This is a genomic window from Limosilactobacillus sp. (genome assembly GCF_051873035.1).
Classification (GTDB): domain Bacteria; phylum Bacillota; class Bacilli; order Lactobacillales; family Lactobacillaceae; genus Limosilactobacillus.
The window spans coordinates 56534-108667 of sequence record NZ_JBJEEL010000057.1; the positions used below are offsets into that span (position 1 = coordinate 56534).

General features: G+C 47.9%; 57 protein-coding genes and 2 other annotated features (1 of these 59 running past the window's edge). Of the genes, 10 read left to right on the forward strand and 47 right to left on the reverse strand.

The window, feature by feature from the left end; all coding sequences use genetic code 11:
• The 4 genes from ACI31H_RS05810 to ACI31H_RS05825 form a co-directional block, all read right to left on the reverse strand.
• A protein-coding gene (locus tag ACI31H_RS05810) for a 5-formyltetrahydrofolate cyclo-ligase (RefSeq protein ID WP_439771048.1) crosses the window boundary here: on the reverse strand, window positions 1-203 show its 5' portion. 352 nt of this gene lie to the left of the window's left edge; 203 of the gene's 555 nt are visible here — the first part of the coding sequence; its start codon is at window positions 201-203; its stop codon lies beyond the left edge, outside the window.
• A 118-nt stretch (window positions 204-321) separates the two neighbouring features.
• Window positions 322-645, reverse strand: a complete 324-nt coding sequence (locus ACI31H_RS05815; protein ID WP_439771049.1) for a PTS lactose/cellobiose transporter subunit IIA — start codon at window positions 643-645, stop codon at window positions 322-324.
• Window positions 646-729: 84 nt separating this feature from the next.
• Complete coding sequence (gene rpmG / locus ACI31H_RS05820) at window positions 730-879, reverse strand: 50S ribosomal protein L33 (RefSeq protein WP_003664049.1); 150 nt, start codon at window positions 877-879, stop codon at window positions 730-732.
• Window positions 880-1016: 137 nt separating this feature from the next.
• Window positions 1017-3131 (reverse strand): peptidoglycan D,D-transpeptidase FtsI family protein, encoded by a 2115-nt coding sequence (locus ACI31H_RS05825; protein ID WP_439771050.1) that lies wholly within the window; start codon window positions 3129-3131, stop codon window positions 1017-1019.
• A 203-nt stretch (window positions 3132-3334) separates the two neighbouring features.
• On the opposite strand from ACI31H_RS05825, the gene ACI31H_RS05830 reads away from it, so the two are divergent.
• The gene (locus tag ACI31H_RS05830) at window positions 3335-5956 is read left to right on the forward strand and encodes a YfhO family protein (RefSeq protein ID WP_439771051.1); all 2622 of its coding nucleotides are present in this window, start codon (window positions 3335-3337) and stop codon (window positions 5954-5956) included.
• 77 nt (window positions 5957-6033) lie between these two features.
• Here the strand turns inward: ACI31H_RS05830 and ACI31H_RS05835 are convergent, their stop codons facing one another.
• The 9 genes from ACI31H_RS05835 to ACI31H_RS05875 form a co-directional block, all read right to left on the reverse strand.
• Window positions 6034-6411: a HesB/YadR/YfhF family protein gene (locus ACI31H_RS05835; protein WP_439771052.1), complete on the reverse strand. Its 378-nt coding sequence runs from the start codon at window positions 6409-6411 to the stop codon at window positions 6034-6036.
• Window positions 6412-6628: 217 nt separating this feature from the next.
• A complete protein-coding gene (gene greA / locus ACI31H_RS05840; RefSeq protein WP_439771053.1) occupies window positions 6629-7105 on the reverse strand; it encodes a transcription elongation factor GreA in 477 nt (158 codons plus the stop codon).
• 70 nt (window positions 7106-7175) lie between these two features.
• Window positions 7176-7826, reverse strand: coding sequence for a uridine kinase (udk, locus tag ACI31H_RS05845; protein ID WP_439771054.1), 651 nt, complete (start codon window positions 7824-7826; stop codon window positions 7176-7178).
• 70 nt (window positions 7827-7896) lie between these two features.
• Window positions 7897-8250, reverse strand: a complete 354-nt coding sequence (locus ACI31H_RS05850) for an endolytic transglycosylase MltG (RefSeq protein WP_439771055.1) — start codon at window positions 8248-8250, stop codon at window positions 7897-7899.
• 112 nt (window positions 8251-8362) lie between these two features.
• Window positions 8363-10780 (reverse strand): phenylalanine--tRNA ligase subunit beta, encoded by a 2418-nt coding sequence (pheT, locus tag ACI31H_RS05855; protein ID WP_439771056.1) that lies wholly within the window; start codon window positions 10778-10780, stop codon window positions 8363-8365.
• 5 nt (window positions 10781-10785) lie between these two features.
• The gene (gene pheS, locus ACI31H_RS05860) at window positions 10786-11832 is read right to left on the reverse strand and encodes a phenylalanine--tRNA ligase subunit alpha (RefSeq protein WP_439771057.1); all 1047 of its coding nucleotides are present in this window, start codon (window positions 11830-11832) and stop codon (window positions 10786-10788) included.
• 38 nt (window positions 11833-11870) lie between these two features.
• Window positions 11871-12080, reverse strand: a binding site (T-box leader).
• 46 nt (window positions 12081-12126) lie between these two features.
• The gene (locus ACI31H_RS05865) at window positions 12127-12465 is read right to left on the reverse strand and encodes a winged helix-turn-helix transcriptional regulator (RefSeq protein ID WP_439771058.1); all 339 of its coding nucleotides are present in this window, start codon (window positions 12463-12465) and stop codon (window positions 12127-12129) included.
• 14 nt (window positions 12466-12479) lie between these two features.
• Window positions 12480-12986, reverse strand: a complete 507-nt coding sequence (locus tag ACI31H_RS05870; protein WP_439771059.1) for an HD domain-containing protein — start codon at window positions 12984-12986, stop codon at window positions 12480-12482.
• Between the two features lie 74 nt (window positions 12987-13060).
• Window positions 13061-13831 carry a TrmH family RNA methyltransferase gene (locus tag ACI31H_RS05875; RefSeq protein ID WP_439771060.1) on the reverse strand — a complete coding sequence of 257 codons (771 nt, stop codon included), beginning with the start codon at window positions 13829-13831 and terminating at the stop codon, window positions 13061-13063.
• 101 nt (window positions 13832-13932) lie between these two features.
• Here ACI31H_RS05875 and ACI31H_RS05880 point away from each other — a divergent pair, with 101 nt between their 5' ends.
• The 4 genes from ACI31H_RS05880 (at window position 13933) to ACI31H_RS05895 (ending at window position 17187) form a co-directional block, all read left to right on the forward strand.
• A complete protein-coding gene (locus tag ACI31H_RS05880; protein WP_439771061.1) occupies window positions 13933-14208 on the forward strand; it encodes an acylphosphatase in 276 nt (91 codons plus the stop codon).
• 88 nt (window positions 14209-14296) lie between these two features.
• Complete coding sequence (gene yidC / locus ACI31H_RS05885) at window positions 14297-15247, forward strand: membrane protein insertase YidC (protein ID WP_439771062.1); 951 nt, start codon at window positions 14297-14299, stop codon at window positions 15245-15247.
• A gap of 65 nt (window positions 15248-15312) precedes the next feature.
• Complete coding sequence (locus tag ACI31H_RS05890) at window positions 15313-15723, forward strand: peptide deformylase (protein ID WP_439771063.1); 411 nt, start codon at window positions 15313-15315, stop codon at window positions 15721-15723.
• Window positions 15724-15876: 153 nt separating this feature from the next.
• Window positions 15877-17187, forward strand: coding sequence for an MATE family efflux transporter (locus tag ACI31H_RS05895; protein ID WP_439771064.1), 1311 nt, complete (start codon window positions 15877-15879; stop codon window positions 17185-17187).
• Window positions 17188-17304: 117 nt separating this feature from the next.
• Here ACI31H_RS05895 and ACI31H_RS05900 read toward each other — a convergent pair whose 3' ends face one another.
• The 22 genes from ACI31H_RS05900 to polA all read right to left on the reverse strand — a co-directional run bounded on the left by ACI31H_RS05900 (window position 17305) and on the right by polA (window position 35202).
• On the reverse strand, window positions 17305-18777 hold the full coding sequence (locus ACI31H_RS05900; protein WP_439771065.1) for a HAMP domain-containing sensor histidine kinase: 1473 nt from the start codon (window positions 18775-18777) through the stop codon (window positions 17305-17307).
• Between the two features lie 14 nt (window positions 18778-18791).
• A complete protein-coding gene (locus ACI31H_RS05905) occupies window positions 18792-19478 on the reverse strand; it encodes a response regulator transcription factor (RefSeq protein ID WP_439771066.1) in 687 nt (228 codons plus the stop codon).
• A gap of 275 nt (window positions 19479-19753) precedes the next feature.
• On the reverse strand, window positions 19754-20266 hold the full coding sequence (locus ACI31H_RS05910; protein WP_439771067.1) for a hypothetical protein: 513 nt from the start codon (window positions 20264-20266) through the stop codon (window positions 19754-19756).
• Between the two features lie 126 nt (window positions 20267-20392).
• Window positions 20393-20572 carry a 50S ribosomal protein L32 gene (rpmF, locus tag ACI31H_RS05915; protein ID WP_003715340.1) on the reverse strand — a complete coding sequence of 60 codons (180 nt, stop codon included), beginning with the start codon at window positions 20570-20572 and terminating at the stop codon, window positions 20393-20395.
• Between the two features lie 51 nt (window positions 20573-20623).
• Window positions 20624-21178 (reverse strand): YceD family protein, encoded by a 555-nt coding sequence (locus ACI31H_RS05920; protein ID WP_439771068.1) that lies wholly within the window; start codon window positions 21176-21178, stop codon window positions 20624-20626.
• 111 nt (window positions 21179-21289) lie between these two features.
• Complete coding sequence (locus tag ACI31H_RS05925) at window positions 21290-22423, reverse strand: nucleotidyltransferase (protein WP_439771101.1); 1134 nt, start codon at window positions 22421-22423, stop codon at window positions 21290-21292.
• A gap of 8 nt (window positions 22424-22431) precedes the next feature.
• On the reverse strand, window positions 22432-23172 hold the full coding sequence (locus tag ACI31H_RS05930) for a class I SAM-dependent methyltransferase (protein ID WP_439771069.1): 741 nt from the start codon (window positions 23170-23172) through the stop codon (window positions 22432-22434).
• Complete coding sequence (rsfS, locus tag ACI31H_RS05935) at window positions 23172-23528, reverse strand: ribosome silencing factor (protein WP_439771070.1); 357 nt, start codon at window positions 23526-23528, stop codon at window positions 23172-23174. Before rsfS ends, ACI31H_RS05930 begins: the two co-directional genes overlap by 1 nt.
• A 3-nt stretch (window positions 23529-23531) precedes the next feature.
• Window positions 23532-24143: a bis(5'-nucleosyl)-tetraphosphatase (symmetrical) YqeK gene (yqeK, locus tag ACI31H_RS05940; protein ID WP_439771071.1), complete on the reverse strand. Its 612-nt coding sequence runs from the start codon at window positions 24141-24143 to the stop codon at window positions 23532-23534.
• A complete protein-coding gene (locus ACI31H_RS05945; protein ID WP_439771072.1) occupies window positions 24140-24778 on the reverse strand; it encodes a nicotinate-nucleotide adenylyltransferase in 639 nt (212 codons plus the stop codon). Before ACI31H_RS05945 ends, yqeK begins: the two co-directional genes overlap by 4 nt.
• Window positions 24779-24792: 14 nt before the next feature.
• A complete protein-coding gene (gene yhbY / locus ACI31H_RS05950) occupies window positions 24793-25104 on the reverse strand; it encodes a ribosome assembly RNA-binding protein YhbY (RefSeq protein WP_439771073.1) in 312 nt (103 codons plus the stop codon).
• A gap of 12 nt (window positions 25105-25116) precedes the next feature.
• Window positions 25117-26235: a ribosome biogenesis GTPase YqeH gene (yqeH, locus tag ACI31H_RS05955; RefSeq protein WP_439771074.1), complete on the reverse strand. Its 1119-nt coding sequence runs from the start codon at window positions 26233-26235 to the stop codon at window positions 25117-25119.
• Window positions 26228-26758: a YqeG family HAD IIIA-type phosphatase gene (locus ACI31H_RS05960; protein ID WP_439771075.1), complete on the reverse strand. Its 531-nt coding sequence runs from the start codon at window positions 26756-26758 to the stop codon at window positions 26228-26230. The genes yqeH and ACI31H_RS05960 overlap by 8 nt, the downstream gene beginning before the upstream one ends.
• Window positions 26759-26899: 141 nt before the next feature.
• Entirely contained in the window at window positions 26900-27253 is a 354-nt protein-coding gene (rplT, locus tag ACI31H_RS05965) for a 50S ribosomal protein L20 (RefSeq protein ID WP_289560143.1), read from the reverse strand.
• 43 nt (window positions 27254-27296) lie between these two features.
• Window positions 27297-27494 carry a 50S ribosomal protein L35 gene (gene rpmI / locus ACI31H_RS05970; protein WP_047770538.1) on the reverse strand — a complete coding sequence of 66 codons (198 nt, stop codon included), beginning with the start codon at window positions 27492-27494 and terminating at the stop codon, window positions 27297-27299.
• A 26-nt stretch (window positions 27495-27520) separates the two neighbouring features.
• Window positions 27521-28033 (reverse strand): translation initiation factor IF-3, encoded by a 513-nt coding sequence (infC, locus tag ACI31H_RS05975; RefSeq protein WP_439771076.1) that lies wholly within the window; start codon window positions 28031-28033, stop codon window positions 27521-27523.
• Between the two features lie 43 nt (window positions 28034-28076).
• Window positions 28077-28210 (reverse strand) — a sequence feature (ribosomal protein L20 leader region).
• A 46-nt stretch (window positions 28211-28256) separates the two neighbouring features.
• Window positions 28257-29198: a primosomal protein DnaI gene (gene dnaI, locus ACI31H_RS05980; protein ID WP_439771077.1), complete on the reverse strand. Its 942-nt coding sequence runs from the start codon at window positions 29196-29198 to the stop codon at window positions 28257-28259.
• 14 nt (window positions 29199-29212) lie between these two features.
• The gene (locus ACI31H_RS05985; RefSeq protein ID WP_439771078.1) at window positions 29213-30571 is read right to left on the reverse strand and encodes a DnaD domain protein; all 1359 of its coding nucleotides are present in this window, start codon (window positions 30569-30571) and stop codon (window positions 29213-29215) included.
• Between the two features lie 11 nt (window positions 30572-30582).
• Entirely contained in the window at window positions 30583-31050 is a 468-nt protein-coding gene (gene nrdR / locus ACI31H_RS05990) for a transcriptional regulator NrdR (RefSeq protein ID WP_439771079.1), read from the reverse strand.
• Window positions 31051-31094: 44 nt separating this feature from the next.
• The gene (coaE, locus tag ACI31H_RS05995) at window positions 31095-31694 is read right to left on the reverse strand and encodes a dephospho-CoA kinase (RefSeq protein WP_439771080.1); all 600 of its coding nucleotides are present in this window, start codon (window positions 31692-31694) and stop codon (window positions 31095-31097) included.
• A complete protein-coding gene (gene mutM / locus ACI31H_RS06000; protein WP_439771081.1) occupies window positions 31687-32529 on the reverse strand; it encodes a DNA-formamidopyrimidine glycosylase in 843 nt (280 codons plus the stop codon). Before mutM ends, coaE begins: the two co-directional genes overlap by 8 nt.
• Window positions 32530-32547: 18 nt before the next feature.
• The gene (gene polA / locus ACI31H_RS06005) at window positions 32548-35202 is read right to left on the reverse strand and encodes a DNA polymerase I (protein WP_439771082.1); all 2655 of its coding nucleotides are present in this window, start codon (window positions 35200-35202) and stop codon (window positions 32548-32550) included.
• A gap of 111 nt (window positions 35203-35313) precedes the next feature.
• On the opposite strand from polA, the gene ACI31H_RS06010 reads away from it, so the two are divergent.
• Entirely contained in the window at window positions 35314-35991 is a 678-nt protein-coding gene (locus ACI31H_RS06010) for a YoaK family protein (RefSeq protein WP_439771083.1), read from the forward strand.
• 125 nt (window positions 35992-36116) lie between these two features.
• On the opposite strand, the gene ACI31H_RS06015 is transcribed toward ACI31H_RS06010, so the two are convergent.
• From ACI31H_RS06015 to ACI31H_RS06030, 4 genes are all read right to left on the reverse strand, one after another.
• Window positions 36117-36827 carry a Bax inhibitor-1/YccA family protein gene (locus tag ACI31H_RS06015; RefSeq protein WP_439771084.1) on the reverse strand — a complete coding sequence of 237 codons (711 nt, stop codon included), beginning with the start codon at window positions 36825-36827 and terminating at the stop codon, window positions 36117-36119.
• Window positions 36828-36900: 73 nt separating this feature from the next.
• Complete coding sequence (gene murC, locus ACI31H_RS06020) at window positions 36901-38208, reverse strand: UDP-N-acetylmuramate--L-alanine ligase (protein WP_439771085.1); 1308 nt, start codon at window positions 38206-38208, stop codon at window positions 36901-36903.
• A 30-nt stretch (window positions 38209-38238) separates the two neighbouring features.
• A complete protein-coding gene (gene ytpR, locus ACI31H_RS06025) occupies window positions 38239-38886 on the reverse strand; it encodes a YtpR family tRNA-binding protein (protein WP_439771086.1) in 648 nt (215 codons plus the stop codon).
• A 135-nt stretch (window positions 38887-39021) separates the two neighbouring features.
• Window positions 39022-39342, reverse strand: coding sequence for a thioredoxin family protein (locus ACI31H_RS06030; protein ID WP_439771087.1), 321 nt, complete (start codon window positions 39340-39342; stop codon window positions 39022-39024).
• A gap of 140 nt (window positions 39343-39482) precedes the next feature.
• On the opposite strand from ACI31H_RS06030, the gene ACI31H_RS06035 reads away from it, so the two are divergent.
• On the forward strand, window positions 39483-39821 hold the full coding sequence (locus tag ACI31H_RS06035; RefSeq protein WP_439771088.1) for a hypothetical protein: 339 nt from the start codon (window positions 39483-39485) through the stop codon (window positions 39819-39821).
• 93 nt (window positions 39822-39914) lie between these two features.
• Here the strand turns inward: ACI31H_RS06035 and trmB are convergent, their stop codons facing one another.
• The 3 genes from trmB to ACI31H_RS06050 are packed head-to-tail and all read right to left on the reverse strand — an operon-like array spanning window position 39915 to window position 42496.
• Window positions 39915-40556, reverse strand: a complete 642-nt coding sequence (gene trmB / locus ACI31H_RS06040) for a tRNA (guanosine(46)-N7)-methyltransferase TrmB (protein WP_439771089.1) — start codon at window positions 40554-40556, stop codon at window positions 39915-39917.
• A 1-nt stretch (window position 40557) separates the two neighbouring features.
• A complete protein-coding gene (locus ACI31H_RS06045) occupies window positions 40558-41766 on the reverse strand; it encodes an ABC transporter permease (protein WP_439771090.1) in 1209 nt (402 codons plus the stop codon).
• Window positions 41759-42496, reverse strand: coding sequence for an ABC transporter ATP-binding protein (locus ACI31H_RS06050; RefSeq protein ID WP_439771091.1), 738 nt, complete (start codon window positions 42494-42496; stop codon window positions 41759-41761). The genes ACI31H_RS06045 and ACI31H_RS06050 overlap by 8 nt, the downstream gene beginning before the upstream one ends.
• Before the next feature lie 123 nt (window positions 42497-42619).
• Between ACI31H_RS06050 and ACI31H_RS06055 the strand changes: the two genes are divergently transcribed.
• The 3 genes from ACI31H_RS06055 (at window position 42620) to ACI31H_RS06065 (ending at window position 44233) form a co-directional block, all read left to right on the forward strand.
• Window positions 42620-43054, forward strand: a complete 435-nt coding sequence (locus tag ACI31H_RS06055) for an HIT family protein (protein WP_439771092.1) — start codon at window positions 42620-42622, stop codon at window positions 43052-43054.
• Window positions 43054-43275, forward strand: a complete 222-nt coding sequence (locus ACI31H_RS06060) for a hypothetical protein (protein WP_439771093.1) — start codon at window positions 43054-43056, stop codon at window positions 43273-43275. Before ACI31H_RS06055 ends, ACI31H_RS06060 begins: the two co-directional genes overlap by 1 nt.
• 169 nt (window positions 43276-43444) lie before the next feature.
• Window positions 43445-44233 carry an SDR family NAD(P)-dependent oxidoreductase gene (locus tag ACI31H_RS06065; protein ID WP_439771094.1) on the forward strand — a complete coding sequence of 263 codons (789 nt, stop codon included), beginning with the start codon at window positions 43445-43447 and terminating at the stop codon, window positions 44231-44233.
• Between the two features lie 119 nt (window positions 44234-44352).
• Here ACI31H_RS06065 and ACI31H_RS06070 read toward each other — a convergent pair whose 3' ends face one another.
• From ACI31H_RS06070 to ACI31H_RS06090, 5 genes are all read right to left on the reverse strand, one after another.
• Complete coding sequence (locus ACI31H_RS06070) at window positions 44353-45303, reverse strand: peptidylprolyl isomerase PrsA (protein ID WP_439771095.1); 951 nt, start codon at window positions 45301-45303, stop codon at window positions 44353-44355.
• A gap of 107 nt (window positions 45304-45410) precedes the next feature.
• Window positions 45411-47885, reverse strand: a complete 2475-nt coding sequence (locus tag ACI31H_RS06075) for an AAA family ATPase (protein ID WP_439771096.1) — start codon at window positions 47883-47885, stop codon at window positions 45411-45413.
• Entirely contained in the window at window positions 47875-49074 is a 1200-nt protein-coding gene (locus ACI31H_RS06080; RefSeq protein ID WP_439771097.1) for a metallophosphoesterase family protein, read from the reverse strand. The genes ACI31H_RS06075 and ACI31H_RS06080 overlap by 11 nt, the downstream gene beginning before the upstream one ends.
• A 136-nt stretch (window positions 49075-49210) precedes the next feature.
• Window positions 49211-49576, reverse strand: coding sequence for a YlbF family regulator (locus tag ACI31H_RS06085; RefSeq protein WP_439771098.1), 366 nt, complete (start codon window positions 49574-49576; stop codon window positions 49211-49213).
• A gap of 70 nt (window positions 49577-49646) precedes the next feature.
• Window positions 49647-51809: a PBP1A family penicillin-binding protein gene (locus ACI31H_RS06090; protein ID WP_439771099.1), complete on the reverse strand. Its 2163-nt coding sequence runs from the start codon at window positions 51807-51809 to the stop codon at window positions 49647-49649.
• Window positions 51810-52134: the final 325 nt, after the last annotated feature.

Sequence of the window (52134 nt, forward strand, 5' to 3'; positions counted from 1 at the left end):
TGCCGGGCATGGAGGATCAGCGGAGCGGTGTCAATTTCAAAAGATTGGCTAAGGGTCAAGGCAATCACCTTGGCCCCCATCCACTCGGGCTGGTCATACAGTTCAGATGCTAGCCGTTTCTCTTCGCCGAGTCGTGTATTGACATCTAACTGTTGAAGCCGGGCAATGTAGGCCTGACGCAGTTCTGATTTTGAATACGTCATTATTCTACAATCTCCCCTTTATACTAATAATGATAAACGGTTTCAATAAAACATTATCACCGCTCACCCATTAATTTGCAAGCGTTTTTTCATTAAAAGCTGGTCTAAGCACGCGCCATTACTCACCTAGGCGTTTGTAAAGCCGGATAATTTCTTCGGCTAGGTCAATGTAGGTAATTGCCGTCATGAGGTGGTCTTGGGCATGGACGGTCAGTAGACTTAGCTTAACTTGCTGACCCTGGGCCTCTGCCGTCAGCATCTTCGTTTGAAGATTGTGTGCCGTATTTAACTTTTCCTGGGCCGTTGCCAATTTTTGCTCTGCCTCGGTAAACTTCCCATCACGGGCCACCGCGATGGCCTCCTTAGCTGCCTTTTTAGCGTCACCAGCATTGAGCATTAACTGCATTGCTTGGGCCAGTGATGCTGACTCTTCTTTTGCCATTTTCACTTCTCCTATCTTAAGCTAAAAACAAAAAAACCTGCTAACAGCGAAATAGCTATCGGCAGGATTAAGAAACGAAACTAATTACTTAGTTTCACGGTGCAAGGTCACCTTTTGTTCCCGTGGGCAGTACTTGTTTAATTCAAGACGGTCGGGATTGTGACGACGGTTCTTACTAGTTAAGTAAGTCCGTTCATGGCATGAAGTACATTCAAGTGTAATGTTGACACGCATGAGTTGAAACCTCCAAACATATTTTTAATCTTTAATTGGTTATTTATCGTAACCCTAACTCGTACAACTATATCATTTCTTAACCATTTTGGCTAGTGGTTTGTCAAAGTTTGTTAAGGAAAAATCCTTGACAGGGGTTAATTATTCCCGCTATCGGTTCCCTCACTAGAGTGGCGAACAATCGTCCAGTAAGCATGGAAAATCTGCCGGGCCATTGTGATGTTGGCCTCCCCATCATCATTCGTACAACCGGGGATTGCCAGTGCAACAACTACCTGGGGATTCTTCGAAGGTGAGAAACCGGCAAAACTCAGGGTCGTCGTATCATGACCGTTAGAAACCGTTTGGGCCGTCCCAGTCTTCCCAGAAATCGATGGCCGGGCGCTCGATAGGTTCTTAGCCGTAACGTAGGCGTTCGTCCCGTGGGTAACTAAGTAGAGCCCTTGGTGGACCAGGTCAAAGTATGACTTTGGTGCCGGGATAACTTGTTGTACCTGGGGCTGGGTTGTGTATTGAACTGGCCCTAATTCACCGTTACTCTTGGTCCCCCGGATTTCCTTAACAACGTATGGCCGCATCCGGTTACCACCGTTGGCAATCGTTGACATGTACTGGGCCAACTGAATAGTCGTGTACCCGTCATAGTTCCCGTAGGCCAAGTCAAGGGCGGAACCGATGTGCTTTTCATCTGATGGCCCTTCATAACCGGTCGTTTCGCCAGGAATATCGATCCCGGTCTTTTGCCCTAGGCCAAACATGTTGAAGAAGTACCGCTCCCTTTGGAAGATACTTGGCTTCAAGGTCATCGGACCGTTATCCGTGTAGTTCATCTTCCCTTCCTTCATGATTAACTGCATCATGTAGGAGTTAGAAGAAACTTCTAGGGCAGTTGGTGCATCCACCGCCATGTTGGCACCACCACCGTGGTTAAACCAAGAACTCTTTTGGGCAATCCCCTCGACCTTGATTGGCTTATCAGTCAAGGTGTTATTTTCGGGAGTAATGACGTGGCTCATCAAACCACCCATCACGGTTGCCGGCTTAACAACCGACCCCATGGTGATTGGCTGGTTAATGGCCCCAATCGGGTTGGTCGTCTGCTTCCCGGTCTTCGTGTTCCGGCTGATCCCAGCCATCGCGTAGACCGCCCCCGTGTTCGGGTTCATAACTACGGCATAGACACCGGAGGAGTAACCATTCCCGGCAGCGGCATAATTTTGTTCCAGGATTTGTTGAACCCGCTTTTGGAACCGCGAATTTATCGTCAGGACCAGGTTGTCACCCTTCTTACCAGGGTACTTAACCTTTTCCTTGGTAACGTTGTTGCCGCTAGTGGTGACCTGGGTTTGGGACTTCGACCCTGCCAGGGTAGACTGGAAGCCCTTTTCAAGGTAACTCTGGCCCACACTATCATTCCGGGAGTAACCTTCGGAAAGCAAGGAGTTAACCTCGTCACTTGGTAAACCAGAAGTAGAAACGGCACCGGTTAAGGCTTGCATTGACTTACCCTGCGGATAATTCCGGGTCCAGGCCGTACCGATCTTTACACCCGGCATTTGTCCCAGGTGTTCACCAACCTCGGATAATTCCTTAGCAGTAACTCCGGTTTCCTTAATGTAGGTAGTTGACAATGAGTAAGCACCACTCATTGCGGCATAAATCCGGGCATTATTTTTCTGTTGCTTTGATAAGGACCAGCTTCCCGGGTGGGCACTTAGGTACTTCAAAGCCTTATCATACTTAGCATCGTCCGTTTCACTATCGGAGGTCTTAACGTGCTTTAAGATCTGCTTTAGCCGTCCCTTATCGGCCAAGTAATAATCCTCCTGATTCCGCTTGGTTAACCGGGAATTCTTATTGGATACGCTAACGTAACGACCCAGACGGTTAGCAATACGGTACAGGTCAGCGCTGGTTACGTTCGACCCCTTGGTATAGGTAATGGCCTGGTGCGTTTGGTTACCAACGACCACCTTACCTTGTGAGTCATAAATCATCCCCCGCTGGACGTTATTGGTCTGAATTGTCGTGTCTGACCGCTTAACTTCCGCCTTGTACGCCGTCCCATTGAGGACCTGCAGGTAAAAAAGACGGGCCGCTAGTGCCAACAGTAAGATACCGACAATCCACAACAAGAAGTTTAATCGAAACGGAATGATAGACTGTGCATTTCGATTTTTTCTATTACTACGGGAACTAAGGGCGTTCCTCATTCGATCAAAAATTTTCACCGGATCAAAATTCTCCTTCATTGTAGTGAATACTATTTTAACAAATTTTAACTTGGTACGCAGGCCAAGTAAACACTACTAACACAAGAATAATACTCTTTATTTAGCTAAAAATGAACTACTTCAGCGGGGATTTACTTAATTTTAATTTCCGTCACAGTTTTAACATATTTTTCGTTATATAATACGGGGTACGTGAAAAAAATGAGAAAGAGGCTTCATTAGTGCTATCTGCTTATCGTAAACATCAACGCTTAATTATTCTAACCGTTAGTTTCTTACTTCCTGTCGTCCTGATGGGCGGGTACTTTATCTGCCGTCAAATGGCCCCCTTTGGTTCAAGTAGCCTGCTGACCGTTGACCTTGGACAACAGTATGTCGACTTTTTTGCTTATTTTCGGGCCGCCCTGCTCCACCACCCGACGAGCCTTTTCTACTCGTTTGCCAAGGGGCTCGGTGGCGAGATGTGGGGAACCAATGCCTACTACCTATTTAGTCCCCTGAACCTCCTTTTACTTTGCTTCCCGGGACGTTACCTCACTTCAGGCATTATGTTAATCCTCCTGCTTCGTTACGGCCTAGCTGGTCTTAGTTTTGCCTGGCTAATGACCAAGACCGGCTGGCAGTCCGGGCCACGAATCTGGGCATTCAGTACTGCCTACGCCCTTAACGGCTGGATGATTGCTAACCAGTTAAACATGCTCTGGCTAGACGCCCTCATAATCCTTCCTTTAGTTATTTGGGGCCTATTAAAACTGCTCCATCAACGGCAAGCAGGGACATACATCACCTGGCTCACCGTCATGATGATTGACAACTACTACATGGCCTGGATGATCTGCCTATTCACGGTCCTGCTGGTGGCCTGGCAACTGCCAGTATTGGAGGATTGGCGGCAACGTGGACGGGCCCTCATCCGGTACGGCCTTAGTTCACTAGCGGCTGCCGGTATCGCGGCGGTTACCCTTCTGCCAACGATTTACGCCCTAGCCCAAAGTAAGGGAACCTATACGGAAAATACCATCCACAGCCGTTGGGAGTACTTCCCGTTTAAGATGCTCGCTAAATTAGTCCCCGGTTCGTTTAACTTCGACCAAATGCCCAAGGGCCAACCTAATTACTATATCGGGGCCCTCTTAATGCTGGCCGCCTTCCTCTACTTTTTTAACCGGCGTATCCGGCTTAGCCAACGCCTAACCGCCTTGGCTGTTACTGCCTTTTTCCTGCTTTCCTTTTGCTACGAACCACTCGACTTGCTCTGGCACGCCGGACAATTCCCGGTTTGGTACCCCTACCGTTTTTCCTTTCTCTTTAGCTGCTGGTGTATCTTATTAGCCGCTAAAACCCTTCAGCCGGGATACCACCTTAGTCGTTGGCAAGTACTACTCACGTTGGCCATTGTGGCTGCTATTTTCACCTATGTTAGCCAACTAAAACTTAGCTACTTATCCACCAGCCAACGGATAATTGGCCTTAGCTTTGCCATTATCAGTATTGCCTGCCTCACCATTCCACGACGTAATTCGCCACGGATGTACGACTTCCTGCTCATCTGCCTGGTGATCTGCGATGTGGCGACTAGCGCTTATACAAGCCTAAATAACATTGCCTACGTCTCACAGGGGGAATTTGCCAACTATACCACCCAGCTCGACCAGGCTAGCCATAAGATCAAGGCTAGTGACCACGGACTATTCCGGGTCGCCAAGACCTTTACCCGGACCAAGGATGATCCTTTCCAGGGAGACTTTAATTCTGGCGACCACTTTGGTTCAACCCTTGAGCCGATTATCCCCAACTTCATGGGCGCGATTGGCCAACCAGCCGGTGACGGTTTCGTGACCTACGCCAATGGTACCCAGGTCACCGATGCGCTCTTAGGATTCAAGTATACGATGAGTAAACGTGATCCACGGTCTACCCAGATGCCAATTTCGGGTTACCGACCGGATTGGAACCGACAACCGGTAACAAACTTCACCTCTAAAATTGTAATCAAGCAAAATAAGCAGGCCTTACCACTAGCCTTTGGTGCCAACCGCGAGATCTTAGGCCTTGCTCATACAACCCTGGATCCACTCAATTATCAGTCACAAATTATGCAGGCACTAGCCGGACGGCCGATTAACCATTCGCTCTTTACCGTGCAAAACTTCACCGCCGTGCGGTTTATTAATGTTCAGCCCGCGCGGCAAATTACCGGGACCATCTTTAAGAAGAAAAACCTCTTAAAGCCGGCAGAAGTCCAGCTTAAGTTCACCCCGCCGACCAATGATTCCTATTACCTAACCGTCGGTCCCAACGTTAAGGATGACGTTTCAATCAGGGTTAACAACCGGGCCTTTGGTCAATCTAACAACTATCGGGATACGATTGTGATTAACTTGGCCCACCGGCAAAAGGGCAAACCAGTAATCATTACCCTACGGTTGAAGAAGATGGCCGCGTGGTTACAAAACGTTAGCGTTTACCGGCTCAACCAGCGGCCCTTTAACACTAGTCTTCGTACCCTCCAACAGTCACCACTAAAAATTAACCACCATTCCAGCACGACGATTACCGGAACCGTGGATCTAAAGCCCGGACAGTCGGTCTTAATGACCACCATCCCCGCTAATGCTGGCTGGCACGTCACCGTCAACGGTCACCCGGCAACCACTCATACCGTCTTAGGAACCTTCATGGCAATTCCGCTGGCTCCCGGGCACTACCGGGTCAAGCTCCACTTCCGGCCGCCGTTTTTGCTCCTCGGTGGCGTCATCAGCATCATCAGCTTATTGTTGACACTCAGCTTGCTCCACCTACCAGCACTTAGGAAACTAGCCCACCCACGAATTAGGGAATAAAGAAGGGGGAACAGGGCAGAAGTCGTAACCGACTTCTGTCCCGTTCCCCTTTTAGTTACTCAAATAATTCTTATCCTTTAATGCTGTGAAGCACCGGTCGTGGCATCAGCACCCTCTTGTTCCTTACTGATACCAGCAATGTCCGGACCATCAGCTGCATTTTCATGCTGAAAGTGAAAAACCGGACCATCAGTCTGCGGGTTATAGTCAACCGTCGTAATCAAGTCCTTGAAGAACCACTCATCAAGCTCATCAATGTGGTAGTCAATTCCATCCTTTACCTGCTCTAAGATGGGCTCAACCGGCTGGTCTTCGCGAGTAAAGGCCGGTGAAAAGCCATGGTGGACCTCAGTATAGCCATAGGTTTTACCATAGAACTTAATTCCCGTATCGCTGGTCAAACCGAGCTCGTCTTTAAACCACTGGTGGGCACGATCCGTTATAATTAATTTCATCTCAAAAACATCCCCTTAAGTCAGCTCTACATCATCGCACTTTCCCACTACTAACTTTACCATGTTCCGTACCGAATCCCAATATTTTTATCTCAAGATCTAAAATGGGGTCCAAAGTCCGGTAAAGCCGAACTCTGGACCCCTATTTATGTTCGCGGGGGTGGCAAATAGCCTAGTTACACGTCGTAACCGACTTCTGTCACACGCTCCGCCTTGATTACTTAACCGTTAAGATCTTAACCTTCATCGTGCCACTTGGAATTTCAATTTCCACTTCTTCACCGACCTTGTGGCCAAGTAACCCCTTCGCCATCGGTGATTCGTTTGAAATCTTACCATTCAGTGGGTCGGACTCTGATTCACCAACGATGGTGTAGGTTTCTGGTTCTTCATCCGGTAGTTCCTTAAAGGTTACTTCCCGGCCCATTGAAACCTCATCCTTATCCACGTCTTCGTTGTCAATGATTTCAGCGTATTGCAGCATGTTTTCAATCTGGGCAATCCGACTTTCAACCATTGCTTGTTCGTCCTTGGCAGACTCGTATTCAGAGTTTTCGGAAAGGTCCCCGTAACTCCGGGCGATCTTAATTCGCTTAATTACCTCTGGACGGCGCTTCATTTTGTATTCTTCAAGTTCATCTTCCAGCTTCTTTTTACCTTCTAAGGTCATTGGGAAAGTTTTTTCTTCAGCCATAACACTCTCACTCCTCTTTCTTTAATTCAGTGGTAACATTACCATTTCTGGTGGGGCTTGTAAACTGCTTTTAAAGGGTGTGTCCCCGTTTTACCAGGATGTCACGAACCTTGGTCGTCAATAAGTCGATGGCCACGTGGTTTTCGCCACCCTCAGGAACGATAATATCAGCATAGCGTTTAGTTGGTTCCACAAACTGGTGGAACATTGGCTTAACGGTTGCCAGATACTGGTTAATAATTGAGTCCAGTGACCGGTCCCGTTCGACCATGTCCCGCTTAATCCGCCGAATAATTCGGATATCATCGTCAGTATCAACGTATACCTTGATATCCATCAAATTACGTAAGCGTTCGTCATCCAAAATCAAGATCCCTTCTAGGATAATAATTTCGGTTGGTTCCACATGAACCGTCTTCGATGAACGGGTGTACTGGGTATAATCGTAGACCGGCATTTCAATTGCCTTATTATTCCGCAGGTCGGTCAACTGCTTGATTAACAGGTCGGTATCAAAGGCTAGCGGGTGGTCATAGTTGACCTTTTTCCGCTCTTCCATCGTCATATCAGCCTGGTCATTGTAGTAAGTATCCTGGGCAATAATTTGAATGTCTTGACCCTTTAGTTCATTATAAATAGCCCGACTAACCGTCGTCTTACCGCTACCTGAACCACCAGTTACCCCGATGATAATCGGTCGCTTCTTATTTTGCGTACTCATTAAATATGGTGCTCCCTTTTTAATTTAATCTGAAATAGTATACAGCACTATTGCAAATGCGGCAACTAGATTAATGCTGTTGTTTGGCCGCCCGACTGTCTTGCAGTTGGTTAACGATCTGGGGAACCGTTAGTGACCGTTTCACCACAAAGCGTCCGGCCTTAACCCCACTGGTCTTATGTGTTTGTAAGTAATACGAAAAGACAAAGGCACTCCGAATCAACCTTTTCTTTTGTAAAATCGTTCCCACTTCATCATCCGTGGTACCACGGGGAATTACCACCGTGACCCTGCTCTGACTCTGGGGCGTCACTGGGCGAAGTGCATAGTTAAAATACTGGTGAATTGCTAGCCCGGCGATTATTAATACAAATACTAAACCAATTACGAGGCGGTTTTGCCGTTTTAATTTTTCTTCATCCATCTAACCATCACTACCCTGTTCCAACCATGATGCAAAGAGACCCCGGCACCTTTAAGATCGGATGCTGGAGTCCTTGCTATTGGTAAATACGGTCTGCTTGACCGATTGTATATTAACGAATTTCTGCTGATAATTCGTCTTGGAGGGCCTTCGTAACCTTATCAAAGGCCTGGTTAACCTGCTCTTCAGTTAACGTGTGGTGGTCATCTTGGTAGGTCAGCGTGTATGCCAGGGACTTCTTGCCCTTTGGCAGGTGCAAACCGCTGTAGACATCAAAGAGGTGGACCTGCTTCAAGAAGGCACCACCACGTTTATTAATGATCGCCATCACGTCAGCGTTAGTAACGTCACTATCAACCAACAGGGCGATATCCCGGGTAATTGCCGGGTACTTACTAATCGGGTGGTATTCATTAGCCACCTTATCCGCGGCCAACAGTGCCTCTAAGTTTAGCTCAAAGACATAGGTTTCTGGAATCTTGTATTCCTTGGCCGTTTGTGGGTGAACCTGGCCCACAAAACCAACCAACTGGTCATCGATCAGGATGTTAGCAGTCCGGCCCGGGTGCATTTCAGCCCGGCGATCGTCGGCTACAAAGCTAATCTTACCGGCGATACCTAGGTTATGCAGGTAACGCTCAACGATTCCCTTTAACTGGAAGAAGTCAACCGGTTGATCCTTACGGTGCCAGGAGTTGGCTACCATTTGACCCGTCACGGCCGCTGCCAGGTGTTCCTGTTCCTCAGGACGTTCGCCACCCTTTGGTAAGAAGACCCGTCCTTCTTCATATAGGGCAACGTTATCGGCCTTCCGGGCCACGTTGTAGGCAATATCTAACAACAAGCCACTGACAATATTCATCCGGGCGGCCACGTGGTCAGAACTCATTGGGAAGTCTAACAGCATCGGTTCATTAAGCGGACTGATTTGGAACTGCTTAGCCTTCTCTTCGGTCGTCAGTGAATAACTAATTGCCTGGGTCAGACCCATGCCTTCCATGTCGTGGCGACTTGCCCGTAAGAAGCGTTGCCGCGGGCTCAGGCCACCATGGTTCCGGGTTATTACTGGCAGGGTGGCCGGCAGGTTGTCGTAACCATAAATCCGGGCGATTTCCTCATAGAGGTCGGCGGCCACAAAGATGTCCCACCGCCGGGCCGGCACAGTTACTACTAGCTGGTCGTTTCCATTCGTTTCAACTGGGAAGGCCAGGCGGTTGAAGATATCCACTACCTCGTCCATTGCTAGCTGGGTTCCTAAAACATGGTTAATCTTGGCCAGTGACAGCGTAATTTGCTTACTCTCAGCCGGCTTTTCACTGGCGGTAACGATCCCCTTCGTGACCTTACCACCGGCTAATTCACTGATTAACTCTGCAGCTTCGTTCAGGGCCGTTTCAACGGTTGCCGGGTTGATTCCCCGTTCAAAGCGCATTGACGACTCACTGTGCAGGTCGAGACGACGGGCTTGTTTCCGAACCATAATCGGGTTAAAGATGGCTGCTTCCAGAGCAACCGTGGTGGTGGAATCCGAAACCGCTGTTCCTTGACCACCCATCGTACCGGCCAATGCCACTGGTTGATCGTTGGCCGTTACTACGAGGTCATTAGCGATCAGTTGGTGCTCATCACCATCAAGGGTGGTAAAGGCCTCCCCCTTCTTAGCGTGCCGCACACCAAATTCGTGACCGGGCAATTGTTGATAGTCATAACTGTGCAGTGGTTGGCCGTACTTCAGCAAAACGTAGTTAGTAACATCCACCACGTTATTAACCGGGCGAATACCAGAGTTCCATAACTTAATTTGAAGCCACAGTGGACTCTCACTGACTTGAACGTCCTTAATAATCCGTAACTTATAGGTTGGTGCCAATTCAGTATCCGTTACCGTAGCACTAACCAGGTCACTGGTCTGTTCATCCGCCGTTTCCTTAACGGCTAATTCCTTGAAGTGGGGCTTTAAGCCGTAAAAGGCCGCAATATCGTTGACGTTCCCGTAGATACTAAGCATGTCCCCGCGGTTAGGGGTAACATCAGTATCGATAATGGTGTCATCCATTCCCAGGTATGGAAATACCGAGTCACCAGGCTTGGCATCATCGGGAAGGAGGTAAATACCATCTTCATAGTCCTTCGGGGCGATCTTGTCGCTAAAGCCCAGTTCTTGTAATGCACAGAGCATCCCGTTAGATTGGACACCACGGATCTTGCCCCGCTTGATCTTAACGTTATCGCCGATCCGGGCACCGTGAAGGGCCACAATTACCTTTTCACCGGCGGCAACGTTTGGTGCTCCACAAACAATTTGTAATGGTTCATCTTCACCGACGTTGACTTGACAAACATGGAGGTGGTCAGAGTCCGGGTGGGGTTCACAAGTTAATACTTCACCAACTACCACCTTTTTCAGTCCATCACTTAGGGAGTAAACGTCATTAATATCAACCGAAGTCCGGGCGATCTTTTCGGCGAGCTCGCGGGGGGCAACGTCAATATCTAGGTATTCTTTAAGCCATTGGTATGATACTTTCATTTAGATTATCCTTTCTCGTCGAATTGGTTCAGGAAACGAACGTCATTTTGGTAGAAGTTCCGGATATCATCAACCCCGTACTTCAGCATTGCAAACCGGTCTGGCCCCAGACCAAAGGCAAAGCCACCGTACTCTTCAGGATCAACGCCAGACATCTTCAAAACATTCGGGTGAACCATACCGGCACCGAGTACTTCAATCCAACCGGTGTGCTTGCAGATCGCACAACCCTTACCCATGCAGTTAAAGCAGGTAATATCAGCTTCAACGGATGGTTCCGTGAATGGGAAGTAACTAGGACGCAACCGAACCTTCAGCTTGTCACCAAACAGTGATTGAGCCACTACCTCCAGCGTTCCCTTCAGGTCGGCCATGGTGATGTGCTTACCGACAACCATCCCTTCAATCTGGTTGAATTGGTGACTGTGGGTCGCATCATCGGTGTCCCGCCGGTAAACCTTACCGGGTGAAATCATCTTCAGCGGGCCCTGACTAAAGTCGTGTTTTTCCAGCATCCGGGCCTGCATTGGTGAGGTCTGCGTCCGCATCAAGACCGTCGGCGTAATGTAAAAAGTATCCTGCATATCACGTGCGGGGTGATCCTTAGGTAGGTTTAACTTTTCAAAGTTATAAACCTCTTGTTCCACTTCGTCACCGACTGCTACTTCATAGCCCATCGAGACAAACAGGTCGACTACTTGATCAATGATCTGTTGGATTACGTGGGGTTGCCCCTGGGCGACTGGTGTCCCGGGTAGGGTGACGTCGACCTTTTCGGCAGCCAGTTGAGCATTCATCGCTGCTTGTTCTAACTCAGCCCGCCGCGTTTCAATGGCCGAGGTCAGATCATCACGAACCCGGTTAGCAAATTGTCCAACGACTGGCCGCTCTTCGGCACTGAGGTCCCGCATCCCCCGTAAAACATTGGTGATCGGACCCTTTTTACCGAGCATCTTTACCCGGATTTCGTTAATTCGTTTAAGATCTTGTGAATTCTTAATTTCGGCCAGCCCTTCTTCACGAAGTTCGGTCAACTTATCCTTTAATCCCATTTTTTCAACTCCTTTGAAATCAAAAAAGCCCCGTCCCCAATAGGGACGAAGCTTCGCGGTACCACCCTAGTTTACTGGCACAATAGGCCAGTACACTTAAGTCGATCAATAACGGTGATCAGCCGGAATACCATTACGTATCAGCTCAGAAAATGAAATTCACCATCCGGTACTGACCATTACTTGCAGAAGTGGTAACGGCTCTCTAACAGACCAATCCGGCTACTAGTTTTCGTCATTGCTTTTAATTACCTTATTATTTTAGTCATTCACCAACAAGAGGTCAAGCTAAAATTAGCACCACTTGTCGCTCCATTCGTGAACGGCCTTCATCACGGGAGCTAATTCCCGGCCCCGCTCAGTCAGGGCATAGTCAACCCGACTACTCCCCGCATAGGTCCGGCGAACAACGATTTGTTCGTCTTCCAATTCTTTTAACCGTTCACATAAAACACGGTCACTGCACTTTGTAATGGCACTTGCAATGTCTTTAAACCGCAGTGTGGGCTGCTCTAGTAAAACTTCGATGATTAATCCATTCCACTTCTTACCAAGCATCATGAACGTCTGGGTAAATTTAGGACAAAGTGTACAGCCGCTGTCCGTCGTCTTCTTTTCAGCAAGTTTTGGCATCGTCATACTCCTTTCTACCAAGTTGTCCGCATCCGCCGTTTCTTAATCTTCCGCCGCAATTTGGCCCGCAGTGGACTAAAGAACTCGTGCTCTGCTTCAAAGTCATCGACTAACGAGACAATTAAGCTTTCTGGATAACGTGGTGTTGCTAAGGTTGCGCCAAACATATGCTTCAAAATAATATCTTTTTCTTTTTTATTCAGGGGGGTAATCTTCTCTGCATTCCGCAGAGCAACCCGGGGATGAATAAAGGCATGCGTACCTAAGTCAAACTTAGTTGTTCGCCAGTCATAGTAAAAGAGGTCATGCAACAAACCTGCCCGCGCAGTACTCCGGTAATCCAGGTGCAGGCGCTTAGCAATTCGATAACTATCATATGAAACCGCAATCGAGTGCTGCAGGCGGTTAGAATGATGGTGCTGGGTGTAGTCGGCTAATTTCTGAACAGCCGGCTGCGCTAACAGGTCATTGACAATTGAGACATACTCACGGTCATAACGCCATTCATTCTTTGTTTTCATATAATACCCCTTCCTTATTGATTGTTACTATCATACCTAATGGCTTGGGAAATTTAAACCATTTTGCTTACTTTTTATAAACCCTGGTTTAATTGGAACATCAGGATTCCTGCCGAAACGGCCACGTTAAGTGACTCGGCATCTCCGCGCATTGGGATATACAAATTATCCGTGGTCTGGGCTAATAACTGGTCAGACATCCCCTGGCCCTCGTTGCCCATAATGAGGGCAAAGGTCTTACCAGGGTGAACGTCGCGGAAATTCTTGGCAGCTGGATTAAGCTGGGTTCCGTACACCGGCGCCCCCGCATCCTTAAAGTCAGCAATCCACTTGCGAAGGTCCCCCTCCAATAGTTGCAGGTGGAACTGGCTCCCCTGCATGGATCGTACAACCTTAGGGCCAAAAATATCAGCCGACCGTTCGCCAACAACAACTCCGGTAAAGCCCGCCGCATCCGCGGTCCGTACCATTGTACCGACATTACCAGGATCCTGAACCCGGTCGAGGAACAACCAGGCCCCCTTAAAACTAGCCGGTACCATGTGCGCATCTGGTAGATCAACTATTGCTGCGATCCCCTGGGGGGTGACCGTATCAGTAATGTGTTTCATAATCTCCGGGGTAACCGTGTAAGCCTCATCCGCTAGGTCAACCAGGTCGGCATGATCAGCCAGTTGCTCAGCGGTCCCAACCAGCTGGTTAATGTGGTGACCGGCCTTGACAGCTTCATTGACCAGGTGCCAACCATCAAGCAAATACTCACCTGTCTGGCGGCGGAACTTCTTGGTCTGAAGCTTCTTCCAGTCTTTAACATGTTGGTTATGAATCGATGTTAGTTCTTCCATTAATAACTACCTTTCTTCTTGCTAATTATACCATGAATCAATGTTGTACAATACAGTTAAACCGTTTACCATTTAATAAGATTTCCTTAAGGAGGAATACAATGCTTAACTATCGAATCACAATTAGCGGCCTAGTTCAAGGGGTCGGTTTTCGCTGGTCCTGTTACCAGCTCGCCCGGGAAATGGGAATTACTGGCTTTGTGCGGAATCTCCCCAGCGGGCAGGTCTATGTTGAGGCCCAGGGAAAGGCCGGTCCCCTCCGTAGTTTCATTGACCGCCTAGCTAGCGGACCCACCCCCTACGCCCAAGTTACCAAACTTACGAAGAGCGCTGGTCCCTGTCAAGACTATGGGGATGCTTTTACAATTCGGCGATAATTACTAGTCATTGCTAGCAATTAGGACGGCTTTAAGTTAAGATATGTAGTGTTACTCAATAAGAAAATCGAGGAGTTAGTATTAACCAATGAAACATAAAAGAATTACCATTGCCGGTCTTCTTTCCGTAATGCTACTGACTCTTAGCGGTTGTGTACGGACGACGAAGAGCGGCAAGCCATATGGTTTTGTCTATGACTATATGGCCAAACCAATGCAGCACTTAATGGAATGGCTAGCGGCCCACTTTGGTAATAACTACGGTTGGGCAATTATCGTCATCGTGGTCGTTGTCCGGATGATTCTTCTCCCGGTCATGTTCTCGCAGATGAAGCGGTCCACCGTTACCCAGGAAAGGATGGCCCGGGTGCAACCATTGATCAAGGAATTGACCGCCAAACAAAAGGCCGCTAAAACACCGGAAGAGCAGGCTGCGGTTAGCCAACAAATGATGGCCCTCTACCGGGATAACAACATTAGTTTAACCGGTGGGATCGGCTGTTTACCACTGCTGATTCAGTTGCCAGTCTTTGCAGCTCTGTATGCTGCGATCCGCTATTCACCGGACCTGTACCACGCAACCTTCTTTGGAATCGCACTAGGGAAACCAAGTATCATCTTCGCGATCCTCTCCTTCATCGCCTATGCCGTCCAAAGTTACTTAGGACTAGTCGGCGTCCCGGAAGAACAGAAAAAACAGATGAAGATGGCCATCTGGATGAGTCCGTTCATGACCTTCTTCATCTCCTTAACCTCTTCCGCTGGATTAGGGCTGTACTTCTTTATCGGTGGGTTATTTGCTATCCTACAAACGTTAATGATTAACGCCTACCGACCACGAATTAGAAAGCGCATTGAAGAGGAACAAAAGAAGAACCCGATTAAGATGCCGGCAGCACCAGCAACGCCAACGGGACAGACCGCCACGGCGATTGACCAACTTAAGAAGTCAACACCAGCAAGGCAATCAAAGCAATCCCAAGCGATTGCTAAGCGTAACCGGCAACGTAACGCCGGTAAGCAACACCATCAAAAGTAATTTGAAACGAGGCTGGAAAGTATTTCCGGCCTCTTTATTTATCCTAAAATAGGGAGTGTTTTTCCATGATTAAAACCATTAACAAAGATCTTAATATTTTAAAACAAGTCAGCCAACCAGCTACTAAGTCCGATCTCCCACTGGGTCAGGACCTTAAAGATACCCTAACGGCCAATGCTCAACGGTGTGTCGGCATGGCTGCCAATATGATTGGCGTCAACAAGCGGGTCATCATTGCCGCTATCGGTCCCCTCCAGGTAGTGATGTTTAACCCACAGCTAATTGCCAAGCGCGGTCCTTACCAAACTGAGGAGGGCTGCCTTTCTTTAACCGGCCAGCGCGCTACTACCCGTTATCAACAAATTAAGGTACGCTTTTACAACGACCAATGGCAGGTGCAGGAATTGGCCTTAACTGGTTTTCCAGCCGAGATCGTCCAACACGAGCTTGACCACTGTGACGGGATTTTAATTTAATTGCACTTTATATTCATTTCTTCTAGGATAGGTAGTTGTAAGAAATAAGGGTTGCAAAATCGCCGGGTTTTGCCAAATTTTATTAAACGTTCTCAGACAGGCGCCCACCTACACCATGGTGGGAGACGGGAGCTTTCGAGGAGGACTAACTAAATGAAAACCAGTATTAATCATGAAGTTCGCCACTACGTTACCCGTAACGTGGTCGCGACGCTGGGATTATCACTATACGTTATTATCGACACCCTATTTATTTCCATTGCGGCCGGCGCACTGGGCCTAGCAACGCTAAACATTGTGTTGCCGATCTTTAGCCTCTTTAATGCGACGGGGCTTTTGTTAGGGGTCGGCGGTGCCACCATTTTCTCACTAAACAAGGTCCTTCATCCGGAGCGTGTTAAGGACCTCTTCAGTGAACTCATTACCTTTGCCGCCGTTTTTGGTACCCTGGTGGCCATCCTGTTGACGGTTTTTGCCCGACCCGTCGTTGATTTTCTCGGTGCCGATGACCAAACCCGCCAGATGGCAATGACCTATTTACGGATCGCGGCCTGGAGTGGCCCCCTATACATGTGTAGTTACATTAGCGTTAACTTTATCCGTAATGATAACAATCCCACGTTGACGATGAAGGCCACCCTAACCGAAACCCTAGCGGTAATCTTAATTGACTGGTTCTTCATCTTTGGCTGCGGCCTTAAAATTGAAGGGGCGGCGCTGGCCGTACTCTTCTCACCACTAATCAGCCTGCTGGTGTTAACCCGTCACCGCCACTTCGCCGGTCGCCAACTGACCCTCCACTGGCAACTACCAAGGCTCCGCTCATTAGGACGGGCAGCTAAACTGGGGACTGCTGCGGCCCTCAACGAGTTGAGTAACGGGGTAAGCATCTACTTCTTTAACCACGTGCTCCTCCAATTGGCCGATAACTACGCCGTCGCTGCCTACGGGGTAATCTCTAATACGGCCATCGTGGTCCTGGCTATTGCAAACGGGGTGGCCCTTGGGGTGCAACCCATTGCCAGCCGTGAATTTGGTGAAGGGCACTTGGGGAGTGTCCGTCAGGCCCTCAAACGTGGTAGTCTGATTACACTAGCCTTAGCCGCCATCAACTTCATTATTTTAGTCGCCTTTAAAACACCGATCATCGCCCTTTTTAACACGGACAAGTCGGCCCAACTGGCAGCCTATGCCAGCACGGGAGTACCCATTTACTTTACCGGGATCTTCTTTATCGCGCTGAACCTGATGATGATCCTCTTCTTAACGGCCATTAATATGCCACGGGCCTCCTTTACCCTGTCACTGCTACGGGGGTACGTCATCTTACTGCCAACCATCCTAATTATGGCAGAGTGTTTTGGCATTAACGGGGTATGGGCAGCAGTACCGCTAACCGAAATGATTGTTTTTATCATTGGGAGTATCATTATCAGCCAGCAGTTACGAAAATGGCGTTCTTAGAAGGCTGAGGAAAGCTCAAAAATCCACGGATGTTCACTTACCCGGAATAACCCGGAATAAATAAAAGAGACGTGTGACAGAAGTCCTAAACGCTTCCTGTCACACGTCTCTTTTATTTTATTTATCTTCTGGATCATCAATAATTGGTAGGACCACTTTGAAAAGTGAGCCGGCACCGAGTGAGCTCTCTAAACTAATCGAACCATGGTAGCCCTCAATTAACCGCTGGGCAATCGAGAGGCCTAAACCGTTGCCACCCTTCTTCCGACTCCGGGCCTTGTCAACCCGGTAGAACCGGTCAAAGACGCGTTTCGCATCGGCGGGGGCAATTCCTTCACCAAAGTCCTGTACCCCAATTTCAACACTGTTCATCCCCCGCGAGAGGGTCAAATGAACTTCCTTCCGGTCCTTTGAATACTTTACGGCATTATCACAGAGAATTACTAAAACCTGCTCAAGGTGGTCACGGTAGATATTAACCGTGATCTTTTCATTCACGTCGTCGTCCAACGTAAAGGTAAATTCCGGATAGAGCATCTTAAAGTTGTTATATACCTGGTGTACAACATCATTAACCACCGTTCGTTGGTCGCGGAAGTTAATCTCTACTTGCTCCGCCCGACTAAGGTCGAGCATTTCTTGAACAAGATTTTTCATCCGTTCCGTTTCCACTAACGACGCCTTAAGCGAATCGGCCAGTACCTGTGGGTCATCCTTGCCCCACCGCTGGAGCAGGTCTAAATGTCCCTGAATAATGGCGACCGGCGTTCGCAGTTCATGGCTAACATCACTGACAAACTGGCTCTGCTGGTTAATGTAGCGCTGCATCCGGTCCAGCATCCCGTTAAACATGTCAATGAGTTCTGACAACTCATCATTCCGGTTAACTGTCGGTACCCGGACTTCCTTTGTGGGGTCCTTACTAATAATCTTGACCGTATCATGAATATCAGTTAATGGCCGCAATAGGAAGTAGGACAAGAAGTAGCCCAATAAACCACTAGCCAAGACCACTAAACAGAGCGCCATTATACAAACCAGGCGGAGCTGACTATAACTTTGGGTATACGAGTTCAGGTTATTCTCAACCTGTAAATAGCCGACCACCTGACGACTCTTTTGTGAATAGATCGGCGTATGCCCGACCAGCACGCGGTGATGGTGACCACGCGAAAGGCTCACCTGGCGTTCGTTGACCAGTGACTTCTTTACATCGGCATCACCCGTCGACAATAGGCGATCGCCCTGTGGGTTATAGATATTAACGATCAAGTGACGGTCACTTAGCTCCCGAATGACCGGTCGCTGGTAGTCGGCACCCTTTATCAAGGAACGGTCATTACTTGGATCAACCAACCGTTCGATCCGGTGCCGCGTCAACGGCTGATTACTTCGCGAGAGTTGGCGGCTAATGGTCGTCATTCCCTGATTCAGCAACTGCCGTTCTTGACGAAAAAGGTTCTGCGTAAAGGCCGTAAACAGTGTAATCGTTACGACAATAAAGATAATAAGCGAACCCACTGCCGTCCCAAACGCCCATTTTAGCCGTAAGGAGATAAAACGTTTATTTTTCCTTGTCTGATTATCCATTATTAGTCACTGCCCTAGGAACGGATAACGTACCCAGTTCCCCGAACGGTTTGAATGTAGCTCTTTTCGCCAGGGCGGTCAATCTTATTCCGTAAGTACCGGATGTACACATCAACAACGTTCGTTTCAACCTTGGAATCATATCCCCAAACCTTGCTCAATAACTCTTTCCGTGACATCACCACGTTAATGTTTTCCATCAAAATCAAGAGTAATTCATATTCCCGCTTGGTCAGGTTAATCACTTCGTCGCCGCGACGAACGACCCGATTTTCCTTTTCAATCGTCAGGTCCTTGTAGTTAACCGTCGTCTGGTGTTCCTTATTATTACCGTCTTCGATACTAATCCGCCGGAGAAGTGCCCGGACCCGGGCCAATAATTCTTCAATTGCAAACGGCTTAACAATATAGTCATCAGCCCCGTGGTCCAAACCAGAAACCCGGTCAATCACGGAGTCCCGCGCCGTCATGATGATAATCGGGGTGTCCTTTACTTCACGAACCCGGCGGGCAACTTCAATCCCGTTTAATTCAGGCAGCATTAGGTCAAGCAGGATCACATCAAAGTCCTGATTTAAGGCGGCCTCTAACCCCAAGCGGCCATCTAACTCAACATCTGTATCATAACCCTCGTGTTTTAATTCCAGGTTAACAAAGTTTGCTAAATTTTCCTCGTCTTCAATAATTAAAATACGACTCATCAAATTCACCTACTAATTTCTACATAGATTTTTATTTTTCTCATTAAATTAACAGGACAATTTTATCACAATTTTTTAATAAGCCCTAGTGCCAAAGGGACAAAATAGTAATTACTTTACCATTAATACTTTCTTTTTTTAAGTAAGTGCAACTCTGCCATTATATTTTTTTACTTTTTCATCCCGCCGGTTTAAAAGTCCTAACTAATACCAATTTTAGTCATTACTAATCTTACAATCAAAAAGCAGGGCATTTCTAATTCCCCGCTCACCTTCTATTTATTTAACTGGATCTGTTGGGCTGCTCCCTTAACCTGTTCAACGGCATGCTGTTGGTTAACATATTGGATAATTGAATGGAGGTTAACGGTCGCTTGTGGCTCATGCTCTTCCGCTTGGTCAACCGTTTTAACGGTATAAAACGCTACGGTTCCGTCGGCCCCAACGGTATAGGCGGCACTGGTGCCACCGTTCATGTTCCTTGGCGAAAGGTACCAGCTATTACCACGCCCCTTTACTGCCAAGTGGTCGGCATTATCTAACTGCGTCAAACCAAGGGGCCCAAAATCATTCAGTTCCCGCCAGGCCCCCTTATCAATTTTCTTTTGACCATAGTAGGCAATAGCAGCGGCTGTCTGCAACGGGGTGATGGTCTGGTAATCTAGTTTTTCACTCGCCGCCGTAACAGTTGGTAAGTACCATTCCCCCTGTTCACTGCTTGCTACCATAGTGAGGGGGAGGGCCAACATACAGGATGCTAGGCCAAGAATAATTGCTCGTTTTTTCATCGAACTAAGTTGCTCCTTATTGATTACTTTCCCGGCTTCATACGCCAGGTTAGCTTCAAATTTTTACAAAATAAAAAAGCCACCCCAGGTCCGGCGCCTAAAGGATGGCTTTTCCATACTATTTAATTAGTTGTTAGTGTTAACAACTTGCTTGCCGTCGTAGTAGCCGCAGTTAGGGCATACCATGTGGGACTTACGCAGTTCACCACAGTTTGGGCAAGGAGTTAAACCAGGGACATTCAACTTGATGTGACCCCGACGCATACGCTTCTTAGCTTTTGAAGTCTTCCGTGCTGGAACAGCCATGTTTGACACCTCCTAAAAATAGATTATCCACAAATGGTTTTTAACCGTCCGCTACTTTTGATCATCCTGATCAGGAAATAATTTTTGCAACTTCGCGAGACGTGGATCAACTTGTTGATCTTTCTGCTTATCAGCGGCGTAGTCATCTTCTGAGATAACCGACCAGCCCTTTCCAGTCGGTAATGGCTTACCGGCCTTCTCTTCGGCAGAAAGTACCCGTAACGGAACCTGCTCGACAATATTCTCTGCTAGAGCCGTATCAAAATCAATCAGCTCCCGATCCTTTAGCAAGAAGACAACTTCGTCATCCTCATAACGGGAAAAGTGGCTGCGATCATCAATGTAGGTCTCAGAAAAGTCAAAGTCAAGCGGCAACTGAACGGGCGTTAACGAACGACTGGATGGAACGGTCAGCGTCGTTTTAACGTTGGCACTGACGGTTACATCCCCGTCGTCATAAGTTACATATCCGTCCACCTCAACGGGAGCAACCGCTAAGATGATGTCCGGAAAGAGTTTCGTCAATGATGCGTTCAGGTCAAAAGTACTTTGAATATGAAGTGGTTCATTTTGATAACGATGTAATTCAGCTAACGACCATTTCATCGTACTAACCTCCTAATGCAACATGTGCAATTATACTAGTTCGACTAGGCAGTTGTCAATGTTTTTTCCTTGACACGTACCCAGCCAATTTTATTTTGATTTTACCATAATTTATCGTTGAATAACGGGGGCATGCTTAAGGTCTTGTTCAACCGAAGTAAAGGTCTGATAAAGCTTGCCCGCCCGATAATCAAGCCTACATAAGTGGTCCTTCATGCCTTGACCAACCTTGGTAAACATGGGAATGGTAACCTGCTTTTTTACCTGGTGCAAGTAGGCTTGCCCCAAGCGGTTAAAGCCTAAGATGTGCAAATATGGATGATCCACCTGGTTTGCTAATTCCGCTTCACTGATTTGTAGGGTGGTATACAGGCATAAGCGAAGTAAATGCGCATAGGTGTACCGCTTCGTTTTAATGCCATGGATAAAGTGGTCAAAGTCAAGCGAACGTTCCGCAAAATCCTTGAGCCGGTATTCAAGGCCCTCTGCCATTTGATAGGTTTGGTGAAGCTGGTCTACCGGAGCCTGGATCAACTGGTTACGCAGCAATGGGTAAAGGGCATCCCATGACGGTGGTTGGCTAACCTGCGCTAACGAGTCCCGGGATTCGGCGGGAACTGTCTGCTCATAACTATGACCAGTAAGCAGTGCCTGACGAATCGCACTTGCACTGGCAATTGTCCCGGTAATTACCTGGTCGTGATAGTCGTTTGCCACCCGCTGAATTGCTTGTAAGTTAAACTGATAGTGGTTAGCTAGTGCCGCTTTTGTATAAGCAAAGGCCAGGATATCATTCGGGTCCTTTAGACTAACTCCCGTCTGCTGGGCTAACTGTTCATTAAACTGCGTCGCGTAGGTGGCATTATACTGCTTAAGCGCTGCCGTATCAAAACTGGTTGCCGCCCGCACCAGGTCCGCAAAGTTCCACTGCGGGTGTTCGGCACCAAAGGCCACTGCACTAACGCCCAGCTCATTTAACAGACGGAGAGCTCCGGCGGCAAAACGGTGGGCCGGTTGGCAAGCGTAGAAGATGGGTAACTCGACAACTAGGTCAACGCCATTTGCTAATGCCGCCCTTGTCCGCGCCCACTTATCGACAATCGTCGGCTCGCCCCGTTGGGTAAAATTACCACTCATTACCGCCACGGCAACTTCGGCCCCCGTTTGCGCTTTCGCCTGGTGAACATAATAGGTATGCCCATTATGGAAAGGATTGAATTCGACTACCATTCCAACTGCGCGCATCTTCTCACCTACTTTTGACATTCAAAAAACCAGCGCGTGGTGGTCGGCTGCACTGGTTGCCGACCAAAATCAGCCGTTACCGAAACACTATTAAAGCCACTGGCCGCCAACGCTGTCTTAATGGCCGCAAGTGGATAACTACGCTCAAAGTGGGTTTCGCCCACCCGCTGGTAGTTACCGTCCGCTAGCCGGTTAAAAAAGGCCAGTTCATGAATAACCCCATGCTCAACCTCATCATTAGCGAAGCTCTGCCACATAAACGCCCGCCGGTGGTCATCATCCTCGTAGTTATACATATAACCCGGATAAACGGTATCGGTCTGGTAGGGGGTAATCAGGTCAAACAAGAACTTCCCCCCTGACTTTAGGTGGGCCGCTACCTGCTTAAAAGATTGACTGACGGCAGCGAGGTCATCAAGGTAGCAAAAGGAGTCCGCGTAGCAAGTCACCGCATCAAAAAGTGGCAACCCGGTTAGGTCGCGCATATCAGCTTCAACCAGTTGGAGGTTTAGGCCTTCCTCCGCAGCGTGTTGACTAGCGAGGCTTAACATTTCTGCCGAAAAGTCGGCAACCGTTACTTTTAACCCTCGCGCGGCCAATAAACAAGCTAACCGGCCTGCCCCGCCAGCCAGGTCTAATACAGACGTGGTGGTCGGATCGAGCCGGTTAAGCGTGTAGTCACGCCACTGTAGATATAGCTGGTCGTCAAACAATTCATCATACAGTTGGGCGAAACTTTGATAAATCATTAGTCACTGACCCATTCACTCAGGTTCACGAGTGGTGCCTCGGACCAGAGTTTTTCCAAGTTGTAGAATTGCCGGGTTTCTTCACGGAAGACGTGGACAACCACGTCACCGAGGTCAATCAATACCCACTTAGCATGGTTCTTACCTTCCACGCTACCGATATTAACACCCTGCTCGTGGGCCTTTTCAATAATGGCATTGGCAATCGCCTGGACTTGACGGTCAGAGCCCCCCGTCATGATAACAAAGTAGTCGGCCATCGGACTAATTTCATCCACCTTTAGTGCGGTAATATCTTCAGCCCGCCGACCATCAGCGGCCTTCACAACCATCTCTAGTAATTGTTTGCTTTCCATTCGTTAAATCTCCTTTTGATAAGCCGGTACCCAAGCATTGTAAGTCTCTAACGTCTTAGGATAAACCGGACTATTTCTTTCGATTAAGTACTGCAGGGTTTGCTTAGTCTGGTAAGCCACCCCCGCGGCCAAGTTGTGTTTAGTAATTTCACGGGCACGGACAACTTCGGGAAAGTCGCGGCCGGGTTCAATATAATCAGCCATGTAAACCACTTGTTCCAGCGGGCTCATGATTGCCGCACCGGTCGTATGATGACGAACAGCATTTAAGATATCCTCATCCCAAATACCTAATTCATCCTTGATCAATTCGGCACCCACTACACCGTGCCAGATAGCATTATTGTAGTTAAGCAGGTCCGGGTTCAGTCCCCGCTTCTTAATCTCAGCAATGAAATCAGCATCGGGACGTTGCTTAGCATAATCATGGCAGAGCCCGGCAATGCTAGCTTTTTCAATATCTACTCCGTTCGCCTGTGCCAGTTGAATTGCCGTTTGTTCAACCCGCAGGACATGGTGAAAACGTTTGTCTTTCAACGCTTCTCGAAGGTGATCAACTAATTCATCCCGCGTCATTGGAATGTAATGGTGAGTATAAGTAATTTCTTCAGTCATTGATATAAATGATGCTCCTTAATGAATGCCGCTACCTTTGCCGGTAATAAGTAATTGACTGACTGTCCCCGCCGAATGCGTGACCGGATATCGCTCGAGCTGATATCGACTTCTGGGACGTCTACCCAAATCACCGGATAGTTAGTTGTATTACTGGCGTGGGGCCGGCGAACCCCGACAAAGTGAAAGCGGGGCAGTTTAATCAAATCATCAATCCGGAACCACTTATCAAGGTAGTCGACCATATCACCACCGATAATGAAGTAGTAGTCGGTATCTGGATGCTGGTTAATTAACCGCTTCATGGTCTCATAAGTATATGAAACCCCGCCTCGTTTGAGTTCACCGTCTTCGATCCCCAACAAGGGATTACCCTCAATTGCCAGTCTTAACATTGCCAACCGCAAGTCCGCGCTAATCGCCGTCTTGTGGTCAACATGGGGTGGGATCGCGTCGGGCATTAACTTAACCTTATTTAGGCATAGGGCGTGGCCCACTTGATCTGCCACTAACAGGTGGGCATTATGAACCGGGTTAAAGGTCCCCCCATAAATTCCAACACGCCGGCGTTGACCAGTCACTGCCTGGGTCTGGACCGCTGGTTGACTTCTCGAATAAACTTGACAGCCTTGCATAATAGTCTTCCTTACTAAATTGCCGCAACTTGTTTAGAAAGGTCCCGTAAGTCCTTATTAGCGGAAACCTTAAATAACACTAGTACCCGACCGATCGTTTGTACCACTTGAATATCGGTCCGTTCCTCAATAAAGTCCTTTACCTCAGCGGTCGTCACCGTCGAGTTTTGCAAAATATTAACCTTAATCAATTCGCGGCGGTCGAGCGCTCCATCTAACTGGGCTAACCAGTTATCCGTTAACCCTTCTTTACCAACCGCAAACAAGGGTTGTAAGTGGTTAGCACGGGCACGTAAAAATCGTTTTTGTTTTCCTCGTAATTTCATTCTTTTACCTCATTAAATCATTGCTTTTCGAACTAATGCAGCCACGCCCTTTGGTACCCAAGCAGCTACTGTTACGCCAGCTGGTACCGTTACCCAGCCGAGGCCTTCAAAGACAATGTCACTCTTTTGGTTAACGTGAAACTCCTCACGCTCCAATGGCGGAAAGGCCGCTCGCTCATCGGCCGTTGGCGGGGTCAGTAAGTCCCCCAAGTGCTTTTGGTAAAAACGATCAGCATTGGCCAACTTAGTTCGGTGTAGGGTTAGGTTATTATCAAAGTAGGTTACGAATCCTGACCGTGGGCCCTTTTCAAAGTCAAAGCGGGCTACACCACCGATAAAAATTGTCTGCTCGGGGTCGAGCTGGTAGGTGCGGGGCTTAATTTCCTTTTGGGGCGCCACAATCTTCAGATCCTTGGCCGACAAGACGTGGGCCATCTGGTGGGGATGGATAATTCCCGGGGTGTCAACTAGTTGGCGACCATCATCCAGGGGAATCTCAATTTTATCCAGGGTCGTACCAGGAAAGCGGGAGGTAGTAATTAGGTCCTTAACTCCGGTCCGCTGCTTGATAATATGGTTAATTAATGTTGACTTTCCCACGTTGGTAACACCAACTACGTAAACATCACGGCCATGCCGGTAGTTTTCAATGGTGTCCAGGAGTTCATCAATTTCATGGTTCTTTTTGGCCGAAACAAGGACGGTCTCAATTGGCCGTAACCCAGCCTGGTTAGCCTGCTGGCGAATCCAGTCACGAAGCTTAGGCCGGCGTAGTGACCGGGGTAAAAGGTCTTCCTTATTACCAACCAGCAGGATCGGGTTATCGCCCACAAACCGGTGCAGGCCGGGAATCAGACTCCCGTTAAAGTCAAAGATGTCAACTACATAAACAATTAGCGCATTGGCATCACGGATTTGACTCAATAGGCGCAAAAAGTCATCATCAGTTAACGAAACCGGCGCGATTTCATTATAGTGGCGCAGGCGGAAGCACCGTTGACAGTACAGCTCGTCACTATCCAAACCCTTTTGCACTGCCGAAGCTGGCGTATAACCTGGCGCAGCCGGATCGGTCGATTGGATCACGGCTCCACAACCAATACAGCGCAACTTTTCATCTTGTTCAGTCATTCAAATCCTCCTGCCATTTTAATTCTGGGTATTTTTTCATTAATTTCTGCCAGACAATCCGTTCAAAGAAACGGTTAATACGGGTATCCCACTTGTCGGTATTCAACAGGGGTCGAACCAAAATCGAACGAACACCGGCCTCATTAGCCGCCAACATATCCGTCATTAACTGGTCGCCGACCATTACGACCTCTGACTTCTTAAGTCCCAACTTGGTACGGGCCCGATTAATCCCAAAGCTCAGGGGCTTTAGTGACCGGGACACAAAGGGTAATTCCAAGTTTTTAGTTGCCTTAGCAACCCGGTTCTTACTATTGTTTGAAATCACAATCAATGGAATTCCCGCCTTCTTCAACGACGTCATCCATTCGCGCAATTCTGGTGTCCCATCCGGATTATTCCAGGCAATTAGCGTGTTGTCCAAGTCACTAAAAACTGCCCGAATTCCCCGGGCCTTTAACTGGTCGGGTGAAACGGCATAAATTGTCTTTACCATCCAGGTTGGTTTAAACTTATCTAGCAATATTGCACCTCATTAATTTCTTATTAGATTAATTATAGCGATTGTCAAATTAGGTTTCAATTAATCACTCTAGAAACAGTTAGACAAAATAAAAAGTCACCCACCGGGAAAGCAGGTGGATGACTAATAATCAAATTAAGTTTAGTTGAGTGCCTTCTTGGCTTCGTCAACAATGGCAGTGAAGGCCTTTGGGTCGTTGACAGCCAAGTCAGCCAACATCTTACGGTTGATGTCGATGTTAGCCAGCTTCAAACCGTGCATCAACTTACTGTAGCTCAAACCGTTAATCCGAGCACCAGCATTGATCCGGGCGATCCAAAGTTCACGGAACTTACGCTTGTTAACCTTCCGGTCACGGAAAGCGTAAACGTAACTCTTCATTACTTGGTCCTTAGCAGTCTTGAATAAACGAGACTTAGCACCACGGTAACCCTTTGCCAACTTCATAACGCGCTTACGACGTGCACGCGTAACAGTTCCACCTTTAACTCGCATGTTGAAATCCTCCTACGTATTTTAATGATTTAGTATTGAAGTATTACTTGAATGGAAGTAACTTCTTGTAACGCTTTACGTTGGACTTGTCCATCATGCTCAAGCCACGTAATTGACGACGTTGCTTCTTAGTCTTACCGTGGAAACGGTGGCTAGTAAATGAGTTACCACTCTTGAATCCACCCTTAGCAGTACGCTTAAAACGCTTAGCAGCAGCGCGGTTAGTCTTCATCTTTGGCATAAGATTATTCCCTACTTTCCTAAATTCTATTTCTTTGCTTTATCAGCAGCTGGGGCCAGAGTTAAGAAAATACTCCGCCCTTCCATCTTTGGACGTTGGACAACAGTAGCAATGTCTGAAGTTTCTTCAGCCATCCGTTCAATCATGTCACGGCCGATATCCTTGTGCGTAATGGCACGTCCACGGAAACGGAGCGATACTCGTACCTTATCACCCTTTTCAATGAACTTACGAACTCGCTTCAGCTTGACGTTGAAGTCGTTAGTATCAATTGATGGGCTCAAACGAATTTCCTTGACTGTTACTGTCTTTTGCTTCTTTCGAGCTTCCCGCTCTTTCTTTTGCATTTCGAAACGGTACTTACCGTAATCCATAATGCGGGCAACCGCTGGACGGGCCTTTGGTGCAACCAGTACCAGATCAAGGTTAGCATCTTCTGCCATTTGCAGTGCTTCACGCTTGGACTTGATCCCTAATTGTTCGCCATCTTGGCCAATTAGCCGCACTTCACGTGCACGAATACCGTTGTTGACAATCATATCTTGTGCTATGGCAACGCACCTCCAATTTTATTAGCGAAAGATCAAGCAAAAAAAGCGGGATGCAAACTGCACCCCGCTCAATAGGAACAGACCTCTGTCGTCTGCTCAATTTCATCTCGTCAGCCCGGCGACCCATGTCACCTAGGCGAGAAGCGGGTGCTTCTGCTTTTTCTTTCAACGTTTACTAGAATAACTAACTCCAGGTTAAATGTCAAGACAATTATCCCTTTGACCGCAAATTTTCACCGGTCATCGGTAGTTCCCGGGAAAGGAACTTCACCCGTTCCATAATCCGCTGCGCCTTTAAGGGCTCATGATCTCCCTGGTTATCAACCGCCAAGTGGTTCTTCTCCAGCTCATCCATCGCGAAGTTAGAGCTAAAGAAGGTCGGTAGCTCCTCTTGCATTCGGTATTCCAGAATAATCCCGAGGACATCATCACGTACCCACTTACTCATTGCATCGGCACCAATGTCATCCAGCATTAGTACCGGTGCCTTCTTGACCGCGTCCAGCTTTGCACTAATATTGTTGTTCCGGATAGAGTTACGCATTTCCACCGCAAAACTTGGAAAGTGAAGCATCGTCGTTGCCACGCCCTTTTTCTTCGCTAATTCATTAGCGATGGCGCCGAGTAAGTAGGTCTTTCCAACCCCAAAGCTACCATACAGGTATAGTCCCGGAATAAAGTGATCACTAGGGTAAGCATTGGTAAATTCAATGGCGGCCTTTAATGCAGCTACCCGAGTCGATGTTTGGTGCTTCTCATCAAGATAGAAGTCATCCAGCGAGGCGTGTTGGATAAACTTCGGCATGTTAATCGACCGTACCAGACGTTGAATGTGCCGCTGACGTTCCTGTTCAATTAGCTGCTGGGTTGGTACATAGGTAACGTCAATTTGCCCCGAGTTAAGTATCAGCTGTGGTGAGTAGCCAGGGGCTACCGTTGCCTCCCCCTTTTCACGCAACTGCTTTTCATGGTAAAACTCGTACAGCTTGGACTGGCCACTATGGACCATTTCTTTAGTAATCTGATCCTGATTCTGCAGTAGGAAGGCCTTCACATCGGGATCTGCCAGGACCCGTTTCATTAACAGGTCAACGCTGGCGGCCACGTTCTTTCCCCGCATTACATTTTGTAAAGATTCACTCAAGGACTTCATATTCCCACCACCTTTTATTGTTGCTTTCGTTTAGCCAACATTTGCTGAATTGCCTGTACTTCCTCTTTAGAAGCCTTTTGGTTACGTTCTTGCTGGCTCTTTTTACTCCATTCGGGCATCTTTTCTTCAATCTTAGGCCGGCGGTAATTACTTGACCGCCGCTTGGCCGGTTGGCCAGCAGCCCGTTGCTGGGCAAAGGCCTTTAGTTGCAACAGGGCACTCGGCCCATCATGTACCCCGGCCTTTAGCCAACTATTCGCAATTGCATCCACAAAATTAGCCTTTAACGTTGGGTTCCCTAAATCAGCAATGATATACCAGGAAAGAATATTGATGGCAGCCGCATCCAACTTAACATCAGCAACCAGGTGAGTTAAAATGTGCCGCTCACTAGCTGTGACATAACCACCCGTCTGCTCCTTTAGACTTTGCAAAAAATCAATTGGTGCATACTTAACAACACTCGCCAATAGTAATTGGTCCTTCGACGTTAACTGCCCCGCTGCAGGGTCGTGGTTAGCAGTAGTTGTTTTCGTTTGCGTAGGAATGGTCGTCGCTGCTTGCCGGTAAGTACTAGCTACCACCCGCTTAAATTTGGCAGGATCGAAATGGTTATCGGCTAAGTTAACTGCTTTTAAAAGCATTTTTTTCATCGTCGGTTCATCGATCCCGTAAAGTTCATGTTCAACTTCTATCAACTGCTGGTGGTCCTCGAGGTCCTTTTTTATTACCGGTTGGCCAGCCAGCAATTCATATAGGGTTGGCCAATCAAAGTCGCTTTGGCCAGTATTCCGGCTTTTCCCTTCCACCGACTGGTGACGCCGCGCATTCTGAATGGGGGTCGGCGTTGACAGGACCGACCGGGAAGCCACGTGAAATTCATCTAAAAAGTGATGACTGACATTGGTTAACTGGGGATGAGAAGCCAGCTGAAAGCGCTGGGCCTCCTTAGCAAGACGGGTAAAACGGTCCTCACCAACCGCTTCCAGTAATAATACACTTAGGAGGTCATCATCAATGAACGCTGCCGGCGTTAACGTCGACTGGAGACGGTAAACATAGAATGTCCCGAGGTCATCATGACCACGAAGGGTGGTTACTAACCCCACGGCCTCTAACCGGTGAAGCGCCCCGGCGACTTGGCCACTGCCGGCGTTAAGCTGACGGATAATATTAGACTGTAAGCGCCGCTCGCCCATTGTCGGATTAGCAACTAGCTGGGCCTTCAATGCGTAAAAGAGGCTAAAGGCAGTCGGTCCTAAAATTGGCTGATAAAAGGTCGTTAACGTAGTTGAGTTGAAGTTCACAAAGTCACTTGCTGCGGTTACGATGAACCCAGCCTGGGGATCAAATTCACCGCCGTGTTCTACCATTTAACTTCCTCCTAATCATCTTTATGTTCTGCCTTAACCATGGTCTCAAGCTCATTCATAAAGGCATCAACATCCTTAAATTGCCGGTAAACACTTGCAAACCGGATGTAGGCGACCTCATCGACATCCTTTAATTCATTCATTACATATTTACCGATGAGCTGGCTCGAAACCTCACTTTCGCCTAAGCTCCGGACCTTTTTTTCTACCTTATCAGCTAATTTAGTTAACCGGTCCATACTAACTGGCCGTTTCTCGGCCGAGCGGACAATCCCGTTGAGGATCTTTTGCCGGCTAAACTCCTGCCGGGTCCCATCCTTTTTTATTACAAGTAGTGGTGTTTCTTCATACCGCTCAAACGTGGTAAACCGGAAGCCGCAATGAACGCACTCCCGCCGCCGTCGAATAAAGGTACCGTCTTCACTAGGGCGGCTGTCAACCACCCGTGAACCATTACGGTGACAATGTGGACACTTCATGCGCTTACCTCCTTAAAAATACTTAGTACTTTATTTTACCATAATCAGATTGAATGCAGACGTTGAACCAGCTGGGCCACTTGTTTTTGGAGCTGGTGGTAGTCACCATTATTATCAATCACCAGGTCTGCTTGCGCTTTCTTTTGTGCTAATGGCATTTGGGCAGCAATTCGCTCCTGGGCCGTTTTCCGGTCATAACCATTCCGCTTTTGAAGGCGTTGGACCTGGGTTGGATAATCCACTGTCACCACGACCGTCAAGTCACAGTCATCATCATAGTGTTGCTCAAACAGGAGCGGGGCATCGAGGATCACAACCGGCACCCGTGATCGTTTAAAACCGGCTACCTGTTCCATGATCGTTTCGCGAATTAACGGCTGCATCAGCTGGTTAAGCTGCTTTCGAATATCACTATTTCCAAACGCCAATTGACCAAGGCGGGCCCGGTCCAATTCACCGTTTTGGGCTAAAATACCACGGCCAAACTGGTCGACCAGGCGTTCAAAACCGGGCTGCCCGGGCTGTTGCAAACGATGGGCAACTAGGTCAGCGTCGATAATGGGAAAGCCGACCTGGGCTAGCATCCCGCTGACGGTTGATTTTCCACTGGCAATTCCACCGGTGAGGCCGATAACTTTAGTCATTTTCTTCCTCCATCAACGGTTGGCAGTGGGGACAGAAGGTGGTCCCACGTTGGGCCACCTTGATTTTAATTAGCTTAGTACCACACCGCGGGCAGCGATCACCACCGTGCCCATAGGCATTAAGGCGCTCCTGGAAGCCACCGGTGTCCCCCATTGCATTGACAAAGGTATGTACCGTGGTTCCCTTGTACTTTATCGCCTGGGCCAGTTCTTGGATAATATTGTCGTGAAGGGCGGTAATCTGCTGATCGGTCAGGGTATTAGCCGGTTGCTCCGGGTTGATTTTACTCATCCATAAAACTTCATCGGCATAAATATTTCCTAGACCGGCCACATGGCGCTGGTTCAACAGGAAGGGCTTTATCTTCCCCCTGCTTTTGCGCAGCTCTTTTTTAAAGAAATCCACCTTAAAGTCCGCCGGCGTCGGTTCAGGACCAATCGTCTTTAGCCCACCAACCGTCATTTCTTCACCGGTCCGGACTAACGTCATCCGACCGAACTTGCGGGTATCGTGATAGCAAAGCTCACTGCCGTCGGTAAATTGAAAGACAACGTGAGTATGCTTATCAATTGGCCCCCCAATCGGCTGACTGTAGTACTGCCCTTCCATCCGCAGGTGGGAAACCATGGTTAAGTGGTTGCTAAAGCGGAAGAGGAGGTACTTTCCCCGCCGGTCGACGTCTTCAATTGTCTGCCCAATCAGGGCCTGTCGAAACTCTTCAACATCATTGGTAATTGTCTTGCCGTAATAAACATCAATTGCGTTAACCTTACGGCCCTTCGCAATCTTGAGGAGGCCCCGCCGGACGGTTTCAACTTCTGGTAATTCTGGCATTATTTATCGCTACCTTTACTATTTTAAATCGTACCAGGTATCACCGACCTTGCTCTCAACCTTTAACGGAACATTGAGCTTGACCGCTGAGTCCATTACCTGGGGAACCAACTTCTCTAGTACCGGGATTTCGTCCGCCGGTGCCTCAAAGACCAGTTCATCATGAATCTGTAACAACATCTTTGCCTTTAACTGGAGTTTTTCAATTTCAGCCTGCATCCGAATCATGGCGATCTTAATAATATCCGCCGCACTACCTTGGATTGGGGTATTCATGGCCGTCCGCTCTGCAAAGGACCGCCGGGTAAAACTTTTGGCATTAATATCTGGCAAATAGCGGCGCCGGTGCGTGATCGTTTCAACATAACCGTGTTCCTTAGCAAAGGCAATCGTATCATCAATGTACTTTTTAACTCCCGGAAACTCCTTAAAGTAATTCTGGATAAACTCATGGGCTTGTGACCGGGTAACATGAATTCGCTGGGCAAGACCGTAGTCACTAATTCCGTAAACAATTCCGAAATTAACGGCCTTGGCCCGCCGCCGCATATTGCGGTCAATTTGAGCATCAGCTGGTAAGTGGAAAATCCGCCGCGCGGTGCTGGCGTGAATATCTTCACCATTTTTAAAGTCTTCCTGGAGGTTCTTATCACCCGTAATATGGGCTAATACCCGTAATTCCACCTGTGAGTAATCAGATGAAAAGATCTGCCACCCCGCATGACTAGGTACAAAGGCCTTCCGGATTAACCGTCCTTCCGGAAGCCGGACTGGGATATTCTGCAGGTTAGGATCGACCGAGGATAGCCGTCCCGTCTGCGTTAGGGTCTGCAGATAGCGAGTATGGATCTTTTGGTCACTGGAATGGATTACCTTTAACAAGCCGGTAATGTACGTCGATTGTAATTTAGCAATCTGCCGGTATTCGAGGATCTGCTCCACAATCGGTGCCCGGTCGGCTAACTTTTCGAGCACGTCAACCGCCGTTGAATAGCCGGTCTTGGTTTTCTTAATAACCGGGAGCTTCAGTTTTTCAAAGAGGATGTGACCAAGTTGCTTAGTGGAGTTGATATTAAACTCCTCACCAGCCTCCTCATAAATCTGCTTTTCAATGTCGGCCAGCCGCTCAGTTAACTTGCTTCCCATATTCTTTAGGGTCTGGGCATCCACCCGTACCCCAGTCATTTCCATCGTGGCGAGAACCCGGGTTAGTGGTAATTCAATGTCAGTGTAAAGCGGTGTTTGCTTATTCTCTGCCAACTGCTTAAAGAGTGGGTCCTTAAGTTTAGCGATTGTCCGGGCCTTTTGGGCAAGGTGGTTAAAGAAGACCTGGTCATCTTCGGGAATGGCACGTTTAGCACCCTTCCCATAAACCGCTTCATCGGTTGGAACATCATGGTAATCATGCTCTAAGGCTACCTTCCCCAGGTCATTGCTATTATCATTGGTGTTCAACAAGTATGAAGCTAGTAAGAGGTCAAAATTGATATTTGTTAGGTCAATCCCCAAACGGTGCAGGCCGACAATTTGAGCCTTCGCATTGAAGACGTTCTTAGCAATCTCCGTTGACTCGAGCAGTTTCTTCAAAGGTTGAGCCTGCAGTAGGTCCACATCGCGGCTGACCAACCAGGTCTGGCCATCGCCGATCACAAAGCCCGCAAACGGTGAAGTATGGTAGTTAGCTTCGGGCATTTCCAAGAAGAAGCTAACCTCACCACTGAGCTGGTCAACTAGTGCCAGCTTATCCTTGGTTAATTCCGTAAATTCAACTGGTTGAACCTTTTCTTCACTACTTGGTTCAACATTCATCTTGGCTAAGAAGGACTTAAAGCCCATTTGCTGGTAGAAGTCAACTAGTTCCGCGGTCTGTTCTCCTTCATACTTGAGGTCGGCTAAGCCAATTTCAAGTGGCGCATCACGCAGGATCGTTGCTAGCGTCTTACACTGCCTAGCGACTTCTTCATCCTCGATTAGGTGCTCCTTCATCTTACTCTTCTTAAGCTCATCGATATTGTCATAAAGGTTCTCTACCGAGCCAAAGCGCTTGACCAATTTAATGGCGGTCTTCTCACCAACCTTAGTTACACCCGGATAGTTATCAGAAGTATCCCCCATCAACGCCTTCATGTCGATGATCTGCGTTGGGGTAATGCCCAATTTTTCTTCAACGTGTTCTGGCGTATAATGTTCAGTGTCTGTAACCCCCTTATGGGTAACGGCCACCGTGGTGTGGTCACTGGCCAGCTGGGTCAGGTCTCGGTCACCGGTGACAATTAACGTTTCATAGCCAGCCGCGTCCCCTTCTTTGGCCAGGGTCCCGATAATGTCATCGGCTTCGTACCCCTTTAGTTCGTAACTATGGAGGCCGCTAGCCTTAACCAGTTCCCGGACGTACGGTAACTGTTCGGTTAACTCTTCCGGCGTCTTATTTCGCCCACCCTTATAGTCACCATACATTTTCGTCCGGAAGGTAACCTTGCCGGCATCAAAAGCCACGAGAGCCGCATCAGGATGGAAGTTTTCTAAGACGTGGTCCAGCATCAGCTTAAAGCCATAAATAGCTGCCGTGTGGAGGCCATCCTTATTCGTAAACTTGTCAATTTGGTTATGCATCGCGAAAAATGCCCGAAAAACGATGCTGTTACCATCAACCAATAATAATTGCTTTGCCATTAAAATTCCGCTCCTTCTATTATTCTTAACAATTGTACCAAAGATTGGTGCGAGCCGTTAATTCCCTGTTTGTCGATTTAAGAATTCGCCATAATATAAAGAAGTGATCTTTTGAATAAACTACTTAATACTCATCACGTTGAAGAAGCCCGCCTGTTTGCGATTATTATGACCTTCTGCGGTGGTTTCCTCGACGCTTTTACCTACATCCAGTGTGGGCATACCCTGGCTGCGGCCCAGACCGGTAACATCGTCTTCCTCGCTGCGGCCCTGGTCAACCACAACGTCATCGGGATTGTCGACCGGTGCGGGGCCATTCTCTTGTACATCATCGGTATTATCACCGCCCTCGTTTTTGAGGCCCATCTTAAATATTGGCGGGTCTTTTGTCTCTTGCCAATTTTAATGATCGGGCTCTTTATCGGTGCCATGCCAGAAAGTTATCCAACCTACCTATCAGTGGGGCTGGTCTCCTTCGGTTTGGCTCTTTTAAACACCGCTTTTAGTAAGATCGAAGGACTAGGTTACAGTAGTGTCTTTACTACCGGCAACCTCAAGAACTCGGTTATCTCGTGGACGGACTTTTACTACCACCGCGAACGGAAAGAATTTATTACCGGTCTGAACTACTTTCTGATCGTAGTAGCCTTCACACTCGGCGCCATTGCCTCGGCGGCTATCCAACCGCTACTCCGGATGAAGACCATTTGGGTCGCCGTTGTCATTATCCTAATTACCGATATCTTTTACTATTTCCAGAAAAAGCATGAGAAAGGTAAGCAGCTGTAGCATTATGGTATGTAAAAAGCGCCAGGCATTCGAGAAACTCGAACGCCTGGCGCCTTTTATGTTTACGGGGATACTAAACAAAGCCTTAACTGACTTTTGTTTTCCCCTTTTTAGTATTGACCGTCTTAATCCCGATTACTTATACCAAAAATTTGTAAGAATGAGATAAAGAGGTTAATGAAGTCTAAGTACAGCTGGAGAGCACCCACAATTGCGAGCCCCATCACTGTATTTTCAGTGCTGTAGTTCATGTAAATTTGCTTCATCTTCTGTGCATCCCAAGCCGTTAATACGACAAAGATAATCACCGCGATGTAAGAGAAGATATAAGCAATTGCTGGGCTCTTCAGGAACATATTAATGATCGAAGCAATAATCAGAGCAACCAGGGCCGCTAAGGCATGTGCCCCAAATCGACTGAGGTCCCGTTTAGTTACCGTCCCATAGATCGCCATGGTTGCAAAGACCGCGGCTGACGAAACAAAGGCGGCCGCAATATCTTGCCCCGTATAAGCACCAGCAATTAGGGCAAATTCAACCCCATAGATGATTGCTACCACCATCAACATGATGAAGCCCCCAACCGGGTTACGCGTGGCACTAAAACTAATCCCCATCGTTAACGCAAATGGTAACAAGAGGAGTAACCAGACCATCCCCGGGTGCTGTTGAAAGTACCCTAGCACCTGGTTAGCAAACACGTTCATCGTCAGCCAAGCACTAAGGGCCGAAACTAACACTGCCAGTGTCATGTTCCCATACATCTTAGTAAGAAAACTATTCAGTCCTGCCTGGTCAGTAACAACCCGCCGACCGGAACTGTTAAAATTATCCATTTTCAATCGTCCTTCCTTAAAGTCAGTATAACTGCTAGCTTACCATACTTTACGTCGGCAACGGGCAAAAAGCTTACTTATTAACTATTTCTTTGAACTTATCTTCATACTTTTCAATGTCACCGGCACCCATGAAGATCAGCACGGCGTTATGGTACTGCTGCAGCTTATCGATGGAGTCCATATCAATTCCTTCACTTCCCGGAATCTTGGCCGCTAAGTCCGCACTGGAAACCGAACCGTTTTGTTCACGGATTGAAGCAAAAATTGGGGTTACAAAGACCTTATCAGCCTTACTTAAGCTTTGCGCAAAACCATCTAAATAAGCGGCTAGGCGGGAATAGGTGTGGGGCTGGAAAATCGCCACGATTTCCTTGTCAGGGTACTTTTGCCGTGCGGCATCAATTGTCGCCTTAATTTCGTTCGGGTGGTGAGCATAGTCATCGATCATCTTGTTATCGGCAACATCCGTTTCACTAAACCGCCGCTTAACACCCGTAAAGTTGGCCAGTTCCTTCTTGATCTCGGCCATATTAACCTTTTCCATGTAGGCGACCGCTAAGACCGCTAGGCTGTTTAAAATACTGTGTTCACCGTACAAGTGAATGGTGAAGGTCCCTAACTTTTGATCCCGGAAGTAAGCATCATAGGTCGAACCAGCCGGTGTTCGTTGAATGTTTTCGGCCCGGAAGTCGTCATCCTTACCTGTCCCGTAATAATAAACCGGTACATCCACATCAAGCTTACGGAGGTTCTTATCATCACCCCAGGCAAAGATAGCCTTCTTAACCTGCCGACCATAGGTTTCAAACGAACTCCGTACATCATCAATATCCTTGAAGTAGTCGGGGTGGTCAAAATCAATGTTAGTCATGATCGCATAGTCTGGATGGTAGGCAAGGAAGTGGTCACGGTATTCGTCCGCTTCAAAGACAAAGAAACGGTCCGCCGTATTCCCGGTACCAACACCATCACCAATTAAGTAGCTGGTTGGTTCCACCGCGGCCAGCACGTGAGCCAGGAGCGCAGTGGTGGAAGTCTTACCATGGGCCCCAGCAATTCCGATACTAGTATGGCCTTCCACTTCATCTTCAACGGCTTCTGGATAGGTCATAACCGTTAGGCCCATCTCTTTGGCCCGTTGAACCTCAGGGTGGTCATCGGGGAAAGCATTCCCCTTGATAACCGTCATCCCAGGCTTTAAGTTGTCCGGGTTAAAAGGTAAAATCTGAATACCGGCCGCCAGAAGTGGGCCCTGGGTAAAGGTCTCCTTTTCAATATCAGAACCGAGAACCGTGTTCCCCTGATCATGCAGGACCCGGGCCAAAGCAGCCATCCCAGTTCCCTTAATTCCAATGAAATAGTAAGTTTTTGTTCCCATTCTCTCGTTTCCTTTCCATACCACCAGCGACTACTTTGCTGGGAAGAAGGTATCAGCCTTCGCAAAGTCAACCGCTTCACCAACTGCTTGCCAGTCATCTGGAATAATCCAAAGGCCCTTCTTATCAGGGGCATTCTTCATCTTAAGTTCACGGAAGCCACAGAGCATTCCGTCACTTTCGACTCCCATAAGGGCCCCGGGCCAGATAATCTTACCGTCAGGCATCATCGCACCCGGCCGGGCTACCACGACTTTAATCCCTTCGGTAACGTTTGGTGAACCACAAACAATTTGAACGGTCTGGTCGGCACTAATCCGGGTCTTCGTAACCTTTAAGTGGTCGGACTTCGGGTGGTCAGTCATTTCCTCAACCCGACCGACGACAAACTTCGGTGTATGATCCGCCGTCAATTGTTGATCAAAGCCCGCGGCCGTCAACTTTTGGTTTAGTTTGGCAACCTGGTCATCGCTCAAGAAGACCTGGCCATTTTGCCCCTTTAGTTCTGGTAATAGTTGGCTGGCCTCCATAAAGTTGTAGCCAAGCAATTCATGATCCTTGGCGGTGACGATTTGGGCAACGCCATCGTTTGCCTTTTCTACTTGCTCACCGTTATCAGGGGCGGTAATCGTTACTAAAATGTCCCCCATTTCACTGGGATTATAACTCGCAATTAACATCAAATGTTCCTTTCTAACTTAGTGTTTCGGCTGCTAACCACCAAAAACGGGGTGGAGACAACTCCCACCCCGCACATTGATTAATCTGTTTTACTTTAGTAGTTCGGCAGGACGAATTAATTTGCTCTTCCTATTCTACTTCAAATTACGCAAAAAATCTTCCACTTGTTCCTTAGTTTTACGATCTTTGTTAACAAAACGACCAATTTCCTTACCATGATCGTAAACAACTAGACTCGGAATACCGAAAACATTTAGTGCCGCCGCTAAATCGATGTTTTCATCCCGGTCTACACTATAGAAAGTATAGTCAGCAAAGTCACTTTCAATTGCTGGTAAAGCCGGCTTGATAAAGCGGCAATCTGGGCACCAATCGGCGGTAAAGAAGAGCACTACTTTCCCCTCACCAATTGTCGATACCAGTTGATCAGCTTGAGTTTTAGGCAATTTTTCCATTATACTTCATCCCTTTGCTTTTAATGCAGGTTCACTATACCATAATTAGTAGCCCAAGTCCGTTAATATGCTATATCATGGCTAAAGCCGCTGGAAAATGGTAAAATTAATTAATAATAAGAGATAAAGGAAGCATTTTAATGACTGAATTAAATAACTCCGCCAATCCGTGGCTCGTACCTATCACGCTGGGTGCTTCCGGGCTCGTCGGTTTTGTCGCTGGTAAGCTCTTTGGTAACCGTCCCTTTTCTGCTGGTCGTGCCTTAAAGATCATTCGTCACGACTTTTCACGTGAAGGAACGATTACTGGTAGTTGGATTAACCACCGGCAGATTCCGTTTCAACGGTACTCAGTTAAGACCAATGCCTACCAAGGTGGCCTAACCCGGTTAGAAGATGGTGAACCCGTCAACTATGAGTTTAAAGTTGATGCCTACACCGGCAGTTTACTGGAACTAAAGCGCCTTGCTAAAAACTAAATAATTACTACGAACAAAAGAGGAGACTGAAAAAACGGTGTTTTTTCAGTCTCCTCTTTTGTTTTAAATATTACTTTTGGTACCCTAAAGCGGTTAGGCAAAGTGGGCACTAAGTTTATAAATTGGTTGTCCCTTAGCAGCAAACTTCTGCTCATATTCGGTTTCAACATTGTGCTCATTCTCTTCGCTGTTATGCAAGTCGAGCCAGACACCATCAAAGTGCATGCCGTAGTTATTCATACTCTGCAAAGAAAACTCAAAGAAGCCCATGTTATCGGTCTTCAATTCAATGCCGCCGTGTTCTTTTAATACTTCCTGGTAGCCAGCTAAGAAGGTGTGGTAAGTAAGTCGCCGCTTAGCATGCCGCTTCTTTGGCCACGGGTCAGAGAAGTTTAGGTATAAACGGTCGATTTCATGGGCGTCAAAGAAGTTGGTAATGTCAGAGCCATCCCCACAGATTAGTTGTAGGTTTGGTAATTCTTCCGCCAGGGCCTTTTTGAGGGCAATTGCCGCCACGGTCCGTTGGATCTCTAAGCCGATAAAGTTAATCTCCGGATGGGCCTTGGCCATTCCAATAATAAATTGGCCCTTTCCCATACCAACTTCAAGGTGGACCGGCTGGTGCTGATTAAAGCGCTCTTGCCAGTGACCCTTCACCTTTTCCGGTTCGGTTACCATCATTTCAGGATGGGCAGCAATTAGAGGGTCTGCCCATTTTTTATGTTTTACACGCATTTTAAAAATCCTCACTTAATTTTTTCATTCGTAGTTTAAAGTAGAAGCGGGTTAAGATTGCCACTTCAATTGCGGCTAGGACTAGGTTAACTAACAACTGCTGCCAGTTACCATGAAGGCCCAGACTAGCTAGTACGATTAGGGCCGCTACCACCACCGTCACCCGGGTCAACAGCCGTTGAAAGTCACGAAGACGTTCCTGGTGGCTAACCGGGTACAGGTGGGTAAAGACGTTACTATCATACTGGTCATAAAGTGGCATCAACTGGGTGGCAATTAGGTAGATAAACAGCACCGCCAGCACCGCATTGAGCCACATTACTGGCACTAGGAAAGTTAATGCCATTCCTACCAGCGTTAGCCGCATCGCGATCCCACTAATCTCAGTATTCCGTACAAAGCCCCGCGAATACAGGTAGGCCCATGGTCTTGTCCCATTCGCAAGGTAAGTAATCAGGCCATTGGCCCACCGCCGCCGCTTAACGTTCCCCTGAACTGCGGGTACGTCAGTAAAGAGGTTAAAGAAGCGGTAAACACTGTACATCCGGGCGTCCTCCATCGCCACTGCGGCCGACCAATCGAGCATCAGGCCGCGGTAATACAGCCGCAGTGCAAGATCTAAGACAAGCGCAACTACCAGACCCACCAAGGGGTTAACCAACCAAGTCGCTAATCCTGCCAACAGGGGGGTTCCCCAGTATTCCAGTCGCGTTCGTCCCCTCTTTTTAGACCAGGCCAGGCTGATGGACTTACGGGCGGTAAACAACCAGCCATCCTTGGTAACCATAGCAGCCAGGAAAATGGCCACGATATCGAGGTTACTTAAGCGTTCCGTCGTTAACGCCAGCGGCAAGGCAACGAAGGTCCCCGCTACCGTAATTACTTCTGCCAGTAGCAGGCTATAGCGGTAGGCCCGTTTGAGGTAGTCCTCCATCGCCGCTACCTGGGGAAGGAGGAAAATTGGATCGGGTCGTTTAATCAGGGTTGCTAGTCGGCCGACCTGCGCCACCAGGACAAACCAGACCACTAAGAGCCACCGAATCCACCACAGACCTGGGCGGAGGGTCGGTAGCCATTGGGAATAGCCATAAGCTAGGGCACCAAATAAGAAGAATAAAGCAATGACGAAATGATCGTTAAAAACGAGGCGCCAGTACTTTAATAACTCCAGAAAGTGTTGCTGCCGACGTTTGGTAAATAGCTTACTCATGGTGATCATCCCTTGCTAGTCCGAGGTAAATCTCATCTAACGACTCGTCCGGTCGATCAGCTTGCTGACGTAACTCGTCTAGACTACCGTGGGCCCGTACCTGACCATTTGCCAGCAGCACAAAGCGGTCACAATACCGTTGGGCAGTATCCAAAACGTGAGTTGACATTAACACCGCCACGCCAGCCTTTTTCTTCTGCTCAATCAAGTTTAACAGGTCATGCACTGCCAGGGGGTCAAGGCCATAGAAGGGTTCGTCCACAATTAAGAGTTTTGCATCGGTCATGAACGCACAGCAAATCATAACCTTCTGCTTCATCCCCTTTGAAAAATTCGCCGGGAACCAGTCTAACTTATTATCCAAACGGAAAAGTTTCAGTAATTTATGGGCCCGTTCCCAGGCTTGCTGGTGGTCCAACTCATAGGCATCAATTGTTAGTTCAATGTGCTCTTTTAGAGTCAACTCATCGTAAAGAATCGGCGTCTCGGGCACATAGGCAATTTGTTTTTTATACTCATTCGGATTGGCTTGTAGGGTCAGACCATTCAGTGTAATTTGGCCGGAAAAGGGCTGTAATAGGCCAATGATATGGTTCAACGTGGTCGATTTACCCGCGCCATTAAGGCCGATCAGTCCCACTAATTCACCCGGTTGAACATCCAAGTTAACCTTTTTTAACACTGGAATCTGTGAATAACCACCAACCAGGTCTTTTACTTCAAGTGCCATTGTTGTTCCTTCCTTCCCTACTCATTTGTTTCAAATTTTAATTATACCATATGGTTTTTCACTGCAGGTAAAGGTAATTTTCGGTATACTAGAGGTAACATCTAAAATAAAGGAGTGCTCACGATGACTGATTGTATTTTCTGCAAGATTATTAACGGTGAAATTCCTAGCTATACGGTTTATGAAGATGACGTTGTAAAGGCCTTCTTGGATATTTCTCAAGGGACCCCGGGTCACACCCTCGTGGTTCCTAAGAAGCACGTCAAGGACCTGTTTGAATACGACGAAGACTTGGCAGCAGCGGTCTTCTCACGTCTTCCAAAGATTGCCCGGGCCATCAAGAAATCAAATCCCGCTATTAAGGGGATGAACGTAATTAACAACAATGGTGAGGTGGCCTACCAATCGGTCTTCCACTCCCATATTCACTTAATTCCACGTTACACAGATCATGACGACTTTAAGATGATCTTCAAGGATAATTCAGCTAAGTACGACGAAGCAAAGTACAAGCAGATCCAAGAATCAATCGTTAAGCAAATGGAAGCTGAAAAGTAATGGACAGGATTAAAAATAGGGTTGCTGACATCAAGCAACTGCTTCACAGCGTTCAGCAACTCCAGGCTAACGTTAAGGAGCTCCAGGAGTCGCTACCAGCCGTCACTGAATTTCAAAATGAGGTTCAACGGGCCCTAGACCAGTGGCACTTTAAATCCCAGTCACGAATTGATAAGATCATGGGGCTAATTGACGACTTAAATCACCATAATAAGGATTAAAGTAAAGCGGGCTAGGGAATTTTGTTTTCCCTAGCCCCTTTTAATTTTCGCTGCCTATTTTCTAAATATTTTTGAAAGAGCCTAAGCTTTCCTTAATACCATATACGGGTTAGGTAGTCCTATGGGATAATTTAACCATCGAAATAAATGGCATAAAGGAGATGTTATCATGGCAAAACAAGAACGCGTTGCTGTAATCACCGGGAGTAGTCGTGGGATTGGCCGCGGAATTGCGGAACAATTGGGTAAGGATGGCTACGCAATGGTCATTAATGGTTACCATGCTGCCGATTGTCAAGAGACGGCCGCAGAATTAGCCGCGGAGGGCTTTACGGTGGTCGCCGCCCCTGGCGATGTTTCCCAAAAGAGCACCCATGAAATGCTGGTCAAAACTGCGGTTACAAACTTTGGTCGTCTGGACACCTATATCAACAATGCGGGAATTGCCCAAATTGGTAACCTCCTCGACGAATCGGCCGAAAGTTTTCATAAAATTTACGCTACCAACGTTGATAGCGTTCTATTCGGTACGCAGGCCGCGGCCAAACAATTCAAGCAACAAGCAGATGGTGAGAAAATCCGCAAGATTATCAATGCCTCTAGTATCGCTGGCCACGTTGGTTATGAACAACTAGGGGCCTACTCATCAACTAAGTTTGCGATCCGAGGGCTAACCCAGGTAGCTGCTAAAGAACTAGCCAAGTACGGTATCACCGTCAACGCCTACTGTCCGGGAATTGTCGGTACCGATATGTGGGACTACATCGATGCCCGAATGGTGGCTGAAAATGGTGGTACTAAGGGGCAATACCTTAAGGCGGCCATTGACGGGATTTCACTCGGGCGGGCCGAAACACCAGCCGATGTGGCCGACTTTGTCTCCTACCTGGCCTCGCCAATGTCTGACTACATGACCGGCCAGGCCGTGCAAATCGACGGTGGTGTCCAATTCATTTAATTTATTAACTAAAAAAATTACACATAACCTAGAAAAGGCGTTAAGCATTCGAGAAATCGAACGCTTAACGCCTTTTTCTGCTCGCGGGAGGCCCACGAATTTTTTATCTTGTGGTCTACTTAGTTACCAGCGTTAGATGTATTGCTGGAAGAATTACCAAGTGTGCCACTGTTACTTGTGCTACCGTTGGAGTTCAAGTAGTCATCAAGAATGTTCTTTTCATCATTATCCTTAATAGAAACGTTCCCCTTCTTAAGCACGTTGGAGACAACCCTGTGCAGGAAGGTCCGGTTATTCATGTTCTCCGTAACGATTTGGTTACGCAAGTCGTTAATGTGAGCACTCTTCTTCCCCTTCGACGGGTGTTCAATCATGTAAATAACCTGGTAACCGTCGTCAGTCTTCACTGGCGTGGTGGTGTATTCCCCGGTCTTCAGCTTAAAGGCCGCCTTCTTGTAGGCGGAGTCTAATGAGGTATCGGTGTTATCAAAGGCCGGTACCCGACCGCCAGCCTTATTGTTAGAAGTATCAGTTGACTTGCTCTTAGCAAGTTTCTTAAAGGTCTTGTACTTATTGTCCGAATTGTTCAACTGGTTAATAATATCTTCAGCATCGGACCGACTACCAACCAGGATTTCGGCCGTCTGAACCTTTGGCTGGTACTTCTTCCATTGCTTATTAATTTGCTTAGATGTGATGTGGGAGTAATCACGAACCGCTGCTTCCAGTAAGAGGTTGGACCGTAACTGCTGCTTTAGTGACTTCTCCGTCATGCCATTTTGCTGTAAGAAGGCGCTAAACTGGTCGCCATACTGGTTCTTATAAGTGTTGTACTGGGCGTTAACTTGCTTATCAGAAACCTGCTTGCCGTATTCCTTTTCCAAGACCTTATCCAGGATCATCTGCTGCAGGACCTGCTTACCATTACTGGTTTGCTTCATACTAGAGTAGTATTCGCTTTGCGTAATCTTACCACCACTAGTTGTTGCAACCGCCTTGTTTCCGCAGGCCGCGAGTGGAAGCATCAATGCTGCACCAGCAATCACCGCAATTAACTTCTTTGATTTCAAAAAAACACATCCCTTTAATTATTTTCGCTTAGGTATACCCATTCAATATACCACACTTCGTTTTTTTACAAAGTCATGCAAGAAAAAGTTTAACTGATCTTCATAAATTATTCATTATTCAACTCGTTCAAATTAAGTACCGGTGCTAGCCCGAGTGCTTGATCATTAGCGGTAAAGAAGAGCACCTGGCTTTTCACCGCTAGTTGTTTCAAAAGGGCAAAGATCCGCTTCCGGCGAACATGGTCGAAGTTCACAAAACCATCGTCGATAACGATTGGGAGGGCCACCTGGTCGCTCATAACACTAATAAAGCCTAGCCGAAGAGCCACATAGAGCTGCTCCGCCGTTCCGGTTGATAGTTCCGCGACCGCAAACCGCTCTTGCTGGGCCGTCAACACGGCAACCCCATCATTAGTCAATAGAATTTTTGAATAACGGTTAGCTGTCAAAATGGCAAAGAAACGCTCAGCCGCGGTAATAATCGCTGGATAGCGGTCGGCCGATGCCAAGACCAACGCGCGGTTAATCCATTGCTCCGCCAACTGATAAGCAACCCACTGCCGGGCCTCTTCCCAGATTTGGGCGGCCCGGTTGGCCTGTTGTTGTTCAAGCTCTGCTAGGGTACCGTCAGCAACCAGGTTTTCAATCACTACTTGGGCATGCTGGGCCGTTTCCTGCGCCTGGTCAAGTTTATGCTGGGCCGTTTCGATTTGTGCTTGCAATCTTTGTAACTCAGCAGCCAGGGCCGCCTCACTATCAAAGTTCGCCAGCGCTTTCTTATCTTGCTCCGATAACTGTTGTTCATAGGCCGCGGTGGTTGCCTGATGGTGACGGACCACGGCCCGCCGCTTCAGGAATTGGTTAAAGGCCTCATCGTTACCTACACCTACTGATTGGTAAATCGTCCACTTCTCATTTTGAATATCACGCAACCGTTCCTTTAGCTCAGTCAAGTGATGGTTAGCGGCCGTTTCCTGCTGTCTAATCGCGGAAAGCTGCTGCCATTGATTTGCCCTTGTAGCTAACCATCCGGCAAAGCCGTGTACTAACTCACCGATATTATCACCACTGACTTTCCCGGCTAGCCGGTGCTTAATTACCGCCAATTGGTGTTGGTACTGACTCTTACTCTCCTGGTCAGCGGCAAGTTCACGATTTAGGTCCGCTACCCGGTGTAAGTCGGCCTGCATTATTAGCCACTGGTCAACTGGAAAATTACTCAGGCCATGTTGCTGGCCAAATTCCACTAGTTCCTGCCGGTGTCGGTCAGCAACCTGCTGCTGTTGACTTCGTTGGCGATAGTACCAGTACCCGGTCCCGGCTAAGGCAGCTATCCCGAGTCCCATTAACAATCCCTGGTGGTTAGCGAGGCCAATTATAAACAGGAGTGCCCCCACCCCGGCTAAACCAATCGTCAGTTTAGCATTCGAATTAGGTAGCGTACTTTCTTCCTTTACTAACCGTTCTAGCTGACCCACTGCCGTCGCCGATAAAGGGCGGGGTAACTGGTGACCATAACGCTCCTGAAGCTGGTTGCGCTCTTGGAAGTGTTTCTCCATTTCCCGTTCTCGTTGCTGGTAATGAGTGGCCTGTGCTTGTAACTGTAAAAGGCTCGCCTGGACCTGTTGATAGTCGGTACGGTGGGCATGATAGTCATCCAGGCCAGGCTGGTCAAACTGGTCAAGCCGGCCGTTAAGTTTGGCCAGTTGGTCTTGTGCTGACCGAACCTGTCGTTGATATTCCTGTTCAGCGGCCCGGAGTTGGTCAACCCGGTTAACCTGGTCATCACTAATTGGGGCCTGACTAGGTCCCCGTTGGCCATTTTGCCACCGGGCATACACGGGCCAAAGCCGCTTAAGCTGTTCTAACCGTTCACTTTGCGGACGTAGGGTAGCTAATTGCTTTTGGCTATGCTGGATTTCTTGCTGCGCCCTCGTCCGTTCTGCCAGCAGGCTGGTATAATCATCATATTTCTCACGGGCTGCTTGTATTTTGTCCTGCATATTTTGGTACTCTTTGAGGTGCTGATTTAATACTGGCTTACGTCCCCGGGGCTTAAAAATCGCCTCCCCGTCTTTTATTAATTGGCTTGTAAACCGACTCCACTCACTACTACCAACTGCACCGAGTTGTTGAAGGTGGCGCTGGACCTCATCCTGGTTAAGGTCATCGATAGCTGCTAAATCGGCCTGGCTAAAGCCGAAAACCGCCTGGTAGAGCTCCTGGTTAACATTACCCAATAAGTCTTCGAGCTTAGCAGCGCCGAACTGGTGGCCCGCCTGGTCGGTTACCGTTACCTTACCGCCAGCCTTACCCTGCTGGCGCTGAATCCGGTATTCTTGACCAGCAACCTCAACCAGCAGACTACCACCGTAAGCGGCCGAGTGGCGGGGCTTATACTGCTGGTACCGGTTTTTACCCTTAGCATTAGCAAAGCCGAAGAGGATGCTCCGGATAAAAACCGCCAGTGTCGTCTTCCCCGCCTCGTTGTTGCCAAAAATCACCTGCGGATTACTGCTAATCTTAAAATCTTGATCGACCCACTTACCAAACCCGTCGATATGAATACTCTTAATCTTCATCCTGGTGCCCCCGTTCACTTAGCAATTGCTCTGCCAATTGTTGGTATTCCGCTAGGTCCTGGTGATCCGCAAACTGTTCATACAAGGGTGCATACTTTACCAGCGGCTTAATAATCGCCGCTAAATTTTCTGTCGTCATAACATCTTTTCGGGCTTGCTGCCAATACTGCTGGTCGAAGTTAGTTATGTCGGGCAGTGGCCGCTGGTCAACCAACTCGATTTGGTAGGGCCACCAACTAATTGAATCCCGGTGACCAAGTTGGTCTTGTAAGTGCTCTAACAGCCCGCCATTTTGAATGAGCGGTTCCCACTTTTCACCGGCATTTTGTACCTGCAGGTCGACTAACTGTAAAGGATGGCTGTGACTTTTAGCCACCGCGGTCTGAATTAGTTGGTCAACCTCGTCTTCGCTCGTTGCAGATGCTAAGTCAATCGGCACACGGCGCCAGTCAATTCCTGCTAACTGCTTAAAAGTTGGTACCAGTCGCTTTCCCTCGTCTTGGACTAAGTAATAGCCGTGGGGACCGTCTTCATTTTTGTGGCGACCCTGTGGATTCCCACTGTAAACAATCGGTGGATTACTGGCCAGCAGTTGGTGCTTGTGAATATGACCAAGGGCCCAGTAGTCATAGTGCTTTGACCTAAGTTCGTCGAGTGTAAAGGGCGCATAGTGGTTGGCCCCCGCCTGGTGAAGGGCACCGTGGAGCATGCCGATTTGCCAATCAACTGCTCCCTTAACCGGGTAGTCAGCGGTCAAGTCATCATCAATCCACCGGTGGTCATAACTAAAGCCCGTAATCGCAACCGTGGTTTTATCCTTTAGCACTAGCTGGGTGGTGGTGACCTGATTAGGGAAAATGGTTACGTTCTCCGGCAAATTACTACTTACCGAAGGATCCTTTCGGTAGTCATGGTTACCATAGCTTAAAAAGACGGGAATCTGGTGCTGCCTTAGTCGTTCCATCTGCGCCGCAAAAAAGTTAAGGGCCGCAATACTCTTCCGTTCCCCATCGTAAATATCACCAACAATTAAAATAAAGTCGACGTGGTCCGCAATTGCGGCATCAACAATTTTTTGGAAGGCAGTAAAGGTCGAACGATAGATTTGCTGCCACAATTGATTCGGTAGGGCGGTTAATCCCTGGAACGGACTTGCTAAGTGTAGGTCGGCAGTGTGAATAAACTTCATTATCTTCCCTCCCCTGGTCTGATAAACGTAAATTGGGCCCAAACATTCGGAAATATCGAACGCTTGGACCCAATTGGTGGCTGGGAAAGCGCACCTATTTAGCTGACGGGCTAGTGCACTTTTCGCAATTTAACAACTACTTGTCTTCCTTTGGCATGATCTCTTTGTACATGTCTTGGATTGGACTAGTGATAGTCTTATTCAATTGTTGCAGCATTTGATCAATCTGCCGTTCTTGGTTCATCAAGTTTTGAACCGGCTTCTTGCCACTAATTTCCTTGGCCAGGGTTTGGATAGCATTAATTTCGTCTTGCGTTGGTTGTTGGCCTTGCATCTGCTTCTTTTGGGCATCTGCTTGCATCTTTTGGAACTTTTGGAATGAGGTCAGGGCTTCATTATCCGCCTTTAATTCATCCAGTGCCTTCTTTAAGCTTTGAAATTCTTGCGTTTCCACCAACTGGCGGCTCATGTCGTTAGCAGTATCGTAAATATTTACAACCATGATTAATAACTCCTTTTCTAATTCATCAGCTAAATTGTATCATGTTTCACCTACCGATTAAAAGGTGGGGCTAAAAGAGTGACCGTACACCATCAATAAACTTCTGGGCCCGATCGCCAATGTCATTAACTGACTGGTTGAAACGATCAACCAGGTTACCGTTATCCTTAAAGAAGGACTTCCAACCGGAACTACCGCCCTTAAGCCGGCTATTAGCCCGCGTTTGGGCATCCTTAACCGTAAATTTGGTGCCCGGTGTGGCCGCCAAAATACCAGTCATTTCCTGCTTAAATAGGCCATTGATATTGTGTTCAGAAATATCATTGAGTACGTGGTTGGAGTTGGTATCATCATATCCTTCCCAGGTCGCGACAACCACGTCCGGTGTATAACCAACAATCCACTTATCCCGGTCATTGGACTCATCACCCTTGACCCCTGAGTTGGTTGTCCCGGTCTTACCGGCGAGGGTGTAACCAGCCGGCTTAGCAGTCTCACCAGTCCCGTGGTCATAGACGCCGATCAACATACTGGTCATTTCACGGGCGGTCTTACTGGAGATAACGTGCTTTACCTTCGCGCCCTTATTTTGGGCAACGACCTTACCAGAAGCATCAACGATCTTGGTGATGTAGTAAGGGGATGGCATCTGTCCGTTATTATCAAACGTTGCGTATGCCCGGGCAATCTGTTGGGGAGAAACCCCCTTAGTCATTCCACCCAGGGCCAGGGCCAGGTTTTTATCCCCCTTCTCGACGGGGAGGCCAAAATCCTCGGCCATCTTATAGCCCTGATTAACCCCAATCTTGTTTAACAACCAGACCGCTGGTGCATTGAGACTCTCGTAAAGAGCCTTGTACATTGGTACGCTCCCACTATAAGTATCATCATAGTTCTTCGGCGTATAGTTGTTAGTTCCGTAAGACTGCTTCTTATCTTGAAGCGTTGAGTCATAGAAGTAACCGTGCTCTAGGGCCGGTGCATAAACAACGATTGGCTTGATGGTTGAACCAGGTTGCCGGCGCATTTGGGTGGCCCGGTTGAAGCCACGGAAGACGTGCTTCCCCCGGCCACCAACTACCGCGGTTACTCCCCCGGTCTTCGGGTTCATTGCGATGGAGGCCGACTGCACCTTCATCCCGTCCGCTGAATCGGCCGGGAAGTTGTCATCATCCTCGTAAGTCGACTGCATCGATGACTGCTGATCCTGGTCCAACGTTGTATAGATCTTATAGCCATCATTCATGATCGACTTTTCAGAAATATGGTAACGACGGGCCGCCTCGGCAATGACTTCATCAAAGAAGTAAGGGTACTTGTAACTATCGTTGCTGACGTATCCCTGGTTAACACCCAGGCTGGTCTTCTTGTACTGGTTAGCCGCGGACTGGCTGAGCTTGTGGTTCTCGACCATTAACTGGAGAACCATATTCCGCCGGGCCCGGGTATCAGCCGGGTGGAGGATCGGATCATAAATACCGGGTGATGTCAGCATCCCTGCTAACGTTGCCGCCTGGGGAACCGTTAACTGGCTAGCATTGACGTCAAAGTACCGCCGGGCCGCATCTTGAACACCCCAGACACCATGACCGAAGTAGGCATTATTGAGGTACATCGTTAAAATTTCATTTTTAGAGTACTGGTTCTCAACTTCTACGGCGATAAAGATTTCCCGGGCCTTACGTGAGAACGTCTGTTGCTGAGTCAAAAAGGCATTTTTTACTAGCTGCTGGGTAATGGTACTACCCCCACCTGATATATAGTTACGGTGTAATACCTTGTTTTTCACTAATAAAAAGGCCGCTCGACCTAGTCCCTTCACTGAGAAACCATGCTCATGGTAGAAGTTCCGGTCCTCGGTTGATAAAACTGCCGCGGGAACGTTAGCGGAAATATTATTGAGTTTAACGTAGGTCCCCTTTTGCGAGTACAGACTACCGGCTGACCGCTTCTTATTATCATAGATCATCGTTGGTCGGGATAAACGGTTCTGCAGGTTTTTGACATTAGAGGTCTTGGCAACAAATGTCAGGTGGATACTCATAATCAAAAACAAGCTGAGGAAAGTAACAATTAGCCACCGTGTTAGCTGATAACGGTGCCAAAACTTACCCGTGGCCCGCCTGAAATGGTGCCAGGCCACCTTAACCGCCTGGCGGAATTTGCTTCCCCACCGTTTTAACCACGCTATTATTCGCTCTTTAGTTGAATTTGGTTGTGGTTCACGTTTCATTTTTCGTTCTCCATTTATTCGTTCACTTTTAGAATGGAAAATATTTTAGCACATATTTGTTGCTCCACCGCAGATTAGCAACGATTTTAATTATTGTTTAAACAATGTTACTAGGCCCTTCATTAGTCGACAAAAGGCAATGAGGGGTCCTTAAACATGAGTTCCAACAAATACAAATGACCCTAAACTTCCGGTTGTGCCCGAATGCTTAGAGTCATCTGTGTACGATACTATTGACTTGTGATCAATATGACCGATCCAAGCCACAGCTTTTTTATTGAATTTGGGCAAGAAGACACGACCTTTTAAGGACGTGATGAATTGC

Excerpts from the sequence above, each read along its gene's own strand:
- ACI31H_RS05815 (WP_439771049.1), bottom strand. The coding sequence starts at position 645 with ATGGCAAAAGAAGAGTCAGCATCACTGGCCCAAGCAATGCAGTTAATG.
- rpmG (WP_003664049.1), bottom strand. The coding sequence starts at position 879 with ATGCGTGTCAACATTACACTTGAATGTACTTCATGCCATGAACGGACT.
- ACI31H_RS05825 (WP_439771050.1), bottom strand. The coding sequence starts at position 3,131 with ATGAAGGAGAATTTTGATCCGGTGAAAATTTTTGATCGAATGAGGAAC.
- ACI31H_RS05835 (WP_439771052.1), bottom strand. The coding sequence starts at position 6,411 with ATGAAATTAATTATAACGGATCGTGCCCACCAGTGGTTTAAAGACGAG.
- greA (WP_439771053.1), bottom strand. The coding sequence starts at position 7,105 with ATGGCTGAAGAAAAAACTTTCCCAATGACCTTAGAAGGTAAAAAGAAG.
- udk (WP_439771054.1), bottom strand. The coding sequence starts at position 7,826 with ATGAGTACGCAAAATAAGAAGCGACCGATTATCATCGGGGTAACTGGT.
- ACI31H_RS05850 (WP_439771055.1), bottom strand. The coding sequence starts at position 8,250 with ATGGATGAAGAAAAATTAAAACGGCAAAACCGCCTCGTAATTGGTTTA.
- pheT (WP_439771056.1), bottom strand. The coding sequence starts at position 10,780 with ATGAAAGTATCATACCAATGGCTTAAAGAATACCTAGATATTGACGTT.
- pheS (WP_439771057.1), bottom strand. The coding sequence starts at position 11,832 with ATGGGATTAAAGGATAAGTTGACCGAACTTCGTGAAGAAGGGCTGGCC.
- ACI31H_RS05865 (WP_439771058.1), bottom strand. The coding sequence starts at position 12,465 with ATGCCAAAACTTGCTGAAAAGAAGACGACGGACAGCGGCTGTACACTT.
- ACI31H_RS05870 (WP_439771059.1), bottom strand. The coding sequence starts at position 12,986 with ATGAAAACAAAGAATGAATGGCGTTATGACCGTGAGTATGTCTCAATT.
- ACI31H_RS05875 (WP_439771060.1), bottom strand. The coding sequence starts at position 13,831 with ATGGAAGAACTAACATCGATTCATAACCAACATGTTAAAGACTGGAAG.
- ACI31H_RS05880 (WP_439771061.1), top strand. The coding sequence starts at position 13,933 with ATGCTTAACTATCGAATCACAATTAGCGGCCTAGTTCAAGGGGTCGGT.
- yidC (WP_439771062.1), top strand. The coding sequence starts at position 14,297 with ATGAAACATAAAAGAATTACCATTGCCGGTCTTCTTTCCGTAATGCTA.
- ACI31H_RS05890 (WP_439771063.1), top strand. The coding sequence starts at position 15,313 with ATGATTAAAACCATTAACAAAGATCTTAATATTTTAAAACAAGTCAGC.
- ACI31H_RS05895 (WP_439771064.1), top strand. The coding sequence starts at position 15,877 with ATGAAAACCAGTATTAATCATGAAGTTCGCCACTACGTTACCCGTAAC.
- ACI31H_RS05900 (WP_439771065.1), bottom strand. The coding sequence starts at position 18,777 with ATGGATAATCAGACAAGGAAAAATAAACGTTTTATCTCCTTACGGCTA.
- ACI31H_RS05905 (WP_439771066.1), bottom strand. The coding sequence starts at position 19,478 with ATGAGTCGTATTTTAATTATTGAAGACGAGGAAAATTTAGCAAACTTT.
- ACI31H_RS05910 (WP_439771067.1), bottom strand. The coding sequence starts at position 20,266 with ATGAAAAAACGAGCAATTATTCTTGGCCTAGCATCCTGTATGTTGGCC.
- rpmF (WP_003715340.1), bottom strand. The coding sequence starts at position 20,572 with ATGGCTGTTCCAGCACGGAAGACTTCAAAAGCTAAGAAGCGTATGCGT.
- ACI31H_RS05920 (WP_439771068.1), bottom strand. The coding sequence starts at position 21,178 with ATGAAATGGTCGTTAGCTGAATTACATCGTTATCAAAATGAACCACTT.
- ACI31H_RS05925 (WP_439771101.1), bottom strand. The coding sequence starts at position 22,423 with ATGCGCGCAGTTGGAATGGTAGTCGAATTCAATCCTTTCCATAATGGG.
- ACI31H_RS05930 (WP_439771069.1), bottom strand. The coding sequence starts at position 23,172 with ATGATTTATCAAAGTTTCGCCCAACTGTATGATGAATTGTTTGACGAC.
- rsfS (WP_439771070.1), bottom strand. The coding sequence starts at position 23,528 with ATGGAAAGCAAACAATTACTAGAGATGGTTGTGAAGGCCGCTGATGGT.
- yqeK (WP_439771071.1), bottom strand. The coding sequence starts at position 24,143 with ATGACTGAAGAAATTACTTATACTCACCATTACATTCCAATGACGCGG.
- ACI31H_RS05945 (WP_439771072.1), bottom strand. The coding sequence starts at position 24,778 with ATGCAAGGCTGTCAAGTTTATTCGAGAAGTCAACCAGCGGTCCAGACC.
- yhbY (WP_439771073.1), bottom strand. The coding sequence starts at position 25,104 with ATGAAATTACGAGGAAAACAAAAACGATTTTTACGTGCCCGTGCTAAC.
- yqeH (WP_439771074.1), bottom strand. The coding sequence starts at position 26,235 with ATGACTGAACAAGATGAAAAGTTGCGCTGTATTGGTTGTGGAGCCGTG.
- rplT (WP_289560143.1), bottom strand. The coding sequence starts at position 27,253 with ATGCGAGTTAAAGGTGGAACTGTTACGCGTGCACGTCGTAAGCGCGTT.
- rpmI (WP_047770538.1), bottom strand. The coding sequence starts at position 27,494 with ATGCCAAAGATGAAGACTAACCGCGCTGCTGCTAAGCGTTTTAAGCGT.
- infC (WP_439771076.1), bottom strand. The coding sequence starts at position 28,033 with ATGATTGTCAACAACGGTATTCGTGCACGTGAAGTGCGGCTAATTGGC.
- dnaI (WP_439771077.1), bottom strand. The coding sequence starts at position 29,198 with ATGAAGTCCTTGAGTGAATCTTTACAAAATGTAATGCGGGGAAAGAAC.
- ACI31H_RS05985 (WP_439771078.1), bottom strand. The coding sequence starts at position 30,571 with ATGGTAGAACACGGCGGTGAATTTGATCCCCAGGCTGGGTTCATCGTA.
- nrdR (WP_439771079.1), bottom strand. The coding sequence starts at position 31,050 with ATGAAGTGTCCACATTGTCACCGTAATGGTTCACGGGTGGTTGACAGC.
- coaE (WP_439771080.1), bottom strand. The coding sequence starts at position 31,694 with ATGACTAAAGTTATCGGCCTCACCGGTGGAATTGCCAGTGGAAAATCA.
- mutM (WP_439771081.1), bottom strand. The coding sequence starts at position 32,529 with ATGCCAGAATTACCAGAAGTTGAAACCGTCCGGCGGGGCCTCCTCAAG.
- polA (WP_439771082.1), bottom strand. The coding sequence starts at position 35,202 with ATGGCAAAGCAATTATTATTGGTTGATGGTAACAGCATCGTTTTTCGG.
- ACI31H_RS06015 (WP_439771084.1), bottom strand. The coding sequence starts at position 36,827 with ATGGATAATTTTAACAGTTCCGGTCGGCGGGTTGTTACTGACCAGGCA.
- murC (WP_439771085.1), bottom strand. The coding sequence starts at position 38,208 with ATGGGAACAAAAACTTACTATTTCATTGGAATTAAGGGAACTGGGATG.
- ytpR (WP_439771086.1), bottom strand. The coding sequence starts at position 38,886 with ATGTTAATTGCGAGTTATAATCCCAGTGAAATGGGGGACATTTTAGTA.
- ACI31H_RS06030 (WP_439771087.1), bottom strand. The coding sequence starts at position 39,342 with ATGGAAAAATTGCCTAAAACTCAAGCTGATCAACTGGTATCGACAATT.
- ACI31H_RS06035 (WP_439771088.1), top strand. The coding sequence starts at position 39,483 with ATGACTGAATTAAATAACTCCGCCAATCCGTGGCTCGTACCTATCACG.
- trmB (WP_439771089.1), bottom strand. The coding sequence starts at position 40,556 with ATGCGTGTAAAACATAAAAAATGGGCAGACCCTCTAATTGCTGCCCAT.
- ACI31H_RS06045 (WP_439771090.1), bottom strand. The coding sequence starts at position 41,766 with ATGAGTAAGCTATTTACCAAACGTCGGCAGCAACACTTTCTGGAGTTA.
- ACI31H_RS06050 (WP_439771091.1), bottom strand. The coding sequence starts at position 42,496 with ATGGCACTTGAAGTAAAAGACCTGGTTGGTGGTTATTCACAGATTCCA.
- ACI31H_RS06055 (WP_439771092.1), top strand. The coding sequence starts at position 42,620 with ATGACTGATTGTATTTTCTGCAAGATTATTAACGGTGAAATTCCTAGC.
- ACI31H_RS06060 (WP_439771093.1), top strand. The coding sequence starts at position 43,054 with ATGGACAGGATTAAAAATAGGGTTGCTGACATCAAGCAACTGCTTCAC.
- ACI31H_RS06065 (WP_439771094.1), top strand. The coding sequence starts at position 43,445 with ATGGCAAAACAAGAACGCGTTGCTGTAATCACCGGGAGTAGTCGTGGG.
- ACI31H_RS06075 (WP_439771096.1), bottom strand. The coding sequence starts at position 47,885 with ATGAAGATTAAGAGTATTCATATCGACGGGTTTGGTAAGTGGGTCGAT.
- ACI31H_RS06080 (WP_439771097.1), bottom strand. The coding sequence starts at position 49,074 with ATGAAGTTTATTCACACTGCCGACCTACACTTAGCAAGTCCGTTCCAG.
- ACI31H_RS06085 (WP_439771098.1), bottom strand. The coding sequence starts at position 49,576 with ATGGTTGTAAATATTTACGATACTGCTAACGACATGAGCCGCCAGTTG.
- ACI31H_RS06090 (WP_439771099.1), bottom strand. The coding sequence starts at position 51,809 with ATGAAACGTGAACCACAACCAAATTCAACTAAAGAGCGAATAATAGCG.